The organism is Flavobacterium cerinum, from assembly GCF_024496085.1.
Lineage (GTDB): Bacteria > Bacteroidota > Bacteroidia > Flavobacteriales > Flavobacteriaceae > Flavobacterium > Flavobacterium cerinum_A.
Genome location: NZ_CP101751.1, coordinates 3,862,702 through 3,919,529 on the forward strand (window position 1 = coordinate 3,862,702; position 56,828 = coordinate 3,919,529).

Below are 56,828 nucleotides of genomic sequence, written 5' to 3' on the forward strand. Positions count from 1 at the left end.
TAAACGGACTTGTACAATCGCTTCGCGACGACTTTGCGCTATTGGAACTAACCGACAGCAATATTTTTGAAGCGCAGAAATTACAAATGCTGCGAATGATGAGTCTCGGCATTTCCGGTTTTGACTCCCCTGTAGCCTTCCATTCTCTACCGGAAGCCATTACGACATTAAAAAGTATTCATTCTGTTGTTTCCCTTTTTTCCGATAACACTAAATTGGATACTCTTATCGCAAAGAGTACTGCTTATATTGAACAACATCCGGATTTCAACAACTTTAACCGCGCCGATTTTATCGTGGATTATTGCATTCCTATTTCAAAAGCTATTCATCAAATACAATTCGATTTAAAGATTCCTAATAATCCGATACCCACTGCAATTGATTTTAGCAAAGCAACAGTTTTTGAAGAAGGGGCTTTTAATCCTGATTTTTTTGCTCCGGCTTCTAACAAAAAACCGTCACCCGGACAAATTGCTCTCGGGAAGCAACTCTTTTTTGATCCGTTATTAAGCGGTAATAATAAAGTATCTTGTGCCACTTGTCATATTCCCGAAGCTGCTTATGCCGATCACAAAACAAAAGCAGTAAACGGAAGTACCTTATCCCGAAATACGCCTACCTTATTAGCATCGGCTTATCAGAATGTACAGTTTTTAGACGGTCGGGTTGCCTATTTGGAAGATCAGGCTAAAAATGTAATTAATAACAAAGACGAGATGCACGGTAGTTTTGCAGAAGCTTTACGGAAAGTTCAAAGCAATTCGGCTTACCAGTCGGCATTTAAAAAGGTATTTAAAGACAATACGGTTACAGAGGAAGCCCTTTTAAAATCATTAGCTTCATTTGTACGGTCACTTTCCAAAATGGATTCTAAGTTTGATGCTTATTTACGCGGTAAAAATCAGCTGACTGTTCGTGAGAAAAACGGTTTTAATTTATTTATGGGTAAAGCCAAATGCGCCACTTGCCATTTTTTCCCGTTGTTTAACGGTAGTGTGCCTCCTTTTTATAATGAAACCGAAAGCGAAGTATTAGGTGTTCCGTCACGTCCGGTTATTCAAAATGCTATAATTGATTCCGATTTGGGCGAATATCTGATTACAAAAGCACCTTTAAAAAAATATGCTTTTAAAACCCCAACGGTACGCAACAGTGCCATTACTTATCCGTATATGCATAATGGTGTTTATCAATCGCTGGAGGCCGTAATAGATTTTTATAATCGTGGCGGAGGTGCCGGCATAGGAATTTCGGTCGACAATCAAACCCTTCCACCGGATGAATTAGGTCTGAATCAAACCGAAATCAGCGATCTTATTTTATTTATTAAAACATTAGATAGCCCGAAAACGACTTTATATTAATTTTTTCGCGCTTCAAACAAACCGATCAATTTTGTAACCGTATTCCAGTTTCGGGAAGTTGCCGTTACTTTTAGTTTGTTCTCAATCCAATTATTATTCATTTTGGAATTACCGGCCGGGTTTTCATAACACAGATATAAGGCCCGGCGGTCTTCCGAAAATCGGAATGTATCCGGCTGGACAAAATTCGGATCAAGCTTACTTTCATTTTCCGGCAACGGTTCTGTAGCCAGAAAAGCTACATAGAGTTGTTTTACCGGCATTGCAAATTCATTTAAATACGGATTATTATGAAAGATTTGTAACAGACTTTCTTCCGAAACAGCCACAACCGGTACTTGAAAATTATATTTCTCCAATAACAATGCTGTGATCTGTTGTTCGATTTTTTCCGGATTCGCTTCCGGAGTATCGACAAAAATATTTCCGCTTTGGATATAGGTCTGTACATTTTCGAATCCGGCTTCGGTTAACAAGTTCCGAAGGTCTTCCATTTTAATGATCTTCTGTCCCGAAACATTAATTCCTCTTAACAACACCAGGTGTGTGTGCATAATTGTTGCGTTTTTTTAAGATTACCGTAAACTTAGCTCCTTTGTCGGCTCCATCGCTTTCGGCCAATATCTTTCCGTTGCTTCGTTCTACTATTTTACGGCACAAATATAATCCAATTCCCGTTGACGGTTCTTTATTGGTTCCCAAACGGGAATACTTAGTGAATTTCTGAAACAGTTCTTCTTTTGTCTCATTTTCAAATCCCATTCCTTTATCCGCCACAATAAAAACAATACTGTCGTTTTCTTCCATAATATATAAGGTGATTTCCGAATCTGCATATGAAAACTTGATTGCATTATCGACCAGATTCATCAAAACCCGTTGCAGGTATTCCTCTTTCATCACCACATCAATTTTTTCCACTTCTTTTACGACCTGTAATTTTAGATTTTTATGCTGTAGCTTTTGATGAGAGACTTTTTCAATCAATTCGATAATTTCATCCAAGCGGTATTCCTGATTTTCTGTAGCCGATCTGGAAAAGATTTCTTCCTCGCGTAACAATTCTATAAAGCTTTCTAAAAATTCCAGCTGATATGTCGTGGATTCCATTATTAATTCGGCATAATTTTTCACTTTATCTGAAGGCTCTTCCTCCAAAATAAAACGAGCTAAAAACTGAGGAGTCGAAGCAAAATTTTTCAGGTCATGCGACAACAATGAAATAAGGTCTTTTTTTTCGCTTAACAGGTCTTCATTTTCATTAATCCTCATCTGTAAATTCGTCAGCAATGTTCCGACTTCATCCGTATACCGGGTTGGAAGTGACGGGATAATCCCTCTTTCACTATATTTAATTAAGGCTTCGGAAGCGATTTCCATTGGTCGGACTAATTTTCGCAATATCCATAATGTAACTCCGGTTGCCAATAATGTCAGTACCAGGGTAAGAGCAAAAAGTGTAGGCGGAGAAATACTATTCGGATGAAAAAGGATGTACACCACAATACCGATTAGCGGGATATGAATCCCTAAAAAAGCTATGAAAAGGAACTTAAGCACATAACTTTTTCTTAAAAAAGGTATATGGGACAACCATGTATATAATTTCATAATTTCTGGGGCAATTACTTCATTAATTGTATCAAATATAAATATTATGCTTGTACAATTTGCACCGTCAAATAAAAAAAGTATGTTTTCGCATTTTACAAACACAACAATCCTTATTTTTGCCACATGGGAAGAAAAAGAACAGATAAAATCGTTTTTGATACAGTAAAAGTCCTTGATGCAGGTGCAAAAGGCGTATCGGTTGCCAAAGCTCCGGATGGAAAAGTAATTTTTATTCCGAATGTGGTGCCGGGTGATGTAGTTGATGTACAAACCTTTAAGAAACGCAAGTCTTATTACGAAGGAAAGGCTGTACATTTTCATGAATTTTCAGAGTACCGGGTAGCTCCTGTTTGTGATCATTTTGGTGCCTGCGGAGGCTGTAAATGGCAGAATATGAATTACGATCGCCAGTTATTTTACAAAAATCAGGAGGTTTATAATAATTTAAAACGAATCGGAAAAATTGAATTACCGGACTTTGAGCCTATTCTTGGTTCTGAAAAGCAATTTTTCTACCGTAATAAAATGGAATTTTCTTTTTCGAATGCCCGATGGTTAACCGAAAAGGAAATTCAGAGCGAAGAAGATTACAGCAACCAGAATGCATTAGGTTTCCATATCCCAAGAATGTGGGATAAAATTCTGGACATTAGTAAATGTCATTTACAGGAAGATCCTTCTAATGCGATCCGTAATGAGATTAGACGTTTTGCTAATGCGCATAACCTTCCGTTTTTCAATCCGAGAAACCACGAAGGTTTATTACGTACCTTAATGATCCGTACGGCTTCAACCGGCGAAATCATGGTATTGGTTCAGTTTTATGAAGAAAACAAGGAGCAACGCGAATTATTGTTAAACTTCCTTGCTGAACGTTTTCCTGAAATCACCTCGTTACAATACGTAATCAACAGTAAAGCTAACGATACATTATACGATCAGAATATTATACTATATAAAGGTAGAGATTATATCCTGGAAGAAATGGAAGGTTTGCATTTTAGTATTAATGCCAAATCATTTTACCAGACCAATTCCGATCAGGCTTACGAATTATATAAAATCACCCGTGACTTCGCCGGATTAACCGGAAACGAACTGGTTTACGATTTATATACCGGAACCGGAACCATTGCTCAATTTGTCTCTAAAAAGGCGCGTAAAGTAATTGGAGTAGAAGCCGTTCCCGAAGCTATTGCCGATGCGAAAGAAAATGCAAAACGCAATTCCATTACAAACTGTGATTTCTTTGTGGGAGATATGAAAGTTGTATTTAATGAAGCTTTTATTGCCACTCACGGAAAACCGGATGTTATTATTACCGATCCGCCTCGTGACGGAATGCATAAAGATGTTGTGGATCAGATTCTGAAAATTGCACCGGAACGTGTGGTATATGTTAGCTGTAATTCGGCTACTCAGGCCCGCGACCTTGCTTTAATGGACGAAATGTATAAAGTTACCCGTGTACGCCCGGTTGATATGTTCCCGCAAACGCATCACGTGGAAAATGTTGTACTTTTGGAAAAACGTTAATGATCCTGATGAGAAAAATAAAAACTTTAGTTGTCGCTTTTATCCTGGCTCATTCTTTTTGGAGCTGTGAGAAAGATGATATTTGTGCCGATGGTACACCTACTACACCTAGTGTTGTGATTGAGTTTTACGATATAGAGAACCCTACCGTTTTAAAAAATGTGACCAATCTTAAAGTGATTGCCGAGGGAATGACTGACGGAATTATTTTTAATCCGTCAGCACAAAACGATGCAAAATATCTGACCAACGGGAATAAGATAAAAATTCCGTTGCGAACAACACAGGACAATACAACTTATCGTTTTATTTTAAATGCTAACAGCACCAACCCTTCTGAGATTAACGAAGACACGCTTAGTTTTAACTATTCGCGAACAGATGAATACGTTTCCAGAGCATGTGGTTATAAAACCGTTTTTCAATTAGATGCTGACAATCCGGTATTGTCAGCAACAGATACCAATCCATGGATCGGATCAAGAATAATCCAACAATCAAATATTCAAAATGAAAATGCGACACACCTTAAAATCTATTTTTAGTTTTGTCCTTTTAGGGTTATCTCTGAATCTAGCCGCTCAGGATTCTATTCCAAAGAAAACGGAGCGCTATGGTATTCGTGTGGGCGCCGATTTGAGTCGTTTAGCACGTTCTTTTTATGAGAAGGATTATCGCGGTTTCGAAATCGTGGGTGATTACCGACTTTCTAAAAAAATATTTATTGCTGGCGAAATCGGGAATGAAGATCTTACCGAGAACGAAGCGCAATTAAGTTTTACAACTAAAGGAAGTTATTTTAAAGCCGGATTCGATTTCAATGCTTATGAAAACTGGCTGGATATGGAAAATATGATTTATGCCGGAATGCGATACGGAGTCAGTTCTTTTAGTCAGCAATTAAATTCCTATGCGATTTATAATACCAATCCGTATTTTGGTCAGGATATACTAACTCCCAATCAGAAATTTGACGGATTAACGGCACATTGGGTAGAATTTGTTGCGGGTGTAAAAGCTGAGCTTTTCAGCAATCTGTTTTTAGGTTTTAGCGTACGAATGAATTATCTGGTTTCGAATAAGAAGCCTGAAGGTTTTGACAATCTTTATATCCCCGGTTTTAACCGAACCTATGAAGGAAACTTCGGTGTCGGTTTTAATTATTCTCTTTCTTATTTTATACCGCTTTATAAAACGGCAAAAAAAACAGAATCAACTCAAAAGAAATAATTTAAAAGCAACGGAAACGTTGCTTTTTTTGTTTATTTTTAGATTATCATCCGTTAATTCTATTTCAAATGAAAAAAATAGCTATTCTTTTCTTTATCATTAGTTTTGTTTCTTGTCAACCCAAAAAAGACAATACTGATAATAGTAAAGAACAAAAAGCGACTGTTGACTATACTGTAGCTGTAAAGTTTATTTCTGATTATGTTACTACTCTTGAAAAAAACAAAGATGAGAACACTACAATTCAATGGATAGCGAATAACGGAATGCTTACCGCTGATTTTAAAAACCGATATAAAGAATTGATGGATAATGCCCGTAAAGACGATCCGGAATTGGGTTTGGGTTTTGATCCTATTTTAGATGCACAAGATTATCCTGATAAAAATTATGTCATACAAGCTATTGATTCCGTTACCGGTTTTGTAACCGTATCTTCAAACGATTCGGAAGATTTTCAGGTTATTCTAAAAGTCGTATCAGACGGGAGTCAGTCAAAAGTTGAAGGATCCGGTGTTATAAACATTCCGGAAGATCAAAGAGCACCGCGATAACAGTATAATTTTCGATACCGTAATCAATTTGATAAAGCTTTCCTAAAAATCATATTGATCTACCACTTTTCCTTTTCTATATTTTTTTGCATTTAAAAAAAATGAACCGTCTTCTTTTTTTTAAAAAAATCTTGATAATCGAATCTTTATTTCTGACATCATTATAGCCGTTTATATAAATCTGTTTTGTTATAATTTTATTACCATGGTGTTCTTCTAGTACTCCTTAATAAAAATTGTTACAGTGTTTTATTATTAAAATTCTAATAAACAATTTTAACCTTCATATTAATCCCCCTTCCATCCCATTCTTTCCTATTTATCAATTCTTTAAAATAAATTTCAAATTCATCCTTAGCTATAGAATCTAATTCACGGCTTACATAATATTTAAGGCAGGCTGTGGCAATATGCCGTTTCAAAGGAGTATCATCAAGACCTATAAAATACAGTCGTTTAGGTGCTTTTTTATAAGCTTCTTTACCAATCTCCTTTGCTTTTAAAATATCCTTATATCGCATATCATTATATGGATTTGAAGATTTTTCAGAAGTCGTTATTAAAAGAATGCTATCATTTTTATAACCTTCTTCAATACAAGAGAAAAAAACCTGATTTTTAAACCCTTCAATCCAATCTTCAGCTTGTATTTTATATGTAAATCCATAATATTTATCTAACGATCTATACGAATTACAGGCCGAAAATAACAGTATAACGATAATAATTTTTATTTTACTCATTTTACTTCAATCTAAAATCCATATATCGATTCGTTCTAATGAAATCAAATTAAAATGACATCCAATCGAGCAAATAATATCATTCCCATAGCCGTTAAAAACATCCGCATGTCCCGATACTGTTCCAGCCGAGTTAGCTGGTGTAATCAATGAATATATCCCTCTTTTATTTTTTAATAATATTGGGAAATTTTGCCCATGTAAACCTCCTTGCTCAGTACTAAAGAATTCATGTTTTGGATTATAAGGTGTATTCCCTTCTCCTGTATTCGTCCCGAATGTTTTCCGCATCCAACTGTTAAGTGCTCTTGCATTTACAAAAAAGTATTTGCCTTCAAAATCTCCCCCACCTTCTATGGTTTGTCCCGGAATATTGGGTATAACGACATTACACTTTATTAAAGCAATAGAAACTCTTAAAGCGCAAGTATTTTCTGTTACTTCCGGATAATCTAACCTTGCCTGCCAAACCGCACCTCCTACTATTCCATAATAAACACAAAGGTTACTCCCTTTACTAAACGTACTCCAAACGCCATGATAACTAAAATTTAAAGATTAAGCGGGAGAGTTTATTTTAGGGGAAAAGACACACCAAAAAATCACATAGGTTGATCTGTTTTATTGTAACTGTAAATTAGTTCATTTACTTTCAATTTCATCTACTTAAAAAAGGACAAGAAAGGTCAAATAAGGCAAAAAAAATCCCGGTGTAAAACCGGGACTTAATTATTTTATTTCTTTAATACCTTTAATAAAGAGCCACTTCATAAAAAGTCGTTCTCCTTCATTCGTTTTCACGGCCTGAAATTTAGGCGCTAATATTGTCGCCACAACAAATGCCGTTACCGGAATCCAATATCCCTGTAAATGGGTATACGTTCCTACAAGGTAACGAAACAGGATAAACAATACTGCAAATCCGGTTAACTGGAATACAAACGCTTTCGTTTTAGGTGCCATTGCCATATTACTATTCTTTAATTGTTATCGTTATTTTGAAATTTGGTACGCTTGCTACCTTCATACATTTCGTATTTCACAAAACGGGTTTCCAACTTACCGTTAAACAGCTTAATCTTACGCGACGGCTTTAAACCGACGAATTTTAAAGCTTCGATATTGGCTGTAATAAACCAGGCATTCGTTCCCGGGTAATGTTGCTTTAGCGTATCTCCAATTTCACGGTAAAAACGTTCCATTTCAATATCCAATCTTTCTCCGTATGGCGGATTAAAAACCATATGTAGCGGACCGCGTGTTTCTTTTTCAGTTTCGAAGAAGTTAGCCTGCGAAATCGTTACATAATCATCCAGATTGGCATTACGAATATTGTCTTTGGCTTTCATCACAGCCGATGGTGCCTTATCATATCCTTTTATAGTATAATGAAATTCTCTGGTTTTTTTCATCAGTGAATTCATAATCTGATCAAATAGTTCGTTGTCCCAATCGTTCCAACGTTCGAAAGCAAACTCTTTTCGGTTGATGTTAGCCGGAATATTGCAGGCAATCATAGCTGCTTCAGCAACTAAAGTTCCGCTACCGCACATCGGATCCAGAAAATCGCCCTGACCGTCCCATCCGGACAATAATAACATTCCCGCTGCCAATACCTCGTTAATCGGTGCTATATTCGTTGCGGTTTTATAACCTCTGTGATGCAATGATTCACCGGAACTGTCTAATGATACAGAACATTGATCATTTTGAATATGAATATTAATTCTTAAATCAGGAAAATCCTTGTTGATATTCGGTCGTTTTCCAAATCGGTCACGAAATTGATCCACAATAGCATCTTTCGTTTTTAACGCTACAAACTGGGAATGACTGAAATAATCGGAATGCAAAGTAACATCCACGACAAAAGCCTGATGTACCGAAAGATATTGCGACCAATCGATACCCTGAATCCCTTTATACAGACTTTGTTCGTTAACGGCTCTAAAATGATAAATGGGTTTTAAAATTTTTAAGGCAGTCCGCAATGCCAGATTGGCTTTATACATAAATCCTTTATCTCCTACAAAACTGACCATACGGGTTCCCTGCTCTACTTTTTGAGCGCCCAATACCTGTAATTCTTTGGCTAATATTTCTTCGAAGCCAAAAAAAGTTTTGGCTACCATTTTAAAGTCTTTCATTTGATACTAAAATTCCTATAAACATATCATAATTTCCTGTCCTTGCAATGCAATTTTGGAATTACATCCGCAAAAATACATTAAATTTGTTGGCTTAAGTAAAAGTTGACTTACTTTCGTTGACCATACTCAAATAAATATTATTTTTAATTGGTCCTATAATTAAACTATTTTGAAATTTAAAGAAATGCAAAAAGATACTACAACCTGGTATGCATCCTGGTTTGACACGCCTTATTACCATATTTTATATAAAGACCGCGATTATACAGAAGCTCAGTTATTCATGGATAATTTAACCCATTATCTGAATTTACCTGAAGATGCAAAAATTCTGGATCTGGCTTGCGGAAAAGGCCGTCATTCGGTTTATCTGAATCAATTGGGTTATGATGTGACCGGAGCAGACTTATCGGAAAACAGTATTAAAAAAGCATCGGAACAGGCCAATGAAAAACTTCATTTTCAGGTACACGATATGCGAATTCCGTTTGAACAGAAATTCGACGCTATTTTTAACCTTTTTACAAGTTTCGGTTATTTCGAAAGTGATGAAGACAATCTGACCACTTTAAAAGCTATCAAGGAAAGTTTAAATGAATATGGTTTCGCAGTAATTGATTTTATGAATGCCAACCATGTGATCCAAAATCTGGTTCCGGAGGAGGTTAAAACCGTAGACGGTATCGATTTCCATATTAAACGATATGTAAAAGACAATCATATTTTCAAGGAAATCGAGTTTGACGATAACGGGGAACATTTCCACTTTACCGAAAAAGTAAAAGCCCTGACATTACAGGATTTTGAGTCGATGATGGAAGAAGCCGGTATCTTTTTACTGGATGTTTTCGGTGACTATAAACTCCGTAAATTCTTAAAAAATGATTCAGAACGATTGATAATGATCTTTAAATAATATGATGGTCTATCTTATTCCGTTGCTTTCTGTAATCCTGGGTTACGGAGCTGCAACTTTCTTTAGTCCGAAAAACAAACGGAATCTGAAGCTTTTACTGGCTTTCAGCGGTTCGTTTTTACTGGCATTAACCGTATCGCATTTATTACCGGAAGTTTATCACAGTGAGAGTCATAGCCATGGCGGACACGATCATGCCCATAGTCCTGTAGGCTTGTTTATCATGGTCGGAATTGTATTTCAGATCATTTTAGAATATTTTTCCAAAGGCGCAGAACACGGCCATGTACACGGTCACGAAACCATGCATCATATTCCCTGGTCGTTATTTATCAGCTTATGTTTACATGCTTTACTGGAAGGTCTTCCGGTAAGTCAGCATCATGATATGGCCTGGGGAATTGCCATTCATCATTTCCCGATTGCGATTATCCTTACTACCTTTTTTATCAATTCCCATTTAAATCGTACAGCTATTTTTATTTTTATGATGGTATTTGCCTGTATGACGCCACTGGGAACCATATTGTCTGAATATTTGCCCTTTGTTCAGGATTATTATACCGAAATTTCGGCAATCGTAATTGGTATTTTATTTCATATTTCTTCTACTATCATTTTTGAAAGTAGCGAAGGCCATAAATTTAACCTGGCAAAGCTTACCGCTATTGTTTTGGGTATCATTCTGGCGTATTTTATGTAACTTTACGTATTCACATTTTATATTAAAAACAGGTTTCGATGTCATTTACACGTACTACCGAACAGGCTTCAAAATACGATCATCTGGAACAAATGCCGGTTTCGGAGCTATTAGTCAACATCAATAACGAAGATAAGACCGTACCGCTGGCTGTTGAAAAGGCATTGCCGCAAATCGAAGTTCTGGTAACTGAAATTGTTTCCCGAATGAAAAACGGCGGCCGATTATTTTATATCGGAGCCGGAACATCCGGTCGGTTAGGCATCGTTGATGCTTCAGAATGTCCTCCTACTTTTGGGGTTCCTTTTGATCAGGTTATCGGTCTGATTGCCGGTGGTGACACTGCGATTCGCAAGGCCGTTGAATTTGCGGAAGACGATCGCGAACAAGCCTGGAAAGACCTATCGGAATGGGATGTCAGCTCTAATGATATTGTTGTCGGTATTGCTGCTTCGGGTACGACTCCTTATGTAATAGGCGGTTTGGAAAAATGTAATGAAAACAATATTGCAACCGGATGCATCACCTGTAATCAGGGAAGTCCGTTAGCAGAAACGGCTCGTTTTCCGATTGAAGTAGTTGTAGGTCCGGAATTTGTAACCGGTAGCTCCCGAATGAAAGCCGGAACGGCTCAAAAATTGGTTCTGAATATGTTGTCGACTGCGACCATGATCCAATTAGGAAAAGTAAAAGGGAACAAAATGGTCGATATGCAGCTGAGCAATCACAAACTGGTCGATCGCGGTGTTCGCATGATTATTAATGAGATCAATGTTTCTTATGAAGTAGCACAACAACTACTTGAAGAACATAAGAATGTCCGCAAAGCCATCGAAAGTTATCATAATTCTAAAACCAAATAATTATGGCCAATAAAAAAGTATTAAACAGAGGGATTCGCTATTTAGCTATGGCGCTTCCTATGTTATTTCTGGGTCCGGTCATCATCCACAGCTCGTTTAAAAACCAAAGCAATCCGTTATTTTATCCGGTTTTAGGTTTTGGTATTTTGGTATGTCTTACCGCAATGTGGTTTATGTTTTTGGGTCTTAAAACGGTAACCAACAGTATTTTTGATAAATAATTACGTATGGAAATCAATGCCCAATATCTGGAAAGTGTCAAAAAACAATTTCTGTATTATAAAACCATAGCCGATAAAGCCATGGCGCAGTTGGAACCGGAACAACTTTCGGTTTCTTTAAACGAAAATACCAATTCTATTGCTAACATTATAAAGCATCTATCGGGTAACATGCTTTCCAGGTGGACCGATTTTCTAACATCTGACGGTGAGAAAGAATGGCGAAACCGTGACGAAGAATTCGAAGAAACCGTTATCGAAAAAGAAGCCTTACTTGTTATCTGGGAAAAAGGTTGGAACTGTCTTTTTGATGCCTTAAATAATCTTACAACTGACCAACTTTCGAATGTTATTTACATCCGAAATGAAGGTCATACGGTAACGAAAGCAATCAACAGACAATTAGCGCATTATCCGTATCATGTGGGACAGATTGTGTTCTACGCAAAATTACTCAAAAACGGAGAGTGGAACAGTTTATCCATTCCAAAAAATAAATCCAACGAATATAACGCTGATAAATTTTCGAAAGATAAAACCATTCGGAATTTTACCGATGACGAATTAAAACGATTACAATGAAAAAAACTGCTTTAGCCTTATTGCCTTTCCTACTGGTTTCTTGCTACAATCAGGAACGCAACTGTAACGATTATAAAACCGGTAAATTTGAATTCACTCAGGAAATCAACGGGAAACCGATGAAATCTGTTTTCGAGCGTACCGAAAATAGGCAAGTTGAAACTTTTGACGGCAAAACCGATACGGCTTCTATTCGATGGATCAATGACTGTGAATTTGTTCTACAGAAAATACATCCGAAAAACATGCAGGACAAAAAGGCGATCAGCATGAAAATACTGACTACCAACACGAAAGGTTATACTTTTGAATATTCTTTTGTTGGCGACACAAAAAAACAGAAAGGAACTGTAACAAAAATCGATTAGTTTACGTTTAATAGCAGAATTTAAACCAAAACAATAAATAAAAACTACTAATGGAAGTATTCTTAAACCCGGATGCATGGGTCGCTTTGTTAACACTAACGTTTCTCGAAATCGTACTGGGTATCGACAACATCATCTTTATCTCTATCGTTACCGGTAAATTACCGGAAGAAAAACGAAAAAAAGCCACTCGAATCGGTTTATTCCTTGCTATGTTTATGCGAATCGGACTGTTATTCGGTATTACCTTATTAATTGCGATGAAAGCGCCTTTATTCAGTGTCGACTGGGGATGGTTTCAAGGGCATTTTACCGGACAGGCTTTAATTTTATTCCTGGGCGGTTTGTTCCTGATTTATAAGAGTACGAAAGAGATCCATGAAAAAGTAGATCATAAGGGAGAAGAAGAACACAATGTCCAAAAAGCAGCTGCCAAATCGTTCGGTAGCGTTATTATGCAGATTCTTTTAATTGACCTTATTTTCTCTGTTGACAGTATTCTGACGGCTGTTGGAATGACAAACGGCATTACGGGTGCTTTAACTATTATGATTACAGCAGTAGTAATCTCGGTAGGTGTTATGATGTTATTTGCCGTTCCGGTAGGTAATTTTGTAAATGCCAATCCTTCGATTCAGATTTTAGGTCTGGCGTTCTTAATCCTGATCGGTTTTATGCTGATCACGGAAAGTATGCATTTATCGGAAGCAACATTAGCCGGACAACATATCGGTGCTGTTCCGAAAGGCTATCTCTATTTTGCGATTGCATTCTCACTCGGAGTAGAATTTATCAATATGAAAATCCGAAAAAGAAAATAATAGAAAAAGCCCCCAATGAGGGCTTTTTTTTCGATACACCTAACTGGTTTTAAAAACCTGTCAGGTCATTCCAGTCTAGTCTAAAGTCAATGTAATTTGTCCGTCGTCGTCCAGTTGCACATTAACATCTTCATCCGATATATTTTCTTCTCCTTTTACTTCAATTTCTTCCGGTATTTCTTCAACCGGCGGTTCATAAGGCAAGGATTCCAGTAGATTCACTTGTTTTAGCTTATCGGTCGTTAACTGATTCCCAAGCGCTTTAATCCCTTTAACCGCTATAAATTGCTCCAGATCAATCGTTTGATTTTCTTTTTGAACACCTTTAACCTTTGCAAAGATAATTTCAGCTACCGGTCGGTAATCCGTAGAAACAATTTCCAGTTGTGAGTTCGGATGCTCGGAAATAAACACTTCCTCCTTATTTTCATTTTCAATCAGAAAACGTTTGATGTAGTAGCGTTCTTTTTCTCCGTCAAAATAAATTGCCGAAATCGGTTTTTTAGGCACCCATTTTTCCAACACCATCATATCTTCCTCAAAATGAGTCGTTAATTCCGGCACAATGGTTTTAAGCTTTCCGGACTGATTAATGATCAATAACCTGTCATTTGGTCGGAATTCACCCAGTAACTCTCCTCTTCCATCCACATTTAAACGTTGTACAGTATCGTCAAACCAGATACGGCGCGGTTTTAAAGTTGAGATTCCTTTTTCTTTCAGTTCGATCTTTTTAATCGGGTATTTTGTAACCGTATTTCCTTTACTTCCTCTTCCTTTGATCGCCAGTGTCGCAAAGTCCAAATCAAATTTAAGTTTTTTGACACTCCCAACCTGACGCAGCAATACCGTTACTACTTCCGCTTCTCCGTTTGGATTAGGTGAAAAATATAATACCTGCGAACCTTTTGTTCCGTTGGTCAGATCATACAGTTTATCACGCGTAACCCCGGAAACATTAAATCGTTTTACATAAGACGGCCCGGATTTTCCATCCCGGTAAATCATATTGTAAATGGTACGTTTATCATTCTTATCGAAAACAGAAATATGGATGATATCTTTTCCGACAAACTTTTTATCGTCTACCTTAACAATCATCATATTTCCATCACGAAGGAATACAATTACGTCATCAATATCGGAGCAGTCGCCCACATATTCGTCCTTTTTAAGTCCGGTTCCGATAAAACCTTCCTCGCGGTTCACGTACAATTTTGTGTTACGTAAAACTACTTTAGTTGCTTCAATCGTATCAAAACTTCTTAACTCCGTTTGACGCTCTCTTCCTTTTCCGTATTTTTCTTTTAATCGGGTAAAATAAGCAATCGCAAAATCGATCAGGTGTTCCAAATCGTATTTCACTTGTGCAATCTCCCCTTCTAAAGCTTCAATTTTTTCCTGTGCTTTATCAATATCGAATTTCGAGATCCGTTTGATTCGGATTTCCGTTAAGCGAACAATATCTTCTTCGGTAACGGCACGTTTTAAATGGGTTACGTGTGGCGCCAATCCTTTTCCGATCGCTTCGATTACGCCTTCCCAGGTTTCTTCTTCCTCGATCAATCGGTAAATTCGGTTTTCAATAAAGATTCGCTCTAAGGAAGCAAAATGCCAGTTTTCTTCTAATTCATCCAATTGGATTTCGAGCTCTTTTTTCAACAGCTCAACTGTCCGTTTGGTTGAAACCCGCAGCATATCGGAAACACCGGTAAACAACGGCTTATTATCCTCAATTACACATCCTAAAGGCGCCAATGACGTTTCACATCCTGTAAAAGCATATAAAGCATCAATTGTTTTATCCGGTGACACACCCGGTGGTAAATGAATCAGAATTTCAACTTCAGCAGCGGTATTATCCTCGATCTTTTTAATTTTTATTTTCCCTTTATCATTCGCTTTCAATATACTATCGATCAACGTAGTTGTATTGGTTGAGAATGGGATTTGCGTAATTACCAGTGTCTGTTTATCCAGTTGTGCAACTTTTGCGCGCACGCGTACACGTCCGCCACGCTTTCCGTCGTTATATCCTGAAATATCAGCAATACCGGCGGTTGGGAAATCCGGATAAATGGTAAACGGTTTTCCTCTTAATATTTTGATCGACGCATCGATTAATTCATTGAAATTGTGCGGTAATACTTTTGTTGAAAGACCTACGGCAATTCCTTCTCCACCCTGAGCGAGAAGTAACGGGAATTTAACCGGTAAATTGATCGGTTCATTACGTCTACCGTCATACGACAATTGCCAGTTGGTAATTTTAGGCGAGTATAAAACTTCTAACGCAAACTTACTCAAACGAGCCTCAATATAACGCGAAGCCGCCGCACCGTCACCGGTAAGGATATTCCCCCAGTTTCCCTGCGTATCAATTAACAGGTCTTTTTGCCCGATCTGAACCATGGCATCACCAATACTGGCATCACCGTGCGGGTGGTATTGCATGGTATGTCCTACCACGTTCGCAACTTTATTGTAACGTCCGTCATCCAGTTCTTTCATCGAGTGCATGATACGGCGTTGTACGGGTTTAAAACCGTCTTCAATAGCCGGAACCGCACGTTCCAGGATTACATACGACGCATAGTCCAGAAACCAGTCTTTATACATACCGGTAACTTTTGTAATCGTATCATTACTGTCTGCCGACTCCTGATTTTCGTAAAAATGTTCTTTCTGAAACTGACCTTCTTCTATAGGATCTAAATTTTCTTCGTCCATTTATTTTCTATTCCGCAATTGAAGTTTGAAATTCACTTTATTTATTTTCTACCACATCTAATTCTACTTTCAGGTTTTTGATAATAAATTCCTGTCGGTCGGGTGTATTTTTACCCATATAAAATTCGAGTAATCGTTCAATCGATGTGGCTTTATCCAGCATTACCGGATCCAAACGGATATCTTCTCCGATAAAGTGTTTGAACTCATCCGGCGAAATCTCTCCTAATCCTTTGAATCGGGTTATTTCGGGTTTTGGTTTTAATTTTTCGATTGCTGCCACCCTTTCATCTTCGCTATAACAATAGATGGTTTCTTTTTTGTTACGCACCCTGAATAAAGGGGTTTGCAGTATATACAAATGCCCTTCCTTAATCAGTTCCGGGAAAAATTGCAAAAAGAAAGTGATTAACAATAAACGGATGTGCATTCCGTCGACATCGGCATCGGTAGCAATTACAATATTATTGTAACGCAAATCGCCCATATCTTCTTCAATATTCAAAGCCGCCTGTAACAAGTTAAACTCTTCGTTTTCGTATACGATCTTTTTGGTCATTCCATACGAATTCAACGGTTTTCCCCGTAAACTAAATACAGCTTGTGTATTCACATCTCTGGATTTGGTGATCGAACCGGAAGCCGAGTCTCCCTCGGTAATAAACAGCGTACTTTCAAGGTAACGCGGGTTTTTAATATCGGTTAGATGCACCCGGCAATCTCTAAGTTTTCGGTTGTGTAAACTTGCTTTTTTAGCTCGTTCCTTAGCCAGTTTACGGATACCGGATAATTCTTTACGTTCGCGTTCTGCCTGTAAGATTTTACGGAGTAACGCATCGGCAGTTTCCGGGTTTTTATGAAGGAAATTATCTAATTTCGTTTTAACAAAATCGTTTACATACGTTCGTACCGTTGGCTGGTTTGGCCCCATATCGGTTGATCCCAGTTTGGTTTTGGTCTGCGATTCGAAAACCGGTTCTTCGACTTTAAGTGAAATAGCCGAAACGATCGATTTACGTACATCAGACGCTTCGAAGTTTTTATTATAAAACTCCTTTATCGTTCTTACAATCGCTTCACGGAAAGCACCGAGATGTGTTCCTCCCTGCGTTGTATTTTGTCCGTTAACAAACGAATAATATTCTTCGGAGTATTGTGTTTTACTATGTGTAATCGCTACTTCAATATCATCACCTTTCAGATGAATGATCGGATAAATCATATCTTCTTCAGCGATGTTTTCTTCCAATAGATCTTTTAATCCGTTATCGGAATAGAATTTTTCGCCATTGTAGAGGATAGTAAGTCCTGTATTCAGATAGCAATAGTTTTTAAGCATCTTAACGATATACTCGTTTCGGTATTTATAGTGCTTAAAAATGGTTTCATCAGCAACAAAGGTCACTTTCGTTCCTTTGCGTTTTGTAGTTTCAATTACCTCTTCTTCCAGTGTCAGATTTCCGGCGGAAAATTCAGCTGCTTTTTGCTGATTATCGCGGACTGATTCCACACGAAAATAGGTAGACAAGGCATTTACTGCCTTGGTACCGACACCGTTCAAACCTACCGATTTCTTAAATGCTTTTGAGTCGTATTTACCTCCGGTATTCATTTTAGACACTACGTCTACCACTTTTCCCAACGGAATACCACGGCCATAATCCCGAACGGTTACCATTTTATCTTTTACGGTAACTTCGATATTTTTTCCGGCCCCCATAACAAACTCATCGATACAGTTGTCCAGTACTTCTTTTAGTAGGATATAAATACCGTCATCCGGTGAGGAACCGTCTCCCAGTTTTCCGATATACATCCCGGGACGCATACGGATATGTTCTTTCCAATCGAGTGAACGTATGTTGTCTTCGGTGTACTGATTTTGCTCTAGCATAAAGAAATTTCGGATTTTCTGCTAATATAACATTTCTGCCGAAAAAATGAAAGTACGCCGGGATAAAGTTATCAAACGATTCTGCTAACTTTTTGATTTACTGACAATCAAAAAAGTTTCAGTTTATAAACCGTCGAAGACAATATAAAAACCACCAGACAAAACAAAATCGGAAGCATGGACAATATAATCCACAATGCTTTCGGTTTTAATTCTGTTGATTTTATCATTTCACGGGTATTGGATACCGAAGCAAATACTGCCATAAACAACAAGGCAAATGCCAGATATTTCATTCCGGTATACACCCAGTTATATTGCGGATCCAACTGAAAATCTTTTCCGATAAAAAGAGCCAGAAAACTAGCTACAAGGAGCAATAACAGGTATAATGTATTTTTCTTTAGTTTCATTTTTATTTTTTTTCGTAATGATAGAATATTCCTTTGTCATAAACCGTCCACAAACACGCTTTCTGGTGAGCCGATTTTAATGCATTATTTGCCCAGGTATTACAGGTATAAAACAGATTATACGCTCCTTTAGCTTCATAAAAAGCATCGTTTTCCCCATAGTTGTAACCCGAAATCGACTGTATTTTTCCGGTTGCATCCCGCGCAAAACTACTGTTTACAAAATCAACCAATTGTCGGTATTCTGCTTTGGAAATCATTATTTTTTTACAATTCTCGCTTTCTTTCAACTTCTTGTAAAACGTAATATGCATCGCTGATGATCCTAGTCCTGAAACCGCTTTAAATGCCGTACCTGCTGTTAAATCGGACCATTCCGGCGTATGAAGATAAAACCCTTTATCTCCCCATCCGAAAGCGATATAATCAGCCTGACTATCTTTGGCCTTAGTCGTTTCAAAACGAATTTCCTTTGTCCAATCGGTAATTTCGTTTTTTACCGGAACAACAATATCCGTATGTACTCCGTTTGACAAAATATAGATCGGAATTTCCGCTTTCTGCTGTTCGTTATCCGTATTAACCGGAATACGCGACAGTAACAGTACCATCAACACATAAAACACAAGAAATGCAAATACTCCTAACAGAATTCTGAGTACTATCCGAAGGCTTTTTTTAACGATTATCATCTGATGCTATAAATTACGTTTTTAAAGATCGCATCAAATTAGAGACCATTTTATCAGAATGCGAATTCCTTTACAATATCTTTTATCTGATTATCCAGCAAAGTATTCGATATCAAACCTTTATCTACATCAAAATTTTCATAAAATGTAGGCAATGAAAATGTTGCAATGATATTGGCGCCATAACGCGGCAGGTTATTTTTTGCAATTTCCAACACACTTGCTCCGCCTCTTGCGCCCGGTGATGTCGCCATTAACAGTAACGGTTTTTGCTGAAATACATCTTTATGCTTACGGGAACACCAATCGAAAATATTTTTAAATGCCACCGAATAATTACCGTTATTTTCGGCTAACGAAACAACCAGTAACTGCGCACTTTCCAGTTTTTCTAAAAAGTCCACAGCCTGCTTAGGATGTCCGATTTCTTTTTCCAGATCTACACTAAAAACAGGCAAAGCATAATCATTCAGATCCAGCACTTCAACATCCGCGTTTTCAAATAAACCTGATACGTAAGTTGCTAATTTTTTATTAATGGAGCTATGGCTGTTACTCCCGCCGAAAGCAATAATTTTCATAGGTTATCTTTTTTGGTACAAGTGCTAAAATTAGCAATAAAGCCACAGGTCCACAAAAAAAGGTGAAGTAAAAACTCCACCTTTTGTATTTTTATCGGTTTTATCAACTTACACGTTAAAACGGAAGTGCATTACATCACCGTCTTTTACGATATATTCTTTTCCTTCTACTCTTAATTTACCAGCTTCTTTTACTTTTGATTCCGAACCATAGCTCACATAATCATCATAAGCGATAACCTCAGCACGGATAAATCCTTTTTCGAAATCGGTATGAATAACTCCGGCAGCTTTTGGCGCTGTATCTCCGATATTAATTGTCCAGGCACGTACTTCTTTTACACCGGCTGTAAAATACGTTTGCTGATTTAACAATTTATAAGCTGCACGAATCAATACTGAAGATCCCGGTTCTTTTAAACCTAAATCTTCCAGGAACATTTTACGTTCTTCATAGGTTTCCAGTTCCGTAATATCAGCTTCCGTTCCAACTGCCAATACGATTACTTCTGCATTTTCATCTTTTACCAGTTCGCGTACCTGATCTACATAAGCATTTCCGGTTGCAGCCGCTCCTTCGTCTACATTACAAACATACAATACCGGTTTAGCAGTGATCAATTGAAACCCTTCCATTAAAACTTCCTCATCATTTGTTTGCGGAACAACAGTACGAGCCGATTTCGCAGCTAATAACGCTTCACGGATTCGATTTAACAAACCTTCCTCAACCTGCGCTTCTTTATTTCCTGTTTTAGCCGCTTTTTTCACTTTTTCCAGTCTTTTTTCAACTGTTTCAAGATCTTTTAGCTGCAACTCGATATCAATCGTTTCTTTATCACGGATCGGGTTTACGCTTCCGTCTACGTGAACAATATTATCATTATCAAAACAACGCAATACATGGATAATCGCATTACACTCGCGGATATTCCCTAAAAACTGGTTTCCTAATCCCTCTCCTTTACTAGCTCCTTTTACCAGACCTGCAATGTCCACGATATCAACAGTAGCCGGCTGAACACGCTCCGGGTTAACCAGCTCTTCTAATTTTTCCAATCTCGGATCCGGTACATTTACCACCCCAATATTAGGTTCGATCGTACAAAACGGAAAGTTAGCACTTTGCGCTTTGGCATTTGACAAACAATTGAACAAGGTTGATTTTCCTACATTGGGTAATCCTACAATTCCGGCTTTCATAATGTGCGTTTTTAAAAGTCTGCAAATATATTGATTATTAAGTAAAAGTCAACTGTATTCCATCTTAACATTTAGCTATCATTATTTTGAATTTTTATAAAATTTTTAATACAGTTTATTTAATTTTCACAACACAATAGCTTATATTTGTTAAATAGTAACCTTAAAATAAAAAATATTATGAAAAAATCGATTTTAAGTTTGATATTACTAGCTTTCTCTGCGTGCTTATACGCTCAGAATACCAATGTGCAATCGGAAGTAAAAACTACGGTTCGTACCGTAAAAGATTCTGACGGTGAACGCAAGATTGTTAAAACAGAAGAGCTGGACAAAGTTCAGGATGTTGAATTAAAAGATGCTAATTCTAAATCGCTTAACAAAGAAATGCAATTAGGCCCTACTCAGGTAATGTCTAAAGTTCAGGTTACTGTAGACGGAGTTACCCGTTATGTAGATGTAGACCGTTCTGCTTATTACACTTACAACGGCCAAAGATATCAGGTAATGCTTGACAAAGTTGGTTACACTATTATGAACCCCGACACTAAAAAACAATTGGGTATTTTAAGAGAAACTTCCATGACGAATCATTATATCCTAAAAGCAAAAAATAAAATTTCTGCGGGTTATTTTGACGGAAACGGCAACCTGATTATGGAAACATACGATCCGAAAACTGACACAATGATTATTGAAAAAGCCTCAATTATTCGGAATTAATAACACTCAAAAAAAGCAAAACCCCTGGAATTCCAGGGGTTTTGCTTTTTTTTATTCGTTATGCAGAAACGACTGTCGTTGTAAAAGCAATTCTTCGCTTTCCACATGATTATCGTCCGGCACACAACAGTCAACCGGGCAAACAGCTGCACACTGTGGCTCTTCGTGAAATCCTTTACACTCCGTACACTTTCCGGGAACGATATAATAAATATCATCTGAAATCGGAGTTTGTGCGGCATCCGCATCCATTTCCGTTCCGTCCGGAAGCACAATAGTACCGGTTAATTTTGTTCCGTCTTTATAGCGCCAATCATCGGCTCCTTCATAGATAGCCGTATTCGGGCATTCCGGTTCGCAGGCTCCGCAATTGATACATTCGTCTGTTATAATGATTGCCATAGCTAATTTTATTATTTTTGTACAAAATTACAATCAAAACCATTCATAAACAAATTACACATGCGACAAAGCGATAAAAAAGCAAGTTTTATTGAATTAGGAAAGTTTTTAAGCCAGTTTTCCGAAAAAGGGAATCACCTGAATCCGGAGGTAAAAAACAACGACCGGTTCTTTGATAATTTTGTATCCCTGATCGAATTGTCTCAATCTCACAATGGATGGTTTACCCCGGAACAGGTTTATTTTTCCGTACAATCCTGGGCAGAAGCACTAACCGAAAGCAATCTCGATCAATGGTTATCCCGATATGATTTCACCAATATTACTTCTAAAACCGTTGGGCTAATTCTGGCCGGAAACATTCCGTTGGTCGGTTTTCACGATTTTTTATCGGTACTGATCTCCGGTCATAAAGTGTTGGTTAAAACCTCTTCCAACGATCAGAAATTATTACCGTTTTTAGCAGAATACCTGATTTCCGTTACTCCGGAAATCGCATCCTACATCACTTTCACCGATGGTAAACTTGAAAATTTTGATGCCGTAATCGCTACCGGAAGCAACAATACAGCCCGTTACTTTGAATATTATTTCAAGGATAAACCGAGTATCATCCGTAAAAACAGAAATTCCGTGGCCGTACTTAACGGTAAAGAAACCAAAGAAGATCTGGTTAATTTAGGCGAAGATATTTTCCGCTATTTTGGTTTAGGGTGCCGAAATGTTTCAAAATTATTCCTTCCGAAAGACTATGATTTTAAATTGTTTTTCGAAGCGATGTACGAATATGGCGACATCATTCATTATGAAAAATACGCCAACAACTACGATTATAATAAAGCCGTGTTCCTGATGAGTCGATTTGAATTACTCGACAATGAATTTATGACACTTAAAGAAGATACGAGTTATGCATCTCCTATTTCATCAGTTTTCTACGAATATTACGATTCGGCCGACACTCTGAAAACCCGTCTGGAAGCCGACAAAGACCAATTACAATGTATTGTTTCAAATGCTGTAATCACCGACAGTATTCCGTTCGGAAAAACACAACATCCGGAGCTTTGGGATTATGCTGACAACGTGGATACACTGGATTTTCTGATAAAAATCTAACTTATTGCATTTCTTTTGTGATTAAGAGCATTTTTTTTAAGAAATTTACATACTTAAACACACTACAATGCAACTAGAACACAAAAACAATGTTAGTCCTGTTTTAAAAGACGGGATTAAAAACTACCTCATTGATATCGACGGTACAATTACCGATGATATTCCAAATGAAGAACCGGAAAGAATGGAAACCTGTCTTCCTTTCCCCGATGCGCTCGAAACTATTAACAAATGGTATGACGAAGGCCATATAATTTGTTTTTTTACTTCGAGAACCGAGATACATCGGGATGTTACCGAGCGATGGCTCCAAAAACACGGTTTCAAATATCACAGTATCCTGATGGGTAAACCGCGCGGTGGTAATTACCATTGGATCGACAATCATTTAGTTAAGGCAACTCGCTACAACGGTAAATTTACCGACCTTGTAGAAAAAGAAGTTGTAATTCAGGTTTTCAAAGATTAATTCCAAAATGAAAAAACACAATTTTAGCGCAGGTCCCTGCATATTACCTCAAGAAGTATTTCAAAAAGCCTCAGCAGCCATTTTAAATTTTAACGATACCGGTTTATCAATACTGGAAATCTCCCATCGCAGTAAAGAATTTGTTGCAGTTATGGAAGAAGCCCGTGCACTAGCCTTAGAACTTCTCGGACTCACCGGGAAAGGTTATCATGCCCTGTTTTTACAAGGCGGTGCCAGTATGGAATTCCTTCGTGTTCCTTATAACCTGATGAAAGTCGATGGAAAAGCGGCTTATCTTGATACCGGAACCTGGGCATCCGGAGCGATTAAAGAAGCAAAAGCTTTCGGAGAAACCGTAGTTGTCGCTTCTTCCAAAGCAGATAATTATACGTATATCCCTAAAGCATTCGAGATTCCGACTGATGCGAATTATTTTCACTGTACGAGTAATAACACGATTTACGGAACACAAATGAATCAGTTCCCGGAAACCAATATTCCGATCGTTTGCGATATGAGTTCCGATATTTTTTCCCGATCTCTGGATTTTTCAAAATTTGATCTGATTTATGCAGGAGCTCAGAAAAACATGGGGCCGGCCGGAACAACACTGGTGGTAATCAAAGAAGGTTTACTAAATCAGACCGGAAGATCGATTCCTAATATACTGAATTATCAGCAGCATATCGATAAAGAAAGCATGTATAACACGCCTCCGGTTTTTGCGGTTTACACTTCTTTATTAACCTTACAATGGCTTAAAAATCTTGGCGGAATCACCGCTATCGAAAAAAACAACGAGGCCAAGGCCGCACTTTTATATAACGAGGTTGACCGCAACCCGTTGTTTAAAGGAACTGCAGCAAAAGAAGATCGTTCCAAAATGAATGCAACTTTTCTACTGGAAAATGAAGCGCATAAAACTCTTTTCGATAATTTATGGAAAGAAGCCGGAGTATCCGGTCTTAACGGACATCGTTCTGTTGGCGGTTACAGAGCTTCGATGTACAATGCACTACCATTGGAAAGCGTAGAGGTTTTGGTTAAAGCCATGCGGGAATTAGAAAGAATCGCTTAATTAATTTAATGACACACACTATGAAAGTATTAGCCAATGACGGCTTATCTCAAAGCGGTATTAAAGCTTTGGAACAAGGCGGTTTTGAAGTAATCACAACAAAAGTAGCCCAGGAACAGGTTGCTAATTATATCAACAAACATCAAATCGACGTATTATTAGTACGCAGTGCTACTAAAGTACGTCAGGACATTATCGATAATTGTCCGACATTAAAAGTAATCGGTCGTGGCGGTGTAGGAATGGACAACATCGACGTCGCTTATGCCCGCGAAAAAGGATTGCATGTTATCAATACGCCGGCTTCATCATCCGAATCAGTAGCCGAACTTGTTTTTGCTCACTTATTTTCCGGAGCGCGATTCCTACATGATTCCAACAGAAACATGCCTTTAGATGGCGATACTCAGTTTAACAACCTGAAAAAAGCCTATTCCAACGGAATTGAATTGCGAGGAAAAACAATCGGAATTATCGGTTTCGGACGTATTGGCCGTGAAGTGGCTCGTATGGCTTTGGGATTAGGAATGAAAGTGATTGCCACCGATAAATATGTAGACGAAGCAACTATTAAAGTGGATTTTTATAACGGTCAGTTTATTAATGTTGCGATTGAAACCGAACCGATTGAAGACGTACTTCGCCATTCCGATTTTATCAGCTTACATGTTCCGGCTCAGGATGATTATATCATTGGTAAAGCCGAATTTGATTTGATGAAACAGGATGTCGGTATTATCAATTGTGCCCGTGGCGGTGTAATTGACGAAGTAGCCTTAATCGATGCTTTAGATGAAGAAAAAGTATTGTTTGCCGGACTGGATGTTTTTGAAGAAGAACCGACACCTGCTATTCAGGTTTTAATGAATCCGAAAGTTTCCCTTACACCTCATATCGGTGCAGCCACATTAGAGGCTCAGGAACGAATCGGAACAGAGTTGGCAGAACAAATTATCAGTTTATTAAAAACCAATGCATAATAATAGCAATCGTTTTTTTGCTTACATTTGATAACCAACTCTAAATCAAACACTATGCTCGAGCAATTAACGCAATTAGTACAGCAATACGGTGGTGAGGCCATTGTGAAAAACGAGGCTATCCCGAACGAATTAAATCAGGAGGTCGTGCAACAGGCCGGGAGTTCAATCCTGACCGGATTACAGAAAATCGCATCCGAAGGAAATATTGATCAGTTAGCCGGTTTATTTCAGGGTGACAATGCAGCTACGGGATCCAATCCTGTTGTACAAAAATTATCCGAGCAGCTAACAGGTGATTTGGGACAAAAATTCGGATTAAGCACGGAAACAGCATCCGGTGTAGCAGGAAGTTTAATTCCTAATGTACTGGGATCACTGATCAACAAAGCAAAAGATCCGAACCAACCCGGTTTTAACATTTCCGATATTGTTTCGGCTATTTCAGGAGGAAACGGAAGTTCCGGATTAATGGATGCTATTTCAAAATACGGAGGACAATTCGGACTGGATCAGAACAATGACGGCAAAGTGGATATGAGCGATGCTATGGCCGCTGTTTCTAAAAAAGGAGGCATCGGCGGATTGTTTGGTCGCTTGTTCGGCAAGTAAGCAGAATAGCAAAAATCAGATAGAAAAGCCGGGTATTATACCCGGCTTTTTCATTAAAAACAACAGCCATATGGCTCATTTTTAGTATCTTTATACGAAAATAACCCTATGAAAAAGCTGTTTTACTTCGGAATTATTTTTTGCCTGATACTGGTTTGGAGTTGTACCACTCCCAAATCAGTTACTACAACCGACAAAAATGAAAGTGCATTGGCAGCTTCAGCTAATGATACTATTCGAATTGCCAACGATGAACTGGAATATGAAATCATTATTATTGATCCCGGTTTTAATTCCTGGTTAATCGGAAGAGCCAAACCCAGAGGTTTTTACGATCAGAAATATCTGGAAGCCCGGAATATTCAATGGGTCACCCAATGGAATACGCACGTGGTTAGTCAGCGACCCGGCGGTGAAAATTTATTCACCATGATGATCGATTATAATGCTACTACAGATTATGGTTATGAAGTCAATTATATGCTCTATAATTATTTAGTCTATTTCCAATTAAAAAACAATATTCGCCTCGGAGGCTTTGCTCCGCGACCATAAAAGTTGTATTTTTGAGCCTATTTCAAAAGCAATGGAAAAATTAAAACGACGTTGGGGCGTCTCTTCCAACTTCCAATTGGTCATCATTTTTACCGTTTTTGCCATTACCGGATCGACAGCTTCGTATCTGTCCAAGCCGCTTGTGGAATGGCTGGGAATCACCAAAGACAACCTGACACCTTGGCTTTACTGGCCACTTCGACTTATTATTATCCTACCGGTTTATAAAGTTTTACTGGTAATTATCGGTACTATTTTCGGACAATTTACCTTTTTCTGGAATTTTGTAAAGAAAATGCTTCGACATATGGGATTGGGATTTCTGGTTAAAAAGAAAGAAAAAGAAGAATAATATACACCTTTATACCTGACAGGTTTTAGAAACCTGTCAGGTATAAAAAAAGGGGCTGTCTCAAAAGGACATCCCCTTTTTTATTGCCGACAATCTTCTGATTTATTTTTTCTGATTTAGCTATTTTGATGTCTCTTTTAGCCAGTAAAAGCATCTACTTTTCAAAAAAGAGAAAATTATCCCTTTTATGATGTCCTAACAGGGCATTTTTTGAGGTTATGAGCCATAGCAAGTAATGCCGTTTCCACTTCGGCCTTGGCTTTGCTACGCAGATTATACCTGCGGAAGCCTTTGTTGTTTTTTATCTGGGCAAACACGGTTTCTACATCATGACAGCGTTGCTTTCTGAGTTCCTTTCCCCTGTCGGTTACGAGCAGGTTATAAGCTTTTGTTCTTAACTGGGCTACTTCGGGATTAGATAAAGAGATACTTGGTATTCCTGTTCTGGTGTCTTTGTCAAAATGATTATATTTTACATATGCTTCAACACCTTCATTATCAAGTAATGTGTAGTTTTCCTGCGAACCATAACCTGCATCAGCCACAAGTTCTTCAGGTAGTCTATTGTAGTGTTCTTTAAAAATTTTTATATGTTCGGGTAGCGTCCTTGTATCATTGGGATTAGGGTGTAAAGAGTAATTTACAATGAACTGGTTGTGTGTGCTTATCTGTAAGTTATATCCCGGTTTTAACTGTCCGTTCTTCATGTGGTCTTCTTTCATCCGCATAAAAGTAGCATCAGTATCGGTCTTACAAAAGCTGTTTCGCTTACCCATTATATCTTCTTGCTTAGCATACTTCTCAAGGTTTGCAGGCCAGTTCTTACGGGCATAGTTAAGCTTCTGCCGTACTTTAGGGCATATCTTTTTGCCTTTAAGGGCGGTGTCAATCTTCTTAATAGTCTTTTCAACAGCTTCCTTGTCAATAGCCTTAAACTCAACTTCTGTCTTGTCTTTAGATTCAGTAGCGGCAACTTGCTGCGTATACTCCCATAAGTCCTGAAGCTGCTCTTCTATGCGCCTTTTATTCCTTTCGATGGATCTGCCCCATACAAAAGTGTACCGGTTGGCATTGGCTTCTATTTTTGTACCATCGGTAAAAACAGTTTTAAGGCTCACATGTCCCTGGGATTCTAAAAGCAATACAACCTGGGTAAAGATGCTGCGTACCTCATCTTTAAGGCGTTCACTCCTAAAGCGGTTTATAGTATTATGGTCAGGACGGCTCATACCGCTTAACCACATAAAATGGATATTCTGCTTCAAGGCTTCCTCAAGCCTGCGGCTGGAAAAAATATTGCACAAATAACCATAAACCAACACTTTAAGAAGCATGCGGGGATGGTAACTGGAAGTGCCGCCTGGTTTGTAATTCTTAATAAGGCATTCCAAATCAAGACCGTCAATCACATCGGAAACGGTTCTTACTGGATGGTTGAGTTCTATCAGCTCCTCTAAACTCGGAGGAAGTAGAAAATTTTGCTTGGGATTGTAATCTTTAAAGACTACTTTTGATTTATTATACACACCGCAAGTTAACAAACTTGCAAAATATAGGGAGCTCTTGGGCTCCCTTATTTGTATAAAAAAATTGAGGCTGCCTCACTTTTGAGACAGCCCCTTTTTTTTTATCCGTTCACCCCTACTCTTTTCTCTTGTTTCTTTAGTCTTGTTTCTTAATCATATAGGTATACACCCATGTGAGTGTAAATGTCGGAATAAAATCCAGTCCCGGCATTAGTTCTTCCACAAAAGCAAAAATACCACCTACTGTACCAATCGTACCTTTATACATTCGCGCCAGAATAAAACCGGCTATAGGAGCCCAGGCAATATCCAAAAACTCTCCCAAAAACGGGATGAGATATGTCATACATCCGATAAGGTCAAACAGAATGCTTAACATCAATTTCCGCTGTTTTTCTGCCGCGGCGGCTTTCACCTGAATTTCAGTCATTTCTATTTTATTTTTATCCTATATAAACGCAAATTCAGTGCCAAAATTACTTTAGCTTGGATTTGTAGTTTTTACGCAGCTTTTCCAACTTCGGATTGATCACCGCCATACAATACGGTTGCGATTTGTTCTGATTGTAATAATCCTGATGGTAATCTTCCGCCGGATAAAACGTCACTGCCGGCGATACTTTAGTTACGACATTTTTACCGTAAATATTCTGATCATTCAGAAGTTTGATAAAATTCGTTGCCGCTTTATGTTGCGCCTCGTCATGATAGAAGATCTCACTGCGATATTGCGTTCCTACGTCTGCACCCTGACGGTTTAAAGTCGTCGGATCGTGGGTGGCAAAAAACACTTCCAAAATATCCTCATATGAGATTTCTTTCGGATCAAATGTAATCTCGATTGCTTCCGCGTGACCGGTTGTTCCGGTACACACTTCCTTATAGGTCGGATTTTTCACGGTTCCACCCGTATACCCGGACACTACTTTTTTAACGCCTTTTAATTCTAAAAACAGGGCTTCGGTACACCAAAAACAACCTCCGGCCACTGTAGCCACTTCTAAACCTTTTTGTTCGTTCATCGTATTTATCGCTTTATTTTTTTCGGCAGACACTTTTTTGTCATTCGACTGACAGGATATGGCTCCGAGTGATAACAGTAATACAAAAATACTTTTCATATCTTTAGTTTTTATCAAAATTAATCAAACTCTGAAATCGATTATTCGTTGTTAACGAAACTTTATATCTATACGGAATTATATAGACTATGGATTTCATTTTACTTAAAATCTTCGTTTCTTTGTAGAAATTCGTTATCATGATACAGGCCAAGAATATTCATAAATATTACGACAAACTTCACGTTTTAAAAGGCGTTGATCTACATATAAAAAAAGGAGAAATCGTTTCGATTGTAGGTGCTTCCGGTGCCGGAAAAACGACTTTACTTCAAATTCTCGGCACATTGGACAAACCAACAGTCGAAAGTGGCACTTCATTGCTCATTAACAATGAAGATATCCTGAAAATGAATGATAAAGCTTTATCGAAATTCCGTAATCGTCAATTGGGTTTTATTTTCCAGTTTCACCAACTTTTACCTGAATTTACAGCACTTGAGAATGTTTGTATTCCTGCTTACATTGCCGGAAAAGAGAAAAAGGATGTGGAAGATGAAGCGATCAAATTACTGAACTATCTGGGCTTATACCATCGTATGCATCATAAACCGGGTGAACTTTCCGGCGGAGAGCAACAACGTGTAGCTGTAGCACGATCATTGATAAACAAACCGGCCGTGATTTTTGCCGACGAACCTTCCGGGAATCTGGATACCCATTCGGCTGAAAACTTACACCAACTGTTTTTTAAACTTCGGGATGAATTCGGACAAACATTTGTCATCGTAACCCATAATGAAGAATTGGCTAATATGGCCGACCGAAAACTGATTATGGTCGACGGTCAAATCAGTAAATAAACTTTATAATGACGCTTATCGCACATCCGGAATTGAATATCGAAGAATTACAATCGTTTTTAAACGAAAAAGTCGCGCTATATAACCATCCTGATTTTATTGAAAGCGATCCGATACAGATTCCGCATTTGTATTCGCAAAAAGAAGATATCGAAATTGCCGGATTCCTAAGTGCTACAATTGCCTGGGGAAACCGTAAAATGATTATCAGAAATGCGCAGCGAATGATGGAATTAATGGGTAATTCTCCTTATGATTTCGTGATGTCGCATACCGATACGCAACTGGAACGTATGGAAAATTTTGTGCACCGTACGTTTAACGGTACCGACATGATTTTCTTTATCAAAAGTCTGCAAAACATCTATCGCCACCATAACGGACTGGAAGCGGTGTTCGCACAACATCAGCAACCGGATTCGATGCAAAAGAGTATTTCGGAATTTAAACGCGTATTTTTTGAAATCGAACATCAAAGTCGGACGCAAAAACATATTTCAGATCCGGCCAATGGATCGGCTGCAAAACGAATTAACATGTTCCTCCGTTGGATGGCGCGTAACGACAATAAAGGTGTCGACTTAGGTATCTGGAACTCCATTTCACCGGCGACTTTATCTTGTCCGCTGGATGTACATTCCGGAAATGTAGCGCGTAGACTCGGACTTTTAACCCGTAAACAAAACGACGGTAAAGCACTTGCCGAACTGGATACCAACCTTCGTCTTATGGATCCGAATGATCCGGTAAAATATGACTTTGCGCTATTTGGATTGGGCGTTTTTGAAGGGTTTAAGTGATTTCATGCTAATACGCATTTAAAATCTGCGTCATCTGGATAACAATTATATTACGTATTTCCTCAGATTTTCTGTTTTAATATCAGACCACACGGATTGCAAATCCGCGTGATCTAATATTTTTTCATTACCAGTTATCTCTTATAAAAGCAATGATTTTTGTTTTCATAACCTCATGACTTGGCACATCATTTCTTAGCATTTTTTCAAACTTATGCAGACTACTAACCGGAACAGAATCCGATAGCCAAGCATTAGCAAAATCCAAGACTTCATATCCTTCATCTCTGTCCAATCTATCTCTATCTATTTTTCCTGTATAAGGACCATCACCCTTATCTCTTCTCCATATGTACTCCTCTTCATAGTACATATCATTCTTTTTAAAATTTGACATATCATTTATTTTAATGTGAATCACGAATGTATTGCAAGAAAAAACAATTGAATTACGTGTTTCCAGATATTATTCAGATCGCGCGGATTTGTAATCCGTGTGATCTGATCAAAAATCCATACAATCAGTTTTTTCTTATATAATAATGTGATTTTTTATCCGTTTTTATAGGTACTATAAATCCTGTATAACCTTATGTTTCGATTCCTATACATTCTTTTTGTCTCGGTTTTATCCCATCATTGTTATGCTCAAAACGATACGATCGAAACGGTCATTTTGGAATTTCAGCAATTTAAATATCGGGATACTTCTTATAAAGTCGACTATAAAAACAGGCAACTAACCTGTATTATGTTAGGTATAAAAGCAATAAAAGACACGCTCTTTCACAATACCTATACCTTTAATGACGCCACATTCCAAAAACTCAAATCAGAATTAAACGTCGTAATACCGAAATCAACTATTCAAAAAGGAGAGAATGCTATGGACGGAGGCGGTTTTACAATTCAATATTTCGGGCAAAATGGTATTTCTCATAAAATGATCATCACTAATCCGATGTTAGATTCTTCACGATATCAGCCTGAACTAAAAAAGATTACAGCTTTTTTCGATTTCGCTTATTCGATTGTTAAAGACTCAGCCGGAATTACGGTTTTAGACCACTCTTACCGACCTTATTTTACCGGTTTACCAATCCGAAAAATTTCCGAGGTTCCCTTAGAATATAAATTCTGGGGTAGTATTAGCGGTGCTTTTGACGATAATCCCGAACTCCTCTCTTTTTTGGATTCGTTACCGAAAAACCGTTGTGTGATTATAGATGGTACTACTAATTTAAGTTACGCATCGCTGGCAGAAATCGTAAAATTGTATTCTTCCAAATATTCCAATCTTTATTTTTCCAATAATGACTATTTAGACGCCTTACATAAAGACCTGATTACAGTACGCAAAACCATTCATCAGTCTCAAAAAAGAAATAAAAAGCTAAAGGAAAATCTAATTAATTCAACAGTATATACACTCTATACAAGTGATCCGGCCGGAATGGATAAATGGCTTGATCAAGGCTATTATACTGCTAAAAAACCAATCCAGGAATTACGAAAAAATTGTCGTTAAGCTTTAATTAGACCACACGAATTACAAATCCGCGCGAACAGAAACTATCGGCACTATCTTTATTTTTATTTTCTCATAATCGGGAAAAATAAACAACTTCATTGTACGAAATAAATATATTTGTATCGCACGATAACAAAACTGCAAGCTTTATTATTATGAGTCTTAATCATAAAACCCGTCAAAACTGTCCGCACTGCGACTCCGAACAGGAACTAAACTATTATCAATCGGTAAATGTTACCCTTAATCCCGAGTTAAAGAGAGAAGTGCTCTTGGGGAAGCTGAACAGAAGTACTTGTACCAATTGTCAAAAAGAGATTAATATTATCTCCGGTTTTTTGTACCATGATATGACCCAAAAAATCATGTTGGAATTAGCATTAGCTGATGATGAAACAGTTGATCAAAAAGAACAGGAATCCAAAAACAGAATGATGGATGAACTTATCGAAAAGGGTTATATCTATCGTAAAGTAAAAGAATATAGCCGGTTAGTTGAAAAGATTTACATTTTTGATAATCAGTTAAACGATCTTGTAATCGAACAAGCGGCCGTTCGTATGAAAGCAATTTTGGATGAGTCCTCTAAAGAAGTAGCTGGTATCGAGCCAAATCTCGATTTTAAAGTCTATTTTAAAAAAACAGAAAACAATGAAATTACTTTCTTCTGTTATATACATCCGAGTGAGATGATGGAAATGAAATATGATATCAAGAATCTTACTTTGGAGGAAAAGAATAATTTATATAATCCAGATATACTTCGAAAATAAAAGTATACACCTTGATTCCGCTATGTCAGACAGGTCTTAAAACCTGACTTATACTCGTTTTACTTTTGTAATAATAATCCGATTTGATTCATTCGCTACCCGGACATATTCTCCAATCTTAAAGCCACTTTCTTCTAACCAACGTCCGGTGAGACGTATATAAGAAAGGTTTACATGTTTACCATATCGGCGTTGAAAATATTTAGAATAAACCTTTAATGTTCGACTATTCCGATGGGTGTGTAGTATAGTATTGGCTTTCATAAACAATATTTTAACTCGGTAAAGCACCGGAAATCGCAATCAATAACCTACATCATTCCCGTTTAAATTACAGCATATCACCGGTAATTAACTAATATTTTACGTACCTTTATTTTTGTGACCTAATAAATAATAATTTAAATTTACGCCATGATGAATGCAACCAAAACCAATAAAATACACCAGGGACGTAATGTAAAACGTTTTCGCGAAATGTTAGGTATCAAACAGGATATACTCGCCTATGAAATGGGTAGCGACTGGAACCAACAAAAAATATCGTTACTCGAACAAAAAGAAACCATTGAAAACGACATACTTCAAAAAGTAGCCATCATTTTAAATATACCTGTTGCTGCCATCGAAAATTTTGATGATGATTCCACTCTGAATATTATATCAAGTACATTCAATAGTAATGACACCTCTACTATGAATGCAATAAATCATCAATGTACTTTCAACCCTATTGATAAGTTGATCGAATCATATGACGAAAACAAAAAACTTTACGAACGCTTGCTTGAATCCGAGAAAGAAAAAAACAACTTACTGGAAAAACTACTCGACCGGAAATAATACTGCGTTTTACACCTAACAGATTTAAAAAGTCATCAGGTATACGCTTTTTTACTACTCCATATTAAAGCCAATATAAAGTCAATATAAACTTAACATGTCTCATTTTAGGGTTATTCTTATCTCGCTATCAATATAGTACTAGCATCATAAAGCCACATCTTTATAAAAACAAAGTCAAAAAAAGCCATATTAAGGTCATTTTACCAATAAAAAAAGGCTTTGTAGCCTACTATAAACCAGTGAATTAACAGGCATTTTGCGACGGTTTTAGAAAAATTTAACGTCTAACCCCTATAAATTTACTACCTTTGCAGCTCACCCTAAAGTATTAGTTTGGAAGTATTTAAGTACTATTTAATCAACTTTATCGTGCCTTCTTTGGTCATAATCCTTATTGTTGTCATTGTTGTCACAATAAGCGATCGTATTATGTATGAATATAACAAGCAATACCGCTTGTCGATACGCCAAAAGATTACCGCTTTCCTGACCGAATTGCTTTTTACCGATGCTGAAGATTACGAAAACCGAATCAGCGATTTTAAAAAACAAATCCCATATGGGAGCATGTGGTGTAAAAGTATGGTTACCAGTTGTATTATCGAACTGAAACAAAATATTAAAGGTGAAGTTACCGCTCCGATTCTGGATATTTACAAAAGTTTCGGTCTGCAACATTTTAGTGAAAAACTTATTCGCAACCGTCGTTGGTATATTAAATGTAAAGGGATTTTTCATTTTCAGGTACTTGAATATGAAGAAGGAGAAAGTCTGGTAAAAAAATATATGGATCATAAAAATCCGGTATTACGTTCCAATGCTTTTATTGCATTTATTTCACTAACATCAAAAAAGCTGGATTTTTTAAGTGACTATCCTTATGAAATATCGCTAATCGACGAGCTGAAAGTAATGGATTTACTTTATCATAAAAAGTTCCCGATTCCTAAGAATATCAAAGACTGGATTACGGCGCAAAACCCGTCAATAGTAAAACTGGGTATTCGTTTTATGGTATACTATAATTATACTGTCGAAAAAGACACTTTACTAAAGCTTTTAAAGGCGGACAATAATATGATTCGCAGGGAAGTTATTATTGCCTTACGGGAATTATTCCTTTTTGAAGCCGAACCGGTACTGATCGACATATTCGCTTCTGAAGAAATCGAGAATAAGATTGCGATTTTACAAACACTGGCGGTTATCGGAAGTCAAAAATCGATTGTGTTTATTGATGATTACCTGCATCGTTCCGTAAATCCGGCTACTAAACTGGAAGCCGTTCGAACACTGGACACTCTGGATTCCAATTATCTAAAATCCAATTTCAAAGAGAATTTTGAAATTATTAAAATAAAAAAACACGTTAAAAACGCTTACTTATGATTTCGAGATACTATTTGGAAGCTTTCGAAAAGTTCTACGAAACCTTTGTGGCGGTTTTCTCTTCCAGTTATATTTTATTTTACCTGTTCCTGGCAGTTTTGTCCTATCTGGCTATTAAAAAACACCTGAACGCTAAGTATTTTATCCACGATGATTTGTTGGTTAAATCCAATAACATGATCGGTGTTTCGGTTGTTGCTCCGGCATATAACGAAGGCGCTACGATTGTATCGAACGTAAAATCTTTGCTTTCGCTGACTTATCCGAATTTTGAGGTTATCATTGTCAACGACGGAAGTACGGACGATACTCTTGAAAAGCTGATCCGGGAGTTTCAATTAGTTAAAGTTGACTTTTACTATAAAGAGAAAATAAAGACTCAAAAAGTACGCGGACATTATAAATCCACGAATCCGATTTATGCTAAATTACTGGTAGTCGACAAAAACAACGGTAAAAGTAAAGCCGATGCGTCCAATGCCGGTATTAATTCGGCCAAGCATCCGTTGTTCCTTTGTACGGATGTGGATTGTATTTTAAAGAAAGATACGATTATCAAGTTGGCCAAGCCTTTTATGGAAAGCAAACGAAAAGTAATCGCTACCGGTGCCGGAATTCGTATCTCTAATTCGTGCGAAGTAAAAGACGGTTTTCTGGTTAAAGTCCACTTTCCTACTAATTGGTTTGCGCGTTTCCAGGAATTGGAATACGTACGGGCTTTTCTTTTCGGACGAATGGCCTGGAGTCAAATCAACGGTTTACTGCTTGTTTCCGGCGGATTAGGAATGTTTGATAAAGAAGTCGCCATTGCTGCCGGCGGTTATTGGCACAAATCATTAGGTGAAGACATGGAACTGATCACGCGGATGCGAAAATACATGTATGATACCAAACAGAAGTTCTCCATTAAATATATCCCGGAATCGTTATGCTGGACAGAAGTTCCGGCCAATGCCGACGTATTGATACGCCAACGAAGCCGATGGGCACGCGGATTGATCCAAACCTTATATTTACATCGTACCATGTTTTTTAACCCGAAATACGGTCGGACCGCTTTTTTGGTTCTTCCTTATTTCTTTACGTTTGAGTTCATGGTTCCGATTCTGGAATTACTCGGTATCTTCTCGCTTTTAATCGGTTTTTATATTCTGGATATTGACTACATATTCCTGTTTTACGTTTCTTTATTTGTATATTTATTCTATCTGATTTTAACGCTCGTTTCGATATTTTTGGACGAGATTTTATATCGTAATTATGCAAATCTGAAAGAGATCCTGATCCTTACCGGTATGGCCTTTATCGAACCCTTTGCGTATCATCCGGTCAATATATACGCCTCCCTGAAAGGATACTGGCAATTCTTCAGACAAAAAGAACAGAAATGGGGAGAAATGCCCCGATTGGGTTTCAACAGTGAAAACAAAAAAAATAATGAAGCAGCTTAATTTTATCAAAATATTCTTCTATTCCGTTATGTTATTTGCTACGCCGTCTTTATTGGCGCAAAAAATCAATACGGATAGTTTACTTACGGAAGTTATTAAGGACATCAATGTTCATAAAAACTACCCGGAAGCCATTAAAAAAGCGCAAATGGGGATTAAAGCCGCACCGGATTATCTGGATTTCCATTTGTTTTTAGGACGTGCTTATCAATTAACAGAGAGTATCGACAGTGCGCGTTATCATTATAAAATCGTAGTTGAAAAAAATCCGAAATACGAAGACGCTTATACCTATTGGTCTCAATTGGAAACCAATGCTAAAAATTACCCGGAAGCAACGCGTGTAACCGATCAGGCAATTGCGCAATTTCCGCAAAACAAATCATTTTATTTTAGAAAACTGGCGATTTACGAATTGCAAAAGGAGGATGATATAGCATATGATTATCTGAAATCGATGGATAAGCAATTTCCGAATGATACGGATATCAAACAGCGTTTGTTTCTTTTGGAACGAAAAAACAACAACGACCGTGTGGGTTTAAACTATAGCATTACCTTTTTCGACAGAAATGGCGTAGGCCCGTGGAATCTGGGAAGTGCTCAATATATCCGCGAACGTAAATGGGGTTCGCTGATCGGGCGTGTGAATTATGCCAATCGTTTGTCTTTTAAAACATCGATTGCCGATGGACTTCAGTATGAAGCCGAATCGTATTTCTTTACCGGAAAAAAAGCTTATTCTTATGCCGGTGTAGCTTATAGTGATGATATTGTTTTTCCGAAATGGCGATTAGGGTATTCCTTTTATTACAATTTTAATAACGGCTGGGAAGCTGATTTAGGCGTCCGTTATACCAAAACGGTAGACGAAGATCTTACGGCGGCAGTTGTAGGAATCGGAAAATACCTGGGCTCATACTGGATTAACCTGCGTACTTTCCTTCAGAATCAAAACAGTAAAGTGTATCCTGCTTTTACTTTAACGACCCGTTACTATTTCGATTCCCGTTTCGATTATGCAACACTTATGTTGGGTTACGGAACATCTCCGGACGAAAGATCCGTATTGGGTCAGTTGGAACAACGAATTGCGATGGATTCCTACCGAATCGGTGCCGGATACTATCGCGTCCTATGGCAAAACTATCTGGCTGGTATCCAGGTTAACTACAACAACCAGGAATATTTACCCGGCCAAAAACAAAACGAAACTGAAATTAATTTTAGCTTACAATATCGTTTTTAGTCCTTTTATATTATGTTAATTAACATAAAAAGTACTACATTCACTTGAATTAACCTTATTTTTGCAAAAAGTAAACAAAACTTATTTTTAACCGATTATCATGAGTTCCGGAAAAAAAATTCTTATTGTTGAAGACGACAACCTTACGATTAATATTCTTGAGTTTATCTTAAAGAAAGAAGGCTATGCGTTAACAATTGCTAAGGACGGTTCTGAAGCTATTGAAAAAATAACCTCTTTTCTTCCCGATTTAGTTATTACAGATGTAATGATGCCTTTTAAATCAGGATTGGAAGTCACCAACTTCGTTAAAGAAAACTATAAAAAAACGCCGGTAATTATCCTTTCTGCATTGGGAGAAGAAGAAAATACAGTAGCCAACGGCTTTAAGTTGGGTGCCGATGATTTTATTGCCAAACCTTTTAACCCGAAAGAACTTATTTTACGGGTAAAACGATTACTGGTTGACTAACACTACGGATATTTCATCTGTACTGCTTACTTTTGCAAAAAATTTCCGTCCATGAACATTAAACTCCTGGCAATAGGCAAAACCGATAACAAGGCTTTACAATCTTTAATCGACGATTATACCAAGCGTTTATCTTTTTACATCAAATTCGATCTGGAAATCATTCCGGATATCAAAAATGTAAAAAACTTATCGGAAAGTCAGCAAAAAGAAAAAGAAGGCGAATTAATTCTGTCTAAACTAACCGCAACTGATCAGTTAATCTTATTGGATGAAAACGGAAAAACATTTTCCAGTGTCGGTTTTTCAGACGAATTGCAAAAGAAGATGAATTCCGGTGTTAAAACACTCGTATTTGTGATTGGCGGCCCTTATGGTTTTTCGGAAACGGTCTATAAAAAAGCACAGGGAAAAATTTCTTTATCCCTGATGACATTCTCGCACCAAATGGTACGTTTGTTCTTTATTGAGCAGTTATACCGCGGTTTTACGATTCTGAGAAACGAACCGTATCACCATCAGTAAGTATATTCTTTATTTGAAAATTCAACATTTTTCAGTTTCCATCCGGAAATGACAATTTTTGCCGCAACATAATCCTGGTACAACAAATTCTGATCAAAATGCAGAAAAACCACAACCGGCTGATCCGGATACAAATTCGTCACCGCTTCCGGGAATTGCGCTAATGTCATCGGGACTCCATTAGCAGTTACTTTGTTATGTTTATCCAGCTTTAACACCAATGAAACTTTTCCCTGATCGGCAAAATCTTTTTGTTTTCCTAAAGTATACACGACATTCGTAAACGGTACGAATGCCATATTTTTCCCGATACTATCTGCATAAGAATAGTAATTTTCAACCTGAGCTTCTCCTTTATGACTTCCTTTTCGGTTTTGAAGTCGGATTATTTCCGGTACTATTTTTCGCATCGGGAATCGCTTGTCAATATTAAAAATCCAGTTTGTTGTGGAAATTATCGTTTGCTTATCCACTTCAACCAGAGTATCTTTATCTTTCTCCTGAAATAAAAAATAAATCGGGGAAATATCCGCTACGTCTTTTACAATGGTTTTGTTTGATTTTGGCAATAGTATTTCTTTGTCTTTACCACAGCTTACTAATAGAAAGACTGCTATAACAATGCTGTATCGTATCATAATCCTTGTGTTTTTGTTACCAGCCGAATACACTCCATGGCTTCTTTTACATCGTGTACTCTAAGAATAGAAGCGCCTTTAAGTAAGGAAAGCGTATTAAGTACCGTCGTTCCGTTTAAAGCTTCCGCCGGAGTATTTTCCAGCACTTTATAAATCATAGACTTTCGGGATACGGCCGACAATAAAGGTAGTTCTAAAATCTGAAATAATTCCAGTTTTTGTAGTACTTCATAATTTTGTTCCGTTGTTTTTGCAAATCCAAATCCCGGATCGATAATGATATCCTGAATACCATAACTACGTGCCGCCCGAGCCCTTTCGGAGAAATAATACAGCATCTCCTTTACAATATCATTATAGTCCGTTAAAGTAGCCATCGTTTGCGGCGTTCCTCGCATATGCATCATAATATAAGGCACTTTTAATTCCCCTACGGTCGGCAGCATATTTTCATCCAGTAATCCGGCTGCAATATCATTTATTATCGCTGCTCCGGCACCGATTGCTTCTGACGCAACTTTAGCCCGAAATGTATCCACCGACAAGATTGCTTCCGGAAACCGATCGGCAATCAAACGAATCACAGGAACAATACGATCGATTTCTTCCTGTTCGGTTACAAATTCAGCATTTGGTCGTGACGAATAAGCCCCGATATCTATAAAAGTTGCTCCTTCCGTCAGCATTCTCTCCGTTTGATTTAAAAATGAGGCATCGCTTTTATATTTTCCGCCATCGTAAAATGAATCCGGAGTTACATTTAAAATCCCCATACATTTTGGAGTGTCCAGAGCGATTAGCTTTCCTTTGCAATTGATTGTCATCTGATTCTGTTTTGAAATCCGGGGAGAAATCCGGAGGTCGGCAGGTCTTTCCCCTTTTGTCCGGAAAATTCCTTACTTTTGAAAAAATTATCACACAAAGATACATAGAAAATGAGCAATACCTCCCAGGAATTTGACAAGGTTATTTCCATTTGCCGCAGCCTTTACAGCAATAAAATGAGAGATTACGGAAGTGCATGGCGTATTTTGCGTTTACCATCACTAACCGATCAGATTTTTATCAAAGCCCAACGTATCCGTAGTTTACAGGAAAATGAAGTTCGTAAAATTGACGAAGATGAAACCGGCGAATTTATCGGCATCATCAATTATGCGATTATGGCGCTGATTCAGTTGGATCTTGGTGTTGCGGATCAACCGGATTTGGATGTGGAGAAAGCCGTAGCCTTATATGATGCGAAAGTAAAAATCTGCAAAGACCTGATGGAAGCCAAAAATCACGATTACGGAGAAGCCTGGCGGGATTTACGCGTAAGTTCACTGACCGATCTGATTTTACAGAAAATATTGCGCGTTAAACAAATTGAGGACAATAAAGGAAAAACCCTGGTTTCAGAAGGTATTGATGCGAATTATCAGGACATGTTGAATTATGCCGTTTTTGCCCTTATCCATTTGGGAAAAGCCGTATAATCCTGTTAATTAAGAAATATTAACAGTCAACCCCAAAGGTTCTTACCTATATTTACGAAACCGAAAAAAGTAGTTACCGTTATGAAGAAATTTTTAGTTCATTTTTCCCGCCTATTTGTAGGTGTATTATTCATTATATCCGGCTTAATCAAACTAAACGACCCGATGGGATTTTCGTTTAAACTGGAAGAATATTTTGCCGAAAACGTTTTAAATCTTCCTTTTTTTATTCCCTACGCACTGATAATTGCTGTTTTTGTAGTTGTTTTTGAAGTCGTACTGGGTGTTGCACTCCTTATCGGTTTTAAACCGAAATTTACAATGTGGAGTCTTTTACTAATGATCGTTTTCTTTACGTTCCTTACGTTCTATTCGGCTTATTTCAATAAAGTTACTGATTGCGGTTGCTTTGGTGACGCCTTAAAACTAACACCGTGGGAATCGTTTACCAAAGATATCGTACTCTTGTTTTTTATCCTGATTCTGTTCTTTAATCAGAAGTTGATACAACCATTATTCAACAGTACCGTAAGCGCACTGACTGTATTTGTAAGCTATTCACTATGTCTTTTTATGGGCTATTATGTTTTGAATCACTTACCGTTAAAAGATTTCAGAGCGTATAAAGTAGGAACCAACATTCAAAAGGGAATGGAAATTCCGGAAGGAGCTCCGCGTTCCGTATATGAAATGAATTTCGTGTATAAAGTAAACGGAAAAGAAGAGAATTTCAACGAAAAACAACTGATGAATCTACCGGAAGGTGCCGAATTTGTTCGTCGTGATGATAAACTAATCACAAAAGGGTACGAACCGCCTATCCATGATTTTACAATCGAAAAAGACGGAGAAAGCTTTACAGAAGCGATGCTAAATGAACCGAAACTGATCATGTTTATTTCCTATGATATGAATAAAGCCAACAAAAAAGGCTTAGAAAAAGTAGAGGAATTCTATAAAAAAGCAAGTGCCAAAGGTTATAAAGTAATTGGAATGACCGCTTCAAATGAGGAGGTTATCAAAAAAGTAAAAGCCGAAAACAAACTAACATTTGATTATTATTTCTGTGACGGAACTACTTTAAAAACCATCGAAAGAGCCAACCCGAGTATTGTAGTACTGGAAAAAGGAACTATAGTACAGAAAGCACACTGGAATGATATTGATGATGTCGTTCTAAAATAAGCGATCGCCGTTCGATGATACGTTACCTGATCCATAAAACCGGATATGCACTGTTAACACTTTTCGGAGTGATAACAGTGATTTTCTTTTTATTTAATGTACTTCCGGGGGATCCGGCCAGAATGATGCTTGATCAAAATGAAAACTCCGAACAACTTGCTCTGGTTAAAAAGAAATACGGTTTCGATAAACCGATCGGGACACAATATTTATATTACTTAAACGACTTGTCACCTATCTCATTTCACAGTAAAAACAGTGCCGATTATACCTTTTTATCAGAAGGTAAATACAATGCATTACAACTGTTTTCTGTCGGAAATACGCAAGTGGTTTTAAAATCGCCTTACCTTAGAGAAAGCTTCCAGAAAAGCGGAAAAAAAGTAACTCAGGTCATTGGTGATACGCTACCGAATACCGTGATTCTTGCCTTTTTTGCCATTGTAATCGCTATTTTAATCGGAATTGTATTAGGAATAGTATCCGCTGTTTATAAAGACACCTGGCTGGATCGCGTAATTGCATTGGTAAGTACGCTGGGAATGAGTATTCCCTCCTTTTTCAGCGCCATACTTTTTGCCTGGTTTTTCGGTTTCCTTTTACATCGTTACACCCATTTGAATATGACCGGAAGCTTATACGAAGTCGATGATTTCGGAAACGGAACCTATATCCAATGGAAAAATATTATACTGCCGGCGGTTGTTTTAGGTATTCGTCCGTTAGGTGTTGTAATCCAATTAATGCGAAACTCCTTATTGGAAGTAATGAGCCAGGATTATATCCGAACGGCCAGAGCCAAAGGATTAAGCGAAATTCAGGTAATTAAACGTCACGCTCTAAAAAACGCATTAAATCCCGTAGTAACAGCTGTTTCCGGATGGTTTGCCTCCATGTTGGCCGGTGCCGTTTTCGTGGAATATATCTTCGGATGGAACGGACTCGGAAAAGAAATTGTGGACGCCTTAAACACCTTGGATCTGCCCGTAATTATGGGAGCTGTTTTAGTGATTGCGACTACTTTTGTCGTGATCAATATTCTGGTGGATATTATTTATGCCTATCTGGATCCTAAAATCAAATTACAATAACATTTTCTTCACAGAAGATTTTATACTTTTATAACCGATTAAACTAAAAAAAATTGATATGAAAAACATAGTAGCCATGGCATTGATGCTGTTCTTGTCGATCGCCTGTACAAATGCTCAAACGCCGAAAGAATTCGCAAAAGAAAGTCTGGATTATAAAATGGTAAGCCTGGAAGGTCAGGAAATCACCTTTAAAGACGTGCTGAAAAAATACAAAGGAAAAACCGTTGTAATTGATGTTTGGGCATCATGGTGTCCGGATTGTATCAAAGGAATGCCGAAAGTAGTTAACCTGCAACAACAGTTTACCGATGTGGTATATCTATTTATTTCGGCCGACAAAACACCGGAAGCCTGGAAAAAAGGGATCGAAAAATACAATGTAAAAGGAGAACATTACCTACTTACCGACGGTATGAAAGGAGCGTTCGGAAAATCAATAAAACTGGATTGGATTCCGCGCTACATGGTTGTAGATAAAAAGGGAAAAATTGCCTTGTTCAAAGCCATTGAAGCCGACGATGAAAATCTGATTACGACTTTAAAAACTTTAAAATAATGAGACACAGTATTGTTGCAGGAAACTGGAAAATGCATAAAAATGCATATGAAACCGAAGATTTATTAAACGAACTGATCGAGAAATTACCATCTGATAAAGAAGTGGAAATTATTGTAGCACCTACGTTTGTAAATCTGTCTTCTGCGGTACAACATTTGGAATTTACCAATATCGGTGTAGCGGCACAAAACATGCATCAGGCTGAAAGCGGTGCTTTTACGGGTGAAATCTCTGCCGATATGCTAAAAAACATCGGAGTAGATATCGTGATTCTGGGACATTCGGAAAGACGTTCCTATTTTCACGAAACCGACGCGTTGTTAGCAAATAAAGTAGATACCGCTTTAAAGCACGAAATGCGTGTTATCTTCTGTTTTGGAGAAGAACTAAAAGACCGTCAGGACAAACAGCATTTTAACGTTGTGGAAAACCAACTAAAAGACGGATTATTTCACCTGGATGCCAAAGCCTGGGAAAATATCGTATTAGCTTACGAACCGGTTTGGGCAATCGGAACCGGCGAAACCGCCACTCCGGATCAGGCGCAGGAAATGCACCGTTTTATTCGTCAGATTGTAGAAGACAAATACGGTCTTGAAGTTGCTGAAAATGTTTCCATTTTATATGGCGGAAGTGTAAAACCGGATAATGCTCAGGAAATTTTTTCCAAACCGGATGTCGACGGTGGTTTAATTGGCGGTGCAGCTCTAAAAGCAGCTGATTTTGCTGCAATTGTAAACGCTGTTTCGTAATAATCCATACGCACAATATATTTGAAAGGTTGCCTAAATCAGGCAGCCTTTTTTTATTATCCAAATCCCAACGAGAACCGTTTCGAATGACGTAGTAGAAAATACTTTTTTGCTTAACATTTAAAACCCAATATATTACATTTTTTCTATTATATTTGAAAACAAACCAACAAACAACCAATCAATTTAACAATTTTATGAAAAAATTTACTCTAATCCTTTTACTTCTCCCCTTTCTTGCATTCTCGCAAAAATTAAAAACCAAAAAGGATCGTATCCTGATTGACGAAAAAGAAGTGGCTATTTTTAAAGAACCCGTTCGCGATCAATATCAGTTATTTGATCTAAAAGGCAACAAACAATTTACCGTTGAATACAAAGGAATGTCGGAAGGCAAAACTATCCTGAATCAATGGTTACTTCTGACTTCCGCTGATGAGTCCAAAAAAACGGAAATCCCGTATGAAGTTTTGATCAACTCATTAAGTCCGTCTCGTATTATGTTTCATTTACTTTCAGCTAAATATGAATTGTTTGATGAAAACGGATTTAATCAGTCAAAAATTGATGCTTTTTTTAATACGCAAAGAGAAAGCATCAGCGACAAAACCTTAAAAACCAAAATGGAAGTTGTTTCTTCTAAAAAAGATAAACAGGAAAAAGTAGCGCGTTACCGCCCGTTTGTTAAAAATGACGGTACGATTATGTTTGGCGGTACAGCGGGAACGAATATCGTAGGAAAAGCAATGTCGTCTACTTATACCGCTTTCGGGAATAATAATACCGTAAATGTATATGATCTGGATAATGTTCAGGTGGCAACAGCCAGAGCTACAGGTAACATGAATAATGATGTAGAGGTTACTCTTTTTAATGACAGTAAATTTACATACCCGGCCGAAAAACGTTTTGCCGGTCCGGATAACAGTTCGTTCGTCAAAGAACTTATCGAAGAATTGGTTTACCGCGATATTACTTTAGGGCATCAGGCAAAAAGCTATAACCGCAATCTGATGAACGAAAAGATCAAACTGGCAAAAGAACGCAGTCGTAATATCTATAATGTAAACGGATATGCCTTTGATGAAAAAGGAACGCGTTATGACGGAATTATCACGGCTCAATTTGAAAAACTGGATATCAACCAGACCGGTGATACTCAGGTAGTCGATGCAATTGACAATTACGGAAAAAACGTTTCGATTAAATACAAAAATGAAAAAGGCAAGGAACGTACAATAACGCTATCAGCAAAAGACAATGTACGCTTTTTTGTTAAAAACAGCGATGGAAGCGAAACCGGTTACGAAGGCATGAAAGTAAAAGGCGACGCTATGAAAAAATTATCCAACGCCATGTCGTTAGGGTTTAACAATGCTTATTTTTATGAAGTAATCCATAACAGCAAAGGCAATAGTGTTTTGGTTGATCCGGTTGAAGACGATCGTTTTGTGATCAAATTAAAAAACAAGTCGGAAGGTCAAATGATCGATAAAAGAAATAATGAAAAACTGACCGTACAACTTGCCGAGTACCTTTCAGGTTGTAAAAAATTAGCCGCTGAAATAAAAAAAGGAGCTTTTGATTTGAAAAATTCAGAAAATCTAATTAATATTGTTAACGAATATAATGATTGCGAATAAAAATTAACATCCCCCATTAAAAATGCCCGTTGTTTACACCGGGCATTTTTTTATTCCGAAAACAGGAAAAACGGCTTTTCATAAGGCTTCCCGACGAATTGTTCCATCGGAATTTCTTTTTTGATCTTATATAAAGTGACCTTTTTTAGCTGAGCCGTTCCGTTTACAGCAAAACCGAATTTTCCATTATTTTGAACGATTCTTTCAGAATCTGTAAATTTTATGATTTCTTCATTATTAATCCATACAAAAAATTGATTTCCGGATTTTTGTATTTTCCAGTCGAGCCATTCTTCTTTCATCGGAATTTTCACTTTAGGTAATTTTCCGATATGTCCGGTTGTTCGGATATAACTTCTTTCTTTTTCCGGATTCGAAAACAACGAACGATCTTCTATAGCCACTCTGCTTTCAAGTTGATTGTATAAAATACCCAGATATTTTTCCTTTTGTACATTCAGCATTACCTCAAACAGATTGGATGAAGGCGTTACTAAAGTTGAAAAGGTCAGCACATAATTAGCCGGCAGTTCTTTCTTTGCGGTCAAAATAGCCCAATCACTATTTTTAATCCCTTTTACAAGCTTTTCATCCCGATTAACTTCCCAAGTCCCGTTAACCTGATTCCAATGCTTTAAACGGGCATTTGTAAACCGTTCTTCAAATACTTCCTGAAATGGTGTTTTTGGGTTCGGGATACTTCCAAACAACAAAAGCCATAATACAAGTTGTTTCATGTTTTTCAGACGTTTCTGTTCATAAAAAAAGTGGTCTAAAACCACTTCTTCTATTTTATTGTTATTATGTTAACTTTTCGCTGTTGCGATTACAAATTTCAATTTATTCCGAACACCAATTTGTAACAGATCAACTAAATCCTGCACTTGTAGGTTATACGGAATTCGCACTACTATCGTTTGTTCTTTTTGCGTTCCTAATTTTTCCAGCAATTTCGCTTCCAATTCGTCAAAAGGCACTTCATTTTTATCAACGAAATAGTGTTTATCTTCTGTAACGGAAAGACTGATGTATTGTTTGTTTGTTGTTTCCTTTGCTTCTGCCTTAGGTAACATCAAATTGATTACATTCGGATTTGCCAATGTTGATATAATCAGGAAAAACAGCAATAAAAAGAACATGATGTCACTCAAAGCAGAGGATGCTACTTCGGCGTGAAAACGTCTATTTCTTTTAATTCTCATTGGGCTTATTTGTTATTAGGCTGTTGAATTACATTGATAAATTCCAATCCCTGACGCTGAATATTCAGTGAAAAATGGTCGATCATCATATTGAAAAAGTGGTACGCTGCATAGGCAATAACCCCTACAATTAGTCCTAAACCACTACTGATCATTTTTTCGTACAAACCGCCGGAAATGTTACCGATACTGATATTTTCCGTTATCGAAATCGTATAGAAAATTTTAATTACCCCGGAAATTGTCCCGATAAATCCTAAAATCGGTGCAATACCTGCTACGATTCCTAAATAACCTAGTTTCTTCTCCATTAACCCCATTTCAATATTGGCACTTTTCTCCAAAGCCAAATCAATTTCATTGATAGGTCTTCCGATTGTATTCACACCGTTGCGCAATACCGCTCCGTAAGCTGTATTTGCTTTATCACAAATCATCGCAGCCGACTGTATATTACCGGAATTTAACTGGTATTTTAATTCATTGATCAGCGAATTATCCAATTTAGTTTGTTTTTTGATATACAAATAACGTTCGATAATGATGTATAATGTCAGGAAGAATAAAATGAAAATCGGGATTACCATTACCCCACCTTTCATGATCAACTGGAAGAAATTAACGGATTCTATCGCTGTATTCGCCACTACTGGTTCATTTACAACTGGTTCTGCCGGAACCGGGTTAGCTTGCAACAAAAAATTAAAAATCATGTTCTACAAATTCGTTTTTATTTGGGTTAAATATAAGTATTTGCTTTTTAAAATAGCAACTACTATACCATAAATAACGAAATTTAGGCGGAAAGCGTATTTTGTTTTGAAAAATTTTAGCGCATAAAAAAAGGCCCGCTAATTGCGAGCCTCTTCTATTTTGAAAAAAATGTTATTCTTCTGTCTTATTGTGACGTACTTCAATTTCTTCTCTTTCTTTTTTCGTAACCGTATCACAAAGTACCGGTGTAGCGATAAATAATGAAGAATATGTACCCACTGTAATACCTACTAACATCGCAAAGATAAATCCACGGATTGACTCACCTCCGAAGATGAACATGATTAACAATACTAATAATAATGTTAATGATGTATTGATTGTTCTTGATAATGTAGTATTAATCGATTTATTTACGATATCGTTGAAATGACCTTTTGTATTACCGGCAAGGTATTCACGTACTCTGTCAAATACAATTACGGTATCATTCATTGAGTATCCGATTACTGTAAGGATAGCCGCGATAAAGTGCTGATCCATTTCCATGTGGAACGGCATAAACTTGTAGCAAAGTGAGTAGATACCCAATACAAAGATTACGTCGTGTGCTACCGCTGCAATCGCTCCTAATGAATACTGCCATTTACGGAAAGAGATCATTAAATAAACGAATACAATTGCCATAGATCCTAATACAGCCCAGTACGAGTTCGTTTTGATATCGTCAGAAACAGCTGCACTTACTTTTGAAGCTTGTAATAATCCGATTTTTTTACCGTCGAATGTATTGATAAACTTATCATAAGTAATATTGTTTGAGTAGAAAGGTTTTAAAGCATTGTATAACTTCTCATTTACCTCTTTATCTACTTCAGAACTTGTTTCCTGAACTTTATATTTTGTTGTAATTTTCAACTGGTTAGCATCACCGAATATTTTCGCTTCTGCACTTCCGAACACTTCTTCTTTTGATAATGCATCTGCAATTTCAGATGGTTCAATTGCTTTTTCGAATTTCACCTGGAAAGTTCTACCTCCAACGAAGTCAACTCCTTCATCTAATCCGTTAATTGCAAAAGAAATACAGCTTACTACTACTACTAATCCGGAGAATAAGTACGTCCATTTTTTGATTTTTAAGAAGTCAAAGTGGAAGTTTGTAAACCAGTTTTTAGTAACTGCCGTTGAGAATTCTAATTTATTTCCTCTGCTTACACTCCAGTCTAACAACATTCTTGTAATGAAGATTGATGTAAACAATGAAGTAAAGATACCGATCAATAATGTTGTTGCGAAACCTTTAATTGGTCCTGTTCCGAAGATCAATAATACCAAACCGGTTAATACGTGTGTTACGTTAGCATCGGTAATCGATGACATCGCACCTCTCCATGTAAACGAGAATCGAACTGCTTCGTCTAGTGATTTACCTAAACGCAATTCTTCTTTTGCTCTTTCGTAGATAATGATATTCGCATCCACCGCAGTACCCATTGTCAATACGATACCCGCGATACCCGGTAATGTTAACACAGCACCTAAGCTAGCTAAGATTCCGAATAAGAATAATAAGTTCACTGCTAAAGCTACGTTTGCATACCATCCTGCTTTACCATAGTAGAATACCATCCATAATGATACTAATAATAAACCTACTAATGATGATGTGATACCGTTATCAATAGCTTCTTGTCCTAATGACGGACCTACAACTTCTGACTGTACAATTTCTGCAGATGCCGGTAATTTACCTGCTCTTAAGATGTTTGCTAAGTCTTTTGTTTCTGCTACGTTAAATACACCTGAAATTTCAGAACGTCCTCCTGCAATTGGTCCGGAAGAAACTCCCGGTGCGGAGTACACAATGTTATCTAATACAATAGCAATATTGCTTTGTTGTGTATACGCTTTTCCTGTTAACTCTTCCCATTTCTTCGCTCCTGTTGCGTTCATCTGCATGGTTACAGACGGACGTCCCATTTGGTCGAATGATTCTCTTGCATCAGTAATAACACCTCCGCTTAATGGCGGAATACCTTCTCTGTTTGCTTTTAAAGCATATAATTCTACTACGTTCGGTGATTTCGGATTTAATTTACCCCATGCAAAACGAACATAACGTTGCTCTGCCGGTAATAAAGAACGGATATCGTCTCTTTTTAAATATCCATTAACTTTTGCAGTATCTTTTGGATTAAAGTAAGCCAATACCGGACTTCCTTGTTGTCCGCCACCTACTACTAAATCCAATAACGGATTGTTTCCTTTTTTAGCAGCGGCAGAATCCGTTGCTTTATTCGTTAACAATGAATCGATTTCAGATGTTTTCGGAGCTTCTTTTGTTTCAACAGTTGCTTTTTCTGTTTTCTTTAAAACTTCATTAGCTGCTAAAAGGAAGTTTCCGATTTCGTCTACTTTATAAGTTTCCCAGAACTCTAACTGAGCTGTACTTTGTAATAATTTTGTGATACGATCTACATCTTTCGCTCCCGGAAGCTCTACTAAGATTCTTCCTGACTCTCCTAATTTCTGAATGTTTGGCTGAGTTACACCGAATTTGTCGATACGCTCTCTTAATACACGGAATGCACTTTCTACAGACTCTTCCACTTTTTTTCTAAGAACGGCTTTTACCTGAGCATCGGACATATCAAATTTGATAACATCACTTAAGTTTCTGTTTCCAAAAATTTCAGGTGATGCCAATTTTGTTCCTCCGTTCGATTCTTTATCAAAAGCGATGAAGAAAGCGTCCAAATAACTTTGGTTACCTTCTCTGTTTTTAGTTGCTTCTGCAAGCGCTTTATTGAAAACTGGATTTTTAGAATTATTCGCTAATCCTTTCAATACGTCTTTAACCGAAATCTGAAGAATCACGTTGATTCCTCCTTCTAGGTCAAGACCTTTATTAATTTGTTTAGCTCTTACTTCATTAAAAGTATGACCTAAAAAAACTTTTTCTTTACCAATAGAGTCCAAATAAGACAACTCTTTTTTAGAGTCTCCATTTGCAAAGACTTTCGCCTTACGCTCTATATTATTGGTAACAAATGTGAAGGATAGCTGGTAAATACTTACCAGTGCAAAAAGTATTGCAAAAAATTTAATGAGTCCTTTATTCTGCATTATTACTAAATATTAATTATTCATTTTTTTCAAAAACGAGCAAATATATAATTTACCAAAAGATTAACCAATTAATTTGCCAATATTATCAAAAAAAAAGACTGCTCTGCGCAGCCTTCCTTTATTTCTTCTGAATTGATTATGCTAAAACTGATTTCAAATCACCGTTCATTGCTCTGACAGCATCGGCACTCTTAGCAAAAAGTGCTTTTTCCGCATCATTAAGATCAATATTTACGATTTCTTCGATTCCGTTTTTACCGATAATACACGGCACACCGATACAAATATCATTTTGCCCGTATTCTCCTTCCAAATATACCGAACATGGAATCATTCGCTTTTGATCATTCAAGATACTATCCACAAGGAAAGCAACAGATGCTCCCGGCGCATACCAGGCTGAAGTTCCTAATAAACCGGTTAACGTAGCTCCGCCAACCATTGTATCGGCCGCTACTTTATCCAAAACGTCCTGTGACAGGAAACTTGAAACCGGACTTCCGTTATAAGATGCCAAACGTGTTAACGGAATCATCGTTGTATCACCATGACCTCCGATAACCATTCCCTGAACATCGTTAGACGGTTTATCCAATGCTTTTGATAAATAATATTTAAAACGAGAGCTATCCAATGCACCTCCCATACCTATAATTCTGTTTTTCGGCAAACCTGTCGCTTTTAACGTCAGATAAGTCATTGTATCCATCGGGTTAGAAACCACTACTATAATAGTGTCCGGAGAATATTTCAACACATTCTCTGCTACCGATTTTACAATTCCGGCATTAATTCCGATTAACTCTTCACGCGTCATTCCCGGTTTTCTCGGAATACCGGAAGTAATTACAACTACATCACTTCCCGCTGTTTTAGAATAATCATTTGTACTTCCTGAAACTCTTGTATTAAATCCTGTTGTTGTTGCGCACTGCATGATGTCCATAGCCTTACCTTCTGCAAAACCTTCTTTGATATCCAATAATACCACTTCACTTGCAATTCCTCTGTAAGAGATCACATCTGCACAAGTTGCTCCTACATTTCCTGCGCCAACTATTGTTACTTTCATAATATTTGGTAAATAAGTATTAAATTAATTTTTTTATTGAGTTACCCAATATACAAATTTTATGTACGCAAAATACACGACTAAAAAAAATCACACATTTTTAAACTTCCGGTAAACAAAAAAAGATGCCTTTCGACATCTTTTTTTTATCTGTTAATTACGCATCAATTTTAGCGTATGCTGCATTCTTCTCAATAAACTCTCTACGCGGCGGTACCTCATCTCCCATTAACATTGAGAAAATACGATCTGCCTCTGCCAAGCTATCAATAGAAACCTGACGCAATGTACGGAACTCCGGATTCATTGTTGTTTCCCACAACTGTTCCGCGTTCATCTCTCCAAGACCTTTATAACGTTGGATACCGGTTCCACCGCCCATTTTTTCAGAGATCGCATCACGTTGTGCATCCGTCCATGCATATTCTTTTTTATTTCCTTTCTTCACCATATATAAAGGTGGCGTTGCAATATATACATATCCGTTTTCAATCAGTTCTTTCATATAACGGAAGAAGAACGTCAGGATCAGCGTTGAGATGTGGCTACCGTCCACATCGGCATCACACATGATCACCACTTTATGATAACGTAGTTTTTCAAGGTTTAACGCCTTACTATCTTCCGCAGTTCCGATAGTAACTCCCAATGCTGTGAAGATATTTCGAATCTCTTCGTTTTCAAATACCTTATGATGCATTGCTTTTTCTACGTTCAGGATTTTACCTCGTAACGGAAGAATTGCCTGGAATGCACGGTCACGACCTTGTTTCGCCGTTCCACCCGCGGAATCCCCCTCGACAAGGAATACCTCACATTTTGCCGGATCCTGTTCCGAACAATCGGATAGTTTACCCGGTAATCCTCCACCGCCCATAACGGTTTTACGCTGTACCATTTCACGCGCTTTTTTAGCAGCATGACGTGCCTGCGCAGCCAGAATTACTTTTTGTACAATTATTTTAGCATCATTCGGATTTTCCTCCAGGTAGTTTTCCAGCATTTCAGCTACTGCCTGACTTACCGGCGACACTACTTCACGGTTACCTAATTTCGTTTTGGTTTGCCCTTCGAATTGCGGTTCCGATACTTTTACCGAAACAATCGCTGTCAAACCTTCACGGAAATCGTCTCCGGAAATCTCGAATTTTAATTTCTCTAATAAACCGGATGCATCCGCATATTTTTTAAGTGTTCGGGTCAATCCGCTACGGAATCCCTGAAGATGCGTTCCTCCTTCATGCGTATTGATATTATTTACGTATGAAAAGATATTTTCGGAATAACTGTTATTATAGATTAACGCTACTTCAACCGGCACCTCACCTTTGTCCGTTTCCATACTGATTACGTGACCAATGATCGGTTCGCGGTTTCCATCCAGGAATTTAACAAACTCTTTCAATCCTTCTTTCGAATGAAATGTTTCTCCTGCAAAATTTCCGTCTTTATCCGTTTCTCTACGGTCGGTTAACGTAATTGTAATTCCTTTATTCAGGAACGACAATTCACGCATACGCGCCGCTAATGTATCATAAGAATACTCCGTAGTTTGTGTAAAGATGGTTCTATCCGGTTTAAAGGTTACAATCGTACCTCTTTTTTCCGTTTCACCTATTTGTTTTACCGGGTAAATTGCTTTACCTCTTTCGTATTCCTGTTCGTATACTTTTCCTTCACGGTGAACCGTAGCTCTCAAGTGATCGGATAACGCATTCACACACGATACCCCAACTCCGTGTAAACCTCCGGATACTTTATAGGAATCTTTATCAAATTTACCTCCTGCACCAATTTTGGTCATTACAACCTCTAATGCAGAAACACCTTCTTTTTTATGAATATCAACCGGAATACCACGCCCGTTATCTTCAACAGTAATGGAATTATCCTCATTGATTGTTACCGATATAGTATCACAATGTCCGGCAAGAGCTTCGTCAATCGAGTTATCTACCACCTCATAAACCAAATGGTGAAGACCTCTTGTTCCTACATCTCCAATATACATGGAAGGACGCATTCTTACGTGCTCCATTCCTTCAAGCGCCTGAATACTGTCTGCCGAATAATTGTTTTTCTTAACTTCTTCGCTCATAATTTATATTCTAAAAAATGTATTTTTTCGTCTAACAGGCAAATATATGAAAACGCAAAGGATAATACACTAAAAATAACCCGCAATAGCCGTAAGTTATCAACAAAAACTTTTATTTATTTCTTAATTTTCTTACTTTTTATTTATTTCTCTCACTTATGAAAATAAAAAAGCACCGATACATTTTCGGTGCTTTTCAAACAAACAAACTAATCATATATGAAAAATCATACTTTTACTTTTTGGGTTGCAATTTTGGTATCAGCCATAACGTGTGCTTTGTTCGCTCTTCCGCTCGGATCCTGATTTTCCTGCCATTTCGGAATCCATTTTCGCACGGTTTTAGCCGCACTTGACTGTGGGAAATGTTTATGAAAAACAGATCTGTAATAGTACGCTTCCTTGGTTGTTGGCGTATTATGCGGGAATAACTCCGCTGCTTTTTCCAATTCTTCATCCGTTACCTGAGCCGTACCGTATTCTATCAATTTATCAATCCAGTTGTAACCTACACCATCTGAAAACTGTTCCTTCTGACGCCACAAAACACTATCCGGCAAATACGGTTTTTCCGGTGTATCAAATGCTTTTCTCAAAATGTATTTTTCGACACCGCCGTAGGTCGCCGGTTGTTTTTCTTCCGGTTTGATTTTGATGGCCAGGTTTAAAAAAGCTTTATCCAAAAACGGAACTCTGGCTTCTAATCCGTGTGCCATTGTCGATTTATCCGCACGTAACAAATCGGCGGTTGCTAATCGTTGTACTCTTTCAATGGTTTCTTTCTGAAATTCATCTACTGACGGAGCATTTCTAAAATAAAGATACCCCCCAAATATCTCATCTGCTCCCTCACCGGAAAGCACTACTTTTATTCCTAAATCGGTTATTGCTTTTGACAGAAAATACATTGGCGTACTGGCTCTTACAGACGTTACATCATAGGTTTCCAAATGCCAGATCAGTTTATCCAGAATTTTGATTCCTTCCTCCACAGTAAAATACACTTCATGATGTTCAGTTCCTAAATAATCCGCTACAGCACGAGCTGCAATCACATCAGGCGCCTGATCGTCCAAACCGATCGAAAACGAATGCAATTTCGGTCCTTTCGTTTTCGCCATCAGACGTGAAGCAATAGCCGATGTTAACGATGAATCCAGTCCTCCCGACAATAGCACTCCGATTGGCACATCACTCATTAATCGTTTGCGTACCGCTTCCGTTAACGTTTCACGGATAGCCGACAAATCAAGTTCTTCTACTGCTTTTCCGGCATCTTCCCATTGTGGTTGGTAATATTTTAC

At 37.6% G+C, this 56,828-nt stretch carries 63 protein-coding genes (2 of these 63 only partly in view); 36 read left to right on the forward strand and 27 right to left on the reverse strand.

All coding sequences use genetic code 11. The annotated features are described in order from the left end of the window. Window positions 1-1,367, forward strand: the 3' portion of a protein-coding gene (locus NOX80_RS17505) for a cytochrome c peroxidase (protein ID WP_256551105.1). It extends 412 nt beyond the left edge of the window; only the last 1,367 of its 1,779 coding nucleotides appear in the window; the start codon falls outside the window, past its left edge; its stop codon occupies window positions 1,365-1,367. Here the strand turns inward: NOX80_RS17505 and NOX80_RS17510 are convergent. Together NOX80_RS17510 and NOX80_RS17515 are read right to left on the reverse strand one after the other, a co-directional pair. Continuing rightward, entirely contained in the window at window positions 1,364-1,921 is a 558-nt protein-coding gene (locus tag NOX80_RS17510) for a DUF1697 domain-containing protein (protein ID WP_256551106.1), read from the reverse strand. The two genes, NOX80_RS17505 and NOX80_RS17510, sit on opposite strands and share 4 nt — an antisense overlap. Beyond that, window positions 1,887-2,978 (reverse strand): sensor histidine kinase, encoded by a 1,092-nt coding sequence (locus NOX80_RS17515; protein WP_256551107.1) that lies wholly within the window; start codon window positions 2,976-2,978, stop codon window positions 1,887-1,889. Before NOX80_RS17515 ends, NOX80_RS17510 begins: the two co-directional genes overlap by 35 nt. 126 nt (window positions 2,979-3,104) lie before the next feature. Here NOX80_RS17515 and rlmD point away from each other — a divergent pair, with 126 nt between their 5' ends. The 4 genes from rlmD to NOX80_RS17535 all read left to right on the forward strand — a co-directional run bounded on the left by rlmD (window position 3,105) and on the right by NOX80_RS17535 (window position 6,301). Further along, window positions 3,105-4,517, forward strand: coding sequence for a 23S rRNA (uracil(1939)-C(5))-methyltransferase RlmD (rlmD, locus tag NOX80_RS17520; protein ID WP_256551108.1), 1,413 nt, complete (start codon window positions 3,105-3,107; stop codon window positions 4,515-4,517). Window positions 4,518-4,525: 8 nt separating this feature from the next. Continuing rightward, window positions 4,526-5,062: a DUF6452 family protein gene (locus NOX80_RS17525; RefSeq protein WP_256551109.1), complete on the forward strand. Its 537-nt coding sequence runs from the start codon at window positions 4,526-4,528 to the stop codon at window positions 5,060-5,062. Beyond that, complete coding sequence (locus tag NOX80_RS17530; protein WP_371926061.1) at window positions 5,028-5,747, forward strand: DUF6048 family protein; 720 nt, start codon at window positions 5,028-5,030, stop codon at window positions 5,745-5,747. Before NOX80_RS17525 ends, NOX80_RS17530 begins: the two co-directional genes overlap by 35 nt. Before the next feature lie 68 nt (window positions 5,748-5,815). Then, window positions 5,816-6,301 (forward strand): hypothetical protein, encoded by a 486-nt coding sequence (locus NOX80_RS17535; protein WP_256551110.1) that lies wholly within the window; start codon window positions 5,816-5,818, stop codon window positions 6,299-6,301. Between the two features lie 263 nt (window positions 6,302-6,564). On the opposite strand, the gene NOX80_RS17540 is transcribed toward NOX80_RS17535, so the two are convergent. From NOX80_RS17540 to NOX80_RS17555, 4 genes are all read right to left on the reverse strand, one after another. Next, a complete protein-coding gene (locus NOX80_RS17540; RefSeq protein ID WP_256551111.1) occupies window positions 6,565-7,044 on the reverse strand; it encodes a hypothetical protein in 480 nt (159 codons plus the stop codon). 6 nt (window positions 7,045-7,050) lie between these two features. Continuing rightward, entirely contained in the window at window positions 7,051-7,530 is a 480-nt protein-coding gene (locus NOX80_RS17545; RefSeq protein WP_256553037.1) for a T6SS effector amidase Tae4 family protein, read from the reverse strand. 243 nt (window positions 7,531-7,773) lie between these two features. After that, the gene (locus tag NOX80_RS17550; protein WP_256553038.1) at window positions 7,774-8,007 is read right to left on the reverse strand and encodes a hypothetical protein; all 234 of its coding nucleotides are present in this window, start codon (window positions 8,005-8,007) and stop codon (window positions 7,774-7,776) included. A 17-nt stretch (window positions 8,008-8,024) separates the two neighbouring features. Beyond that, window positions 8,025-9,191 (reverse strand): THUMP domain-containing class I SAM-dependent RNA methyltransferase, encoded by a 1,167-nt coding sequence (locus tag NOX80_RS17555; protein WP_256551112.1) that lies wholly within the window; start codon window positions 9,189-9,191, stop codon window positions 8,025-8,027. Window positions 9,192-9,378: 187 nt separating this feature from the next. Here NOX80_RS17555 and NOX80_RS17560 point away from each other — a divergent pair, with 187 nt between their 5' ends. The 7 genes from NOX80_RS17560 to NOX80_RS17590 are packed head-to-tail and all read left to right on the forward strand — an operon-like array spanning window position 9,379 to window position 13,668. Beyond that, window positions 9,379-10,110, forward strand: coding sequence for a class I SAM-dependent methyltransferase (locus NOX80_RS17560; protein ID WP_256551113.1), 732 nt, complete (start codon window positions 9,379-9,381; stop codon window positions 10,108-10,110). Between the two features lie 4 nt (window positions 10,111-10,114). Beyond that, complete coding sequence (locus NOX80_RS17565; protein ID WP_256553039.1) at window positions 10,115-10,813, forward strand: ZIP family metal transporter; 699 nt, start codon at window positions 10,115-10,117, stop codon at window positions 10,811-10,813. A gap of 38 nt (window positions 10,814-10,851) precedes the next feature. Next, window positions 10,852-11,676, forward strand: coding sequence for an N-acetylmuramic acid 6-phosphate etherase (murQ, locus tag NOX80_RS17570; protein ID WP_256551114.1), 825 nt, complete (start codon window positions 10,852-10,854; stop codon window positions 11,674-11,676). A 2-nt stretch (window positions 11,677-11,678) separates the two neighbouring features. Beyond that, window positions 11,679-11,897 (forward strand): DUF6095 family protein, encoded by a 219-nt coding sequence (locus NOX80_RS17575; protein WP_256551115.1) that lies wholly within the window; start codon window positions 11,679-11,681, stop codon window positions 11,895-11,897. Between the two features lie 6 nt (window positions 11,898-11,903). Next, entirely contained in the window at window positions 11,904-12,479 is a 576-nt protein-coding gene (locus tag NOX80_RS17580) for a DUF1572 family protein (RefSeq protein WP_256551116.1), read from the forward strand. Further along, the gene (locus tag NOX80_RS17585; RefSeq protein WP_256551117.1) at window positions 12,476-12,847 is read left to right on the forward strand and encodes a DNA topoisomerase IV; all 372 of its coding nucleotides are present in this window, start codon (window positions 12,476-12,478) and stop codon (window positions 12,845-12,847) included. Before NOX80_RS17580 ends, NOX80_RS17585 begins: the two co-directional genes overlap by 4 nt. Window positions 12,848-12,897: 50 nt before the next feature. Beyond that, window positions 12,898-13,668 (forward strand): TerC family protein, encoded by a 771-nt coding sequence (locus NOX80_RS17590; protein ID WP_256551118.1) that lies wholly within the window; start codon window positions 12,898-12,900, stop codon window positions 13,666-13,668. A gap of 75 nt (window positions 13,669-13,743) precedes the next feature. Here the strand turns inward: NOX80_RS17590 and NOX80_RS17595 are convergent, their stop codons facing one another. The 6 genes from NOX80_RS17595 to ychF form a co-directional block, all read right to left on the reverse strand. Next, window positions 13,744-16,398 carry a DNA gyrase/topoisomerase IV subunit A gene (locus NOX80_RS17595; RefSeq protein ID WP_256551119.1) on the reverse strand — a complete coding sequence of 885 codons (2,655 nt, stop codon included), beginning with the start codon at window positions 16,396-16,398 and terminating at the stop codon, window positions 13,744-13,746. Between the two features lie 37 nt (window positions 16,399-16,435). Then, the gene (locus NOX80_RS17600; protein ID WP_256551120.1) at window positions 16,436-18,292 is read right to left on the reverse strand and encodes a DNA topoisomerase IV subunit B; all 1,857 of its coding nucleotides are present in this window, start codon (window positions 18,290-18,292) and stop codon (window positions 16,436-16,438) included. Window positions 18,293-18,399: 107 nt separating this feature from the next. Next, the gene (locus tag NOX80_RS17605; protein WP_256551121.1) at window positions 18,400-18,705 is read right to left on the reverse strand and encodes a hypothetical protein; all 306 of its coding nucleotides are present in this window, start codon (window positions 18,703-18,705) and stop codon (window positions 18,400-18,402) included. Between the two features lie 2 nt (window positions 18,706-18,707). Next, window positions 18,708-19,397 carry a TIGR02117 family protein gene (locus NOX80_RS17610; RefSeq protein ID WP_256551122.1) on the reverse strand — a complete coding sequence of 230 codons (690 nt, stop codon included), beginning with the start codon at window positions 19,395-19,397 and terminating at the stop codon, window positions 18,708-18,710. Between the two features lie 53 nt (window positions 19,398-19,450). Beyond that, window positions 19,451-19,978: an NADPH-dependent FMN reductase gene (locus NOX80_RS17615; RefSeq protein WP_256551123.1), complete on the reverse strand. Its 528-nt coding sequence runs from the start codon at window positions 19,976-19,978 to the stop codon at window positions 19,451-19,453. 108 nt (window positions 19,979-20,086) lie between these two features. Beyond that, window positions 20,087-21,181, reverse strand: a complete 1,095-nt coding sequence (gene ychF, locus NOX80_RS17620) for a redox-regulated ATPase YchF (protein WP_256551124.1) — start codon at window positions 21,179-21,181, stop codon at window positions 20,087-20,089. A 180-nt stretch (window positions 21,182-21,361) separates the two neighbouring features. Here ychF and NOX80_RS17625 point away from each other — a divergent pair, with 180 nt between their 5' ends. After that, complete coding sequence (locus tag NOX80_RS17625; RefSeq protein ID WP_256551125.1) at window positions 21,362-21,904, forward strand: hypothetical protein; 543 nt, start codon at window positions 21,362-21,364, stop codon at window positions 21,902-21,904. 51 nt (window positions 21,905-21,955) lie between these two features. On the opposite strand, the gene NOX80_RS17630 is transcribed toward NOX80_RS17625, so the two are convergent. Beyond that, on the reverse strand, window positions 21,956-22,306 hold the full coding sequence (locus NOX80_RS17630) for a 4Fe-4S dicluster domain-containing protein (RefSeq protein WP_256551126.1): 351 nt from the start codon (window positions 22,304-22,306) through the stop codon (window positions 21,956-21,958). Between the two features lie 60 nt (window positions 22,307-22,366). Here NOX80_RS17630 and NOX80_RS17635 point away from each other — a divergent pair, with 60 nt between their 5' ends. The 7 genes from NOX80_RS17635 (at window position 22,367) to NOX80_RS17665 (ending at window position 27,471) form a co-directional block, all read left to right on the forward strand. After that, window positions 22,367-23,425 carry an acyl-CoA reductase gene (locus tag NOX80_RS17635; RefSeq protein ID WP_256551127.1) on the forward strand — a complete coding sequence of 353 codons (1,059 nt, stop codon included), beginning with the start codon at window positions 22,367-22,369 and terminating at the stop codon, window positions 23,423-23,425. A gap of 67 nt (window positions 23,426-23,492) precedes the next feature. Further along, on the forward strand, window positions 23,493-23,894 hold the full coding sequence (locus NOX80_RS17640) for an LNS2 domain-containing protein (protein ID WP_256551128.1): 402 nt from the start codon (window positions 23,493-23,495) through the stop codon (window positions 23,892-23,894). A 7-nt stretch (window positions 23,895-23,901) separates the two neighbouring features. After that, window positions 23,902-24,972 (forward strand): 3-phosphoserine/phosphohydroxythreonine transaminase, encoded by a 1,071-nt coding sequence (gene serC, locus NOX80_RS17645; RefSeq protein WP_256551129.1) that lies wholly within the window; start codon window positions 23,902-23,904, stop codon window positions 24,970-24,972. 20 nt (window positions 24,973-24,992) lie between these two features. After that, window positions 24,993-25,952, forward strand: a complete 960-nt coding sequence (locus NOX80_RS17650; protein WP_256551130.1) for a D-2-hydroxyacid dehydrogenase — start codon at window positions 24,993-24,995, stop codon at window positions 25,950-25,952. Between the two features lie 54 nt (window positions 25,953-26,006). Continuing rightward, a complete protein-coding gene (locus tag NOX80_RS17655) occupies window positions 26,007-26,564 on the forward strand; it encodes a DUF937 domain-containing protein (protein WP_256551131.1) in 558 nt (185 codons plus the stop codon). A 108-nt stretch (window positions 26,565-26,672) separates the two neighbouring features. Next, window positions 26,673-27,119 (forward strand): DUF6146 family protein, encoded by a 447-nt coding sequence (locus NOX80_RS17660; protein ID WP_256551132.1) that lies wholly within the window; start codon window positions 26,673-26,675, stop codon window positions 27,117-27,119. A gap of 31 nt (window positions 27,120-27,150) precedes the next feature. Further along, on the forward strand, window positions 27,151-27,471 hold the full coding sequence (locus tag NOX80_RS17665; RefSeq protein ID WP_256551133.1) for a DUF6787 family protein: 321 nt from the start codon (window positions 27,151-27,153) through the stop codon (window positions 27,469-27,471). Between the two features lie 185 nt (window positions 27,472-27,656). Here the strand turns inward: NOX80_RS17665 and NOX80_RS17670 are convergent, their stop codons facing one another. From NOX80_RS17670 to msrA, 3 genes are all read right to left on the reverse strand, one after another. Further along, window positions 27,657-28,997 (reverse strand): IS1182 family transposase, encoded by a 1,341-nt coding sequence (locus NOX80_RS17670; protein WP_256549765.1) that lies wholly within the window; start codon window positions 28,995-28,997, stop codon window positions 27,657-27,659. A 136-nt stretch (window positions 28,998-29,133) separates the two neighbouring features. Continuing rightward, complete coding sequence (locus NOX80_RS17675; protein ID WP_256551134.1) at window positions 29,134-29,427, reverse strand: hypothetical protein; 294 nt, start codon at window positions 29,425-29,427, stop codon at window positions 29,134-29,136. Window positions 29,428-29,473: 46 nt separating this feature from the next. Further along, window positions 29,474-30,118, reverse strand: a complete 645-nt coding sequence (msrA, locus tag NOX80_RS17680; RefSeq protein WP_256551135.1) for a peptide-methionine (S)-S-oxide reductase MsrA — start codon at window positions 30,116-30,118, stop codon at window positions 29,474-29,476. 140 nt (window positions 30,119-30,258) lie between these two features. Here msrA and NOX80_RS17685 point away from each other — a divergent pair, with 140 nt between their 5' ends. Together NOX80_RS17685 and NOX80_RS17690 are read left to right on the forward strand one after the other, a co-directional pair. Further along, window positions 30,259-30,921, forward strand: a complete 663-nt coding sequence (locus NOX80_RS17685) for an ABC transporter ATP-binding protein (RefSeq protein ID WP_256551136.1) — start codon at window positions 30,259-30,261, stop codon at window positions 30,919-30,921. Between the two features lie 8 nt (window positions 30,922-30,929). Further along, window positions 30,930-31,721: a TIGR02757 family protein gene (locus NOX80_RS17690; RefSeq protein WP_371926062.1), complete on the forward strand. Its 792-nt coding sequence runs from the start codon at window positions 30,930-30,932 to the stop codon at window positions 31,719-31,721. Window positions 31,722-31,848: 127 nt separating this feature from the next. Here the strand turns inward: NOX80_RS17690 and NOX80_RS17695 are convergent, their stop codons facing one another. Continuing rightward, window positions 31,849-32,118, reverse strand: coding sequence for a hypothetical protein (locus tag NOX80_RS17695; RefSeq protein WP_256551137.1), 270 nt, complete (start codon window positions 32,116-32,118; stop codon window positions 31,849-31,851). A gap of 195 nt (window positions 32,119-32,313) precedes the next feature. On the opposite strand from NOX80_RS17695, the gene NOX80_RS17700 reads away from it, so the two are divergent. Together NOX80_RS17700 and NOX80_RS17705 are read left to right on the forward strand one after the other, a co-directional pair. Then, entirely contained in the window at window positions 32,314-33,249 is a 936-nt protein-coding gene (locus tag NOX80_RS17700; RefSeq protein WP_256551138.1) for a hypothetical protein, read from the forward strand. Window positions 33,250-33,407: 158 nt separating this feature from the next. Beyond that, complete coding sequence (locus NOX80_RS17705) at window positions 33,408-34,025, forward strand: CpXC domain-containing protein (protein ID WP_256551139.1); 618 nt, start codon at window positions 33,408-33,410, stop codon at window positions 34,023-34,025. Between the two features lie 48 nt (window positions 34,026-34,073). Here NOX80_RS17705 and NOX80_RS18650 read toward each other — a convergent pair whose 3' ends face one another. Beyond that, window positions 34,074-34,289, reverse strand: coding sequence for a SymE family type I addiction module toxin (locus NOX80_RS18650; RefSeq protein ID WP_371926063.1), 216 nt, complete (start codon window positions 34,287-34,289; stop codon window positions 34,074-34,076). Between the two features lie 150 nt (window positions 34,290-34,439). Between NOX80_RS18650 and NOX80_RS17710 the strand changes: the two genes are divergently transcribed. The 6 genes from NOX80_RS17710 (at window position 34,440) to rlmH (ending at window position 39,957) form a co-directional block, all read left to right on the forward strand. After that, complete coding sequence (locus NOX80_RS17710; RefSeq protein WP_256551140.1) at window positions 34,440-34,868, forward strand: XRE family transcriptional regulator; 429 nt, start codon at window positions 34,440-34,442, stop codon at window positions 34,866-34,868. A 336-nt stretch (window positions 34,869-35,204) separates the two neighbouring features. Next, window positions 35,205-36,260 carry a HEAT repeat domain-containing protein gene (locus tag NOX80_RS17715; RefSeq protein ID WP_256551141.1) on the forward strand — a complete coding sequence of 352 codons (1,056 nt, stop codon included), beginning with the start codon at window positions 35,205-35,207 and terminating at the stop codon, window positions 36,258-36,260. Then, complete coding sequence (locus NOX80_RS17720; RefSeq protein ID WP_256551142.1) at window positions 36,257-37,711, forward strand: glycosyltransferase family 2 protein; 1,455 nt, start codon at window positions 36,257-36,259, stop codon at window positions 37,709-37,711. The genes NOX80_RS17715 and NOX80_RS17720 overlap by 4 nt, the downstream gene beginning before the upstream one ends. After that, window positions 37,698-38,960, forward strand: a complete 1,263-nt coding sequence (locus NOX80_RS17725) for a YaiO family outer membrane beta-barrel protein (protein WP_256551143.1) — start codon at window positions 37,698-37,700, stop codon at window positions 38,958-38,960. The genes NOX80_RS17720 and NOX80_RS17725 overlap by 14 nt, the downstream gene beginning before the upstream one ends. Before the next feature lie 100 nt (window positions 38,961-39,060). Beyond that, the gene (locus NOX80_RS17730; protein WP_256551144.1) at window positions 39,061-39,432 is read left to right on the forward strand and encodes a response regulator transcription factor; all 372 of its coding nucleotides are present in this window, start codon (window positions 39,061-39,063) and stop codon (window positions 39,430-39,432) included. Between the two features lie 51 nt (window positions 39,433-39,483). Beyond that, window positions 39,484-39,957 carry a 23S rRNA (pseudouridine(1915)-N(3))-methyltransferase RlmH gene (rlmH, locus tag NOX80_RS17735; RefSeq protein ID WP_256551145.1) on the forward strand — a complete coding sequence of 158 codons (474 nt, stop codon included), beginning with the start codon at window positions 39,484-39,486 and terminating at the stop codon, window positions 39,955-39,957. Here rlmH and NOX80_RS17740 read toward each other — a convergent pair. Together NOX80_RS17740 and folP are read right to left on the reverse strand one after the other, a co-directional pair. After that, on the reverse strand, window positions 39,951-40,595 hold the full coding sequence (locus NOX80_RS17740) for a hypothetical protein (protein WP_256551146.1): 645 nt from the start codon (window positions 40,593-40,595) through the stop codon (window positions 39,951-39,953). The two genes, rlmH and NOX80_RS17740, sit on opposite strands and share 7 nt — an antisense overlap. Continuing rightward, a complete protein-coding gene (folP, locus tag NOX80_RS17745) occupies window positions 40,592-41,419 on the reverse strand; it encodes a dihydropteroate synthase (protein ID WP_256551147.1) in 828 nt (275 codons plus the stop codon). Before folP ends, NOX80_RS17740 begins: the two co-directional genes overlap by 4 nt. 111 nt (window positions 41,420-41,530) lie before the next feature. On the opposite strand from folP, the gene NOX80_RS17750 reads away from it, so the two are divergent. The 6 genes from NOX80_RS17750 (at window position 41,531) to NOX80_RS17775 (ending at window position 47,306) form a co-directional block, all read left to right on the forward strand. After that, window positions 41,531-42,073, forward strand: coding sequence for a DUF1599 domain-containing protein (locus NOX80_RS17750; protein WP_256551148.1), 543 nt, complete (start codon window positions 41,531-41,533; stop codon window positions 42,071-42,073). A gap of 81 nt (window positions 42,074-42,154) precedes the next feature. Then, window positions 42,155-43,258, forward strand: a complete 1,104-nt coding sequence (locus tag NOX80_RS17755; protein ID WP_256551149.1) for a BT_3928 family protein — start codon at window positions 42,155-42,157, stop codon at window positions 43,256-43,258. Window positions 43,259-43,272: 14 nt separating this feature from the next. After that, window positions 43,273-44,349 (forward strand): ABC transporter permease, encoded by a 1,077-nt coding sequence (locus tag NOX80_RS17760; RefSeq protein WP_256551150.1) that lies wholly within the window; start codon window positions 43,273-43,275, stop codon window positions 44,347-44,349. 58 nt (window positions 44,350-44,407) lie between these two features. Then, window positions 44,408-44,908, forward strand: a complete 501-nt coding sequence (locus tag NOX80_RS17765; protein WP_256551151.1) for a TlpA family protein disulfide reductase — start codon at window positions 44,408-44,410, stop codon at window positions 44,906-44,908. Beyond that, on the forward strand, window positions 44,908-45,663 hold the full coding sequence (gene tpiA, locus NOX80_RS17770; RefSeq protein ID WP_256551152.1) for a triose-phosphate isomerase: 756 nt from the start codon (window positions 44,908-44,910) through the stop codon (window positions 45,661-45,663). Before NOX80_RS17765 ends, tpiA begins: the two co-directional genes overlap by 1 nt. 197 nt (window positions 45,664-45,860) lie before the next feature. After that, the gene (locus tag NOX80_RS17775) at window positions 45,861-47,306 is read left to right on the forward strand and encodes a hypothetical protein (protein ID WP_256551153.1); all 1,446 of its coding nucleotides are present in this window, start codon (window positions 45,861-45,863) and stop codon (window positions 47,304-47,306) included. A 50-nt stretch (window positions 47,307-47,356) separates the two neighbouring features. Here NOX80_RS17775 and NOX80_RS17780 read toward each other — a convergent pair whose 3' ends face one another. The 7 genes from NOX80_RS17780 to asnB form a co-directional block, all read right to left on the reverse strand. Next, a complete protein-coding gene (locus tag NOX80_RS17780) occupies window positions 47,357-48,043 on the reverse strand; it encodes a hypothetical protein (protein WP_256551154.1) in 687 nt (228 codons plus the stop codon). A 69-nt stretch (window positions 48,044-48,112) separates the two neighbouring features. After that, window positions 48,113-48,508, reverse strand: coding sequence for an ExbD/TolR family protein (locus NOX80_RS17785; protein ID WP_256551155.1), 396 nt, complete (start codon window positions 48,506-48,508; stop codon window positions 48,113-48,115). A 5-nt stretch (window positions 48,509-48,513) separates the two neighbouring features. After that, a complete protein-coding gene (locus NOX80_RS17790; protein WP_371926064.1) occupies window positions 48,514-49,221 on the reverse strand; it encodes a MotA/TolQ/ExbB proton channel family protein in 708 nt (235 codons plus the stop codon). A 172-nt stretch (window positions 49,222-49,393) separates the two neighbouring features. Next, window positions 49,394-52,351 carry a protein translocase subunit SecDF gene (gene secDF / locus NOX80_RS17795; protein WP_256551156.1) on the reverse strand — a complete coding sequence of 986 codons (2,958 nt, stop codon included), beginning with the start codon at window positions 52,349-52,351 and terminating at the stop codon, window positions 49,394-49,396. A gap of 139 nt (window positions 52,352-52,490) precedes the next feature. Then, window positions 52,491-53,426, reverse strand: coding sequence for a malate dehydrogenase (mdh, locus tag NOX80_RS17800; protein WP_256551157.1), 936 nt, complete (start codon window positions 53,424-53,426; stop codon window positions 52,491-52,493). A gap of 157 nt (window positions 53,427-53,583) precedes the next feature. Continuing rightward, window positions 53,584-55,524, reverse strand: coding sequence for a DNA topoisomerase (ATP-hydrolyzing) subunit B (gene gyrB, locus NOX80_RS17805; protein ID WP_256551158.1), 1,941 nt, complete (start codon window positions 55,522-55,524; stop codon window positions 53,584-53,586). 227 nt (window positions 55,525-55,751) lie between these two features. Then, window positions 55,752-56,828 carry the 3' portion of an asparagine synthase B gene (asnB, locus tag NOX80_RS17810; RefSeq protein WP_256551159.1) on the reverse strand. It continues 543 nt past the right edge of the window, so the window shows 1,077 of its 1,620 coding nt (coding positions 544-1,620); the start codon falls outside the window, past its right edge; its stop codon occupies window positions 55,752-55,754.

What these genes read in the sequence shown, in the direction of transcription:
- NOX80_RS17510 (WP_256551106.1), bottom strand. Translation starts at nt 1,921, where the DNA reads ATGCACACACACCTGGTGTTGTTAAGAGGAATTAATGTTTCGGGACAG.
- NOX80_RS17515 (WP_256551107.1), bottom strand. Translation starts at nt 2,978, where the DNA reads ATGAAATTATATACATGGTTGTCCCATATACCTTTTTTAAGAAAAAGT.
- rlmD (WP_256551108.1), top strand. Translation starts at nt 3,105, where the DNA reads ATGGGAAGAAAAAGAACAGATAAAATCGTTTTTGATACAGTAAAAGTC.
- NOX80_RS17525 (WP_256551109.1), top strand. Translation starts at nt 4,526, where the DNA reads ATGAGAAAAATAAAAACTTTAGTTGTCGCTTTTATCCTGGCTCATTCT.
- NOX80_RS17530 (WP_371926061.1), top strand. Translation starts at nt 5,028, where the DNA reads ATGAAAATGCGACACACCTTAAAATCTATTTTTAGTTTTGTCCTTTTA.
- NOX80_RS17535 (WP_256551110.1), top strand. Translation starts at nt 5,816, where the DNA reads ATGAAAAAAATAGCTATTCTTTTCTTTATCATTAGTTTTGTTTCTTGT.
- NOX80_RS17540 (WP_256551111.1), bottom strand. Translation starts at nt 7,044, where the DNA reads ATGAGTAAAATAAAAATTATTATCGTTATACTGTTATTTTCGGCCTGT.
- NOX80_RS17550 (WP_256553038.1), bottom strand. Translation starts at nt 8,007, where the DNA reads ATGGCACCTAAAACGAAAGCGTTTGTATTCCAGTTAACCGGATTTGCA.
- NOX80_RS17555 (WP_256551112.1), bottom strand. Translation starts at nt 9,191, where the DNA reads ATGAAAGACTTTAAAATGGTAGCCAAAACTTTTTTTGGCTTCGAAGAA.
- NOX80_RS17560 (WP_256551113.1), top strand. Translation starts at nt 9,379, where the DNA reads ATGCAAAAAGATACTACAACCTGGTATGCATCCTGGTTTGACACGCCT.
- NOX80_RS17565 (WP_256553039.1), top strand. Translation starts at nt 10,115, where the DNA reads ATGGTCTATCTTATTCCGTTGCTTTCTGTAATCCTGGGTTACGGAGCT.
- murQ (WP_256551114.1), top strand. Translation starts at nt 10,852, where the DNA reads ATGTCATTTACACGTACTACCGAACAGGCTTCAAAATACGATCATCTG.
- NOX80_RS17575 (WP_256551115.1), top strand. Translation starts at nt 11,679, where the DNA reads ATGGCCAATAAAAAAGTATTAAACAGAGGGATTCGCTATTTAGCTATG.
- NOX80_RS17580 (WP_256551116.1), top strand. Translation starts at nt 11,904, where the DNA reads ATGGAAATCAATGCCCAATATCTGGAAAGTGTCAAAAAACAATTTCTG.
- NOX80_RS17585 (WP_256551117.1), top strand. Translation starts at nt 12,476, where the DNA reads ATGAAAAAAACTGCTTTAGCCTTATTGCCTTTCCTACTGGTTTCTTGC.
- NOX80_RS17590 (WP_256551118.1), top strand. Translation starts at nt 12,898, where the DNA reads ATGGAAGTATTCTTAAACCCGGATGCATGGGTCGCTTTGTTAACACTA.
- NOX80_RS17595 (WP_256551119.1), bottom strand. Translation starts at nt 16,398, where the DNA reads ATGGACGAAGAAAATTTAGATCCTATAGAAGAAGGTCAGTTTCAGAAA.
- NOX80_RS17600 (WP_256551120.1), bottom strand. Translation starts at nt 18,292, where the DNA reads ATGCTAGAGCAAAATCAGTACACCGAAGACAACATACGTTCACTCGAT.
- NOX80_RS17605 (WP_256551121.1), bottom strand. Translation starts at nt 18,705, where the DNA reads ATGAAACTAAAGAAAAATACATTATACCTGTTATTGCTCCTTGTAGCT.
- NOX80_RS17610 (WP_256551122.1), bottom strand. Translation starts at nt 19,397, where the DNA reads ATGATAATCGTTAAAAAAAGCCTTCGGATAGTACTCAGAATTCTGTTA.
- NOX80_RS17615 (WP_256551123.1), bottom strand. Translation starts at nt 19,978, where the DNA reads ATGAAAATTATTGCTTTCGGCGGGAGTAACAGCCATAGCTCCATTAAT.
- ychF (WP_256551124.1), bottom strand. Translation starts at nt 21,181, where the DNA reads ATGAAAGCCGGAATTGTAGGATTACCCAATGTAGGAAAATCAACCTTG.
- NOX80_RS17625 (WP_256551125.1), top strand. Translation starts at nt 21,362, where the DNA reads ATGAAAAAATCGATTTTAAGTTTGATATTACTAGCTTTCTCTGCGTGC.
- NOX80_RS17630 (WP_256551126.1), bottom strand. Translation starts at nt 22,306, where the DNA reads ATGGCAATCATTATAACAGACGAATGTATCAATTGCGGAGCCTGCGAA.
- NOX80_RS17635 (WP_256551127.1), top strand. Translation starts at nt 22,367, where the DNA reads ATGCGACAAAGCGATAAAAAAGCAAGTTTTATTGAATTAGGAAAGTTT.
- NOX80_RS17640 (WP_256551128.1), top strand. Translation starts at nt 23,493, where the DNA reads ATGCAACTAGAACACAAAAACAATGTTAGTCCTGTTTTAAAAGACGGG.
- serC (WP_256551129.1), top strand. Translation starts at nt 23,902, where the DNA reads ATGAAAAAACACAATTTTAGCGCAGGTCCCTGCATATTACCTCAAGAA.
- NOX80_RS17650 (WP_256551130.1), top strand. Translation starts at nt 24,993, where the DNA reads ATGAAAGTATTAGCCAATGACGGCTTATCTCAAAGCGGTATTAAAGCT.
- NOX80_RS17655 (WP_256551131.1), top strand. Translation starts at nt 26,007, where the DNA reads ATGCTCGAGCAATTAACGCAATTAGTACAGCAATACGGTGGTGAGGCC.
- NOX80_RS17660 (WP_256551132.1), top strand. Translation starts at nt 26,673, where the DNA reads ATGAAAAAGCTGTTTTACTTCGGAATTATTTTTTGCCTGATACTGGTT.
- NOX80_RS17665 (WP_256551133.1), top strand. Translation starts at nt 27,151, where the DNA reads ATGGAAAAATTAAAACGACGTTGGGGCGTCTCTTCCAACTTCCAATTG.
- NOX80_RS17675 (WP_256551134.1), bottom strand. Translation starts at nt 29,427, where the DNA reads ATGACTGAAATTCAGGTGAAAGCCGCCGCGGCAGAAAAACAGCGGAAA.
- msrA (WP_256551135.1), bottom strand. Translation starts at nt 30,118, where the DNA reads ATGAAAAGTATTTTTGTATTACTGTTATCACTCGGAGCCATATCCTGT.
- NOX80_RS17685 (WP_256551136.1), top strand. Translation starts at nt 30,259, where the DNA reads ATGATACAGGCCAAGAATATTCATAAATATTACGACAAACTTCACGTT.
- NOX80_RS17690 (WP_371926062.1), top strand. Translation starts at nt 30,930, where the DNA reads ATGACGCTTATCGCACATCCGGAATTGAATATCGAAGAATTACAATCG.
- NOX80_RS17695 (WP_256551137.1), bottom strand. Translation starts at nt 32,118, where the DNA reads ATGTCAAATTTTAAAAAGAATGATATGTACTATGAAGAGGAGTACATA.
- NOX80_RS17700 (WP_256551138.1), top strand. Translation starts at nt 32,314, where the DNA reads ATGTTTCGATTCCTATACATTCTTTTTGTCTCGGTTTTATCCCATCAT.
- NOX80_RS17705 (WP_256551139.1), top strand. Translation starts at nt 33,408, where the DNA reads ATGAGTCTTAATCATAAAACCCGTCAAAACTGTCCGCACTGCGACTCC.
- NOX80_RS18650 (WP_371926063.1), bottom strand. Translation starts at nt 34,289, where the DNA reads ATGAAAGCCAATACTATACTACACACCCATCGGAATAGTCGAACATTA.
- NOX80_RS17710 (WP_256551140.1), top strand. Translation starts at nt 34,440, where the DNA reads ATGATGAATGCAACCAAAACCAATAAAATACACCAGGGACGTAATGTA.
- NOX80_RS17720 (WP_256551142.1), top strand. Translation starts at nt 36,257, where the DNA reads ATGATTTCGAGATACTATTTGGAAGCTTTCGAAAAGTTCTACGAAACC.
- NOX80_RS17725 (WP_256551143.1), top strand. Translation starts at nt 37,698, where the DNA reads ATGAAGCAGCTTAATTTTATCAAAATATTCTTCTATTCCGTTATGTTA.
- NOX80_RS17730 (WP_256551144.1), top strand. Translation starts at nt 39,061, where the DNA reads ATGAGTTCCGGAAAAAAAATTCTTATTGTTGAAGACGACAACCTTACG.
- rlmH (WP_256551145.1), top strand. Translation starts at nt 39,484, where the DNA reads ATGAACATTAAACTCCTGGCAATAGGCAAAACCGATAACAAGGCTTTA.
- NOX80_RS17740 (WP_256551146.1), bottom strand. Translation starts at nt 40,595, where the DNA reads ATGATACGATACAGCATTGTTATAGCAGTCTTTCTATTAGTAAGCTGT.
- folP (WP_256551147.1), bottom strand. Translation starts at nt 41,419, where the DNA reads ATGACAATCAATTGCAAAGGAAAGCTAATCGCTCTGGACACTCCAAAA.
- NOX80_RS17750 (WP_256551148.1), top strand. Translation starts at nt 41,531, where the DNA reads ATGAGCAATACCTCCCAGGAATTTGACAAGGTTATTTCCATTTGCCGC.
- NOX80_RS17755 (WP_256551149.1), top strand. Translation starts at nt 42,155, where the DNA reads ATGAAGAAATTTTTAGTTCATTTTTCCCGCCTATTTGTAGGTGTATTA.
- NOX80_RS17760 (WP_256551150.1), top strand. Translation starts at nt 43,273, where the DNA reads ATGATACGTTACCTGATCCATAAAACCGGATATGCACTGTTAACACTT.
- NOX80_RS17765 (WP_256551151.1), top strand. Translation starts at nt 44,408, where the DNA reads ATGAAAAACATAGTAGCCATGGCATTGATGCTGTTCTTGTCGATCGCC.
- tpiA (WP_256551152.1), top strand. Translation starts at nt 44,908, where the DNA reads ATGAGACACAGTATTGTTGCAGGAAACTGGAAAATGCATAAAAATGCA.
- NOX80_RS17775 (WP_256551153.1), top strand. Translation starts at nt 45,861, where the DNA reads ATGAAAAAATTTACTCTAATCCTTTTACTTCTCCCCTTTCTTGCATTC.
- NOX80_RS17780 (WP_256551154.1), bottom strand. Translation starts at nt 48,043, where the DNA reads ATGAAACAACTTGTATTATGGCTTTTGTTGTTTGGAAGTATCCCGAAC.
- NOX80_RS17785 (WP_256551155.1), bottom strand. Translation starts at nt 48,508, where the DNA reads ATGAGAATTAAAAGAAATAGACGTTTTCACGCCGAAGTAGCATCCTCT.
- NOX80_RS17790 (WP_371926064.1), bottom strand. Translation starts at nt 49,221, where the DNA reads ATGATTTTTAATTTTTTGTTGCAAGCTAACCCGGTTCCGGCAGAACCA.
- secDF (WP_256551156.1), bottom strand. Translation starts at nt 52,351, where the DNA reads ATGCAGAATAAAGGACTCATTAAATTTTTTGCAATACTTTTTGCACTG.
- mdh (WP_256551157.1), bottom strand. Translation starts at nt 53,426, where the DNA reads ATGAAAGTAACAATAGTTGGCGCAGGAAATGTAGGAGCAACTTGTGCA.
- gyrB (WP_256551158.1), bottom strand. Translation starts at nt 55,524, where the DNA reads ATGAGCGAAGAAGTTAAGAAAAACAATTATTCGGCAGACAGTATTCAG.